Below are 56,902 nucleotides of genomic sequence, written 5' to 3'. Positions count from 1 at the left end.
AGATAAAATACCCGAGGAAAGCCCGTTGCCGTGTAGCGCTGCTCGTCCCACAGGCCTTTTTCGGTCTGTGTGGCTATCAGGTACTCCACCCCACGGGCAACGGCCGGATGCTCAACCTCGCCCGCCGCCATCAGACCAAGCAAGGCCCATGCCGTTTGCGAGGCGGTGGTGGGAGCGCCCTCGTACCCCTTATAGTCGAGTCGGTAGCTGGTGGCATCCTCGCCCCAGCCCCCATCTGCATTCTGGATCGACACCAGCCACTCCGCGGCCTTGCGGATCACAGGGTCCTGGTGGTTCACCCGGGCCATGTTGAGGGCGCATAGCGCCGACCAGGTGCCGTAGATGTAGTTAAGGCCCCAGCGGCCGTACCAGGACCCCTCCGCGAGCTGGGTGCGGCGCAGATAGTCGACCCCGGCAGCGACCGGCTTGCTGCTTTGCACATCCTCGCCGAGCTGGGTCAGCATCGAGACACAGCGGGCGGTGACGTCCTCGGTCGGCGGGTCGAGGAGCGCGCCGTGGTCGGAGAACGGGATGTTGTTCAGGTAATATTCGAGATTATTGACGTCGAAAGCGGCCCACCCGCCGTCGCGGCTTTGCATGCCCTCGATCCACTCCCGGCCTCGGGCAATGGCGGCGTCGTAAGCCGGATTGGGCTGCTCGCGGCGCGCGCGATCCATCGCCATGACGACGACCGCCGTGTCGTCGAGGTCGGGATAATAGGCATTGTTGTACTGGAACGCCCAGCCGCCGGGGCGGACGTCGGCGCGCTTGGCGGCCCAGTCGCCCTTGACGTCCAGAACCTGCTTCGGCACCAGCCAGTCGAGAGCTTGCCCGGCCGGCGGCAATGCTTCCGCGCCGGATTCGATCAGCGCATGGCAGGTCAGCGAGGTGTCCCACACCGGCGAAACGCAGGGCTGGCAATAGGCCTCGTCTTCGCCGATCACCAGAAGGCGCTCGAGCGCGCTGCGTGTCACCGCGCGCGGCGGATAATCGGCGCCCTTGCCTAGCGCGTCGTACATCATCACCGCATTGGCCATCGGCGGGAAGATCGCGCCCAATCCATCTTCGCCGTTCAACCGCTCCTCGACAAAGGCGATGGCGGCATCGATTGCCCGCGCGCGCAGTTTTTTCGGGAACAACGGCTCGATCACGCGCAGCACGCCGTCGAGAGCACGGAACAGCAGAAACCAGCCCCAGCTCTGGTGCGGCGCCTTGGCGGTCATGCCGATCGAACGCGGATCCTGCAGGAACAGCTCGTCAAGGCCGACAGCCTTGGGATTTTTGGCACGCGGTTTCAACGCCGCGAGAACGAGCAGCGGCACCATCGTGGTCCGCGCCCAGTAGGAAATCTTGTTGAGATGGAACGGCGACCACATCGGAAGCAACATGATCTCGACCGGAAGCACCGGCACGCTGCGCCACGTCGTCACTCCGAACATCGCCAGCATGAAGCGCGTGAAGACGTTGCTGTGGATCGCGCCTCCGCGTGAGAGGATCGCCTCGCGCGCACGCACCATGTGCGGAGCATCGATCCCATCCCCGATCATCTTCAGCGCGAAATAGGCCTTCACGCTTGCGCTCATGTCGAGATCGCCGTCATGCACGAGCGGCCAGCCGCCATGGGCGCCCTGAACCCGGCGCAGGTATCTGGCGATCTTGGCTTCGAGCGCGCTATCGACCGGCTCGGCCAGATAGTGACGAAGCAGCACATATTCTGCCGGAATGGTGCAATCGGCCTCGAGCTCGAACACCCAATGGCCGTCCGCCTGCCGGCAGCCCAACAGGGCGCGCGTGGCAGAATCGATGCTCGCCTCGAGCACGCCACCCCGTTCAAATCCAATCTTGCTATTTACGGAATGCATTTCGCTGACATCCCTTTGTCTTTTGCCCTTGTCTTTGTCCGTTCGATTTGGCTGTCACGCCTGCCGCATGGCCAGGACCAGATCGGCCGCGCGGTCGCCCGACCGCACCGATCCTTCGATGGTTGCCGGCAACCCCGTATCAGTCCAGTCGCCGGCGAGAAACAGGTTTTTGAAGGCCGTAGCGGCCTTCGGCCGCAGCGCATTTTGTTCCGGCGTGGCCTCGAAGGTCGCGCGGCGCTCGCGCACGATCTGCCAGGGCGGCAGATCGCCCGCCACGCCCGATGCCTTGCAGACATCACGCCAGATCGCCTGCGCGAGTTCCTCGCGCGGCGTGTCCACCAGGCGATCGGCATTGCTGATTGTTACCGACAGGCGCTGAGGAAATGCGAACAGCCATTCCACCAGCCCGCCCACGACGCCGAGAATGGGCGGCGCGTTTTTTGGAGGGTCGAAGCGGAAATGCGCGTTCACGATCGCGCGGAATTTGGTTGGTGTCTTCAGGCCCGGGAGCAGCGCGGCAGCCGGCCGCGGCGGAACGGCCAATACCACAGCGTCATCGGGCGGAATCGCAACCGTTTCCTCGCCGAATTCCAATTCGCTCACGCTCTCAGCCGACGTGCCGAGCCCGCGCAACTCATGCCCGAGCCGGATATCAGCGCCGCTTGCCTGCAACAGCTTGACGGCCGGTTCGACCAGAACCGCACTCAGGCCGTCGCGTGCAATCAGGGGACGGCATGCCTGTCCGCCGGCGAGCAGTGTTTCCCGCACGATCGCGCCGGCAAGTCCCGCAGACCCCTCGGGCGGATCGACGTTGAGAGCCGCCAGGAGCAGCGGCTGCACCAGCCGCTGATACAGCCGCCCCTTGCACGGAATGGCACTGCCGACCAATGCGGCAGGTGATGCCCAGATCAGCGGCGCTAACGCCAGATAGTCGCGCAAGGCAGTGTCGGGGACGCGCCGTGCGGCATCGAAAACCCAGAGCGGCAGGCGGCTGTCGCCGAGATCGAGTTGCCAGCGCTGACCGCTTGTCAGGTCGACGAAGGGAAACTGGGCACGCCTGGGCCCGACAAGTCCCGCCTCGGTACCGATCGAACGCGCATAGGCGCGCGCGTGGTGGTTACCCGAGAGCAGAAGGTGATTGCCGTTATCGATGGTAAGACCGGTCGCTGCGTCGAAATACGACCGGCATCTGCCGCCCGCCTGCTGGGTGGCTTCGTGGACGTGCACCTTGAAGTTCGCGTTCGCCAGCCGGACGGCTGCCGAAAGGCCCGAAATTCCCGCGCCGATAATGTGGACGATTTTTGGCATCAGATTCGAATGAGGGAGATCTGGAAGAAGATGATTCAGATAAAGGCGTAGCGAAGAAGGATGGCGATGCGAGCCATCTTGTTGAGACGAACCGCCTTGCGCGGATTAGCGAAGCCTCGCTCAACAAGCAATTGCAGAATGGCGCGGTAGTATTTCGACATGATCCGCGGCGCGCGGACGAGGCGCCGCGGATTCCGGCGCATGATCTCGTCGGCCTTCTCGAAATGCTCCCGCGCCCGCGCAACCAGAGGCGCGCAGACTTTCGGCAGCGCTGGCTCCGAGGCGACCTTGAGCGGATCGGTCGAGGTGATCCCCGCTTCCCACAATCCCTCGCGCGGCAGATAGAGCCGGCCGATGGCAGCATCTTCATCGATATCGCGCAGGATATTCGTCAGTTGCAGCGCGCGTCCGAGGTGGTGCGCGAGCAGGATTCCGTCCTCTCGCGGAAGACCAAACACCCGCACCGAAAGACGACCCACCGCGCTTGCCACCCGATCGCAGTAAAGATCGAGGGTCGCCAGCTCCGGCGCGCGGATGTCCTGCGGCACATCCATCTCCATGCCATCGATGATGGCCAGAAAGTCATTGCGCTCGAGACCAAATTCTTTGACCGAGGCTGCGTAGTCGCGCAGCCTCGGCGGCGCTTGACCCTGGTAGAGGGCCTCGATGTCGTCGCGCCATTGCTGCAGTGCCGCCAGCCGCGCCTCGCGCGGACCATCGGAATCGGCGATGTCATCGACCTGCCGGCAAAAACTGTAGATCTGGAACATCGCCTCCCGCTGCTCCTGCGGCAGGATGCGCATCGCGGCATAAAATGAGCTGCCGGAAGCCGTGTTTCCGTAGCTGGTGTTGGACGCTGTCTCGACCGTCATGCGCCGGCCACCGGTTTTGAAACAGGCCGTCGTCCGGTGGCGCGCCGGGCCACTTCGCCGGCCATTCCGCCGAAGCCGAAGGCGAGCAGTTCGATTGTGTTGAGATGCACCCGCCGGCTCAAGGGATCGCGCACCCTGAGCAGACGAACTATTCTGTCCGCGAAGGCCTGTATGACCGAAATCTCAAGTCCGAGCCTGAAATCCTGCACCACCGCGCCCAGCGGTTTGCTTTCATTGAGCAGGGCTTCGTTGCGAACCGCGAGCGAATGCAGGCAATTGAGGAGCGGCGCCGGTGCGCGTGCCTCTCCGAGAGACTCAATGCTGGCGCCAGATGCGGCAAGCGCGTCGCGCGGCAGATAGACGCGATCAAGATTCCTGTAGTCCTTGCCGCAATCCTGGAGATGATTGTTGATCTGAAGACCGGCACAGAGCGCGTCCGAAGCGGCCCAGGTGGAGGTACTCTCGCCGTGGACGTCGAGCACGAACCTGCCGACCGGCATGGCGGAATAGCGGCAATAATGGATCACCTCGTCCCAGGTCTCGTAACGAAGTTTGGTCACGTCCATCCGAAAGGCGATCAGCACATCAAGCGCATGACGCGGCGACATCGCGCGCTCCGCGAGCGCCTGCCGCAGCATGACCGCCTCTTTCTGGCTGTCGCCATGGCCCAGAAGTTCGGCCTCGAGCAAATCGAGAAGGTCGAGCTTTTCCCGCTCGGGAAGGCTTGCATGATCGGCGATGTCGTCCGCAGTTCTGACGAAGTTGTAGAACGCAAGAATCAACGCCCGATGGCGCGGGTGAATGATCCATGACGCGACCGGGAAGTTCTCGTCACGGTGAGTCTTGCCGGATCGCAATTCGCTCGCGGAGGTCATCGAAAAAATGGCTACATTGTGAATTCGGCAGGCGCCCTCGGTTTCGCGCATGCCCTTCGGATCGCACGCCCCATATATGGGAATACGACACCAAAACCAATGCCATAAGCGGTTTCCCGCGAGGCACCCGCGGCCGTCCGGATCGGGCCGATCATCGGCCCCCTGGAGACGGAAAATGCCGCGAGCGGCCTATTGCCCGTGTTTTACCAGGACCTGATTGCAGGCATGCGTCAGCTTGGGACGATTTTGTTGCAGGCAAGCCAGCACCGTAAGATCGCTGTCGTTCATCACGGACCGACAATATTTCTGAACATCGCGGGAGCAGGCCTTCTGCTCTTCCGGCGTGCCGGCACGTTCTTGGGGCGGCGTCGGTTCGGCGAAGACGGTGGTGGAGGCCGACAGCAGAGTGACTACCAGGAATAATTTACGCATTGTGTTCCTTTGTGAAGGCAGAGAATTTCCGGCCCCGATCACAGATTCATGGGGAAGATTTCGCATGCCGCAAACTGCATCGAGAGACACCAAAAGCGCTGGCAAATGCGGCCAAATTTACGGTGCCCCCATCACCAATTGCGATCGCAGAGCACGGATTCAAAAAGGCATCTAACCACTTGGTATCACACAACATTTTTTGGAGTATTTTCGGCGTGACGGAATGCGCTGGGAACAGCGGCCGACGATAGGCGAACTTTGTTGTCCTTCGCGAGTGAAAAGTGATGTCTGGTCAAACGCTGATTCCATTTTCTCAAGCACTGATGCATTTGTGCCAATCCGTTTCAGGCAACCGGCAGGGCAACCAGTGAGCGACGGTGGACAATCGTTCGTCATTTGAACCATACATATTTGCGGCGACACCAAACTCGGTGCGGCGAGTTCGATCGCGCACAGCCAACGTCAGATTGAAACGGAGAAACGATGTATCGACAGCTAGTCAGGGCGGCGGGCATCGCTGCTGCGCTCCTGTTATCGGTGTCAGCGGGCCATGCCCAGTCGCGTCCGTTTGCCGGCCTCGATGGCACCTGGTCCGGCAACGGAACGATTTCGTTGTCGGACGGCTCGAGCGAGCGCATCCGCTGTCGCGCGGTTTACAAGGTCGACGGCAGCGGATTGAGCCTGAAGCAGACGCTGCGCTGTGCCAGTGACAGCTACAAATTCGACCTGAGCAGTGAAGTCACGAGCCAGGGAGACCGGATTTCCGGCAACTGGACCGAGGCCAGCCGGAACATTGTCGGCAATCTGCAGGGAACGGCGGGCGGCGGCAAGGTCGACGTGGTGGTCGAATCTCCCGGCTTCACCGCCAGTCTTTTGATGCGGACCAACGGCAACAAGCAGACCGTTCAGATCAGCTCCAAAGGCGACATCCGCTCCGTAACGATTACAATGGTGAAGAGCTAACGCATGATCCGGAAAAGTGTGCAGCGGTTTTCCGAAAAGATCATGCGTAAACAATAAACCGGAGCGCGATCCCGACTTAATTCATCGCGCTTTAGACCGCTTTAACCCTTCCCGCCCGATTGCTCCGCCGGCGAGACGATACCTCCGGTCCCCCGCAGCCGCTGCGACAGGTTGATCAGGAACATCGCGGTCGGCCGCAGGATGAAGAGGTCGGCGACCAGTGCCGCGATCATCGAGAAGGCACTGAGCCAGCCAAACAGGCGCAGCGACGGCAAGGCCGAAAAAACCGTCACCACCAGCCCGCAGGCCAGAACCACCGTCGTCAGGATCAGTGCCGGCCCGACAAGCACGGTTGCGCGCTCCACCGCAAGCTCGGATGTAACCCCCGGCTTCGATTCAAGCCGAAGCCGGTTGAGGAAGTGGATGGTGGCGCTCAGCCCCAGTCCAAACGACACCGTGAGAGCGACGACGCTGGCGAATTGCAGTCCCTCACCGAGCAACCACAGCACCGTGCCGGACAGCACTACGGGGAAAATTCCGGGCAGGATGCACGAGAACATGACGACGACGGAGCGGAAGGCGAGCCCGATGAACACCGCGACCAGGGCGAACTCTATGGTCAGGCCGCGGTTGAGCTTCTCGATCATATTGGCACTGTTGCGCGCGGCGATCGCCGAGAGGCCGGTAACCGCAACCTCGTAACCGGGATGCGCCTTGCGCACGGCATCGAGCGCATGATCGAGTTTCTCGACCACGGGCAGAATCTCGCTGGAATCGAGGTCCGGCACCCTGCCCGACACCACCACCGCATCCTGATCGGCCGAGATGAACCGCCGCACCAGATATTCCGGAATGACGCTGACATATTCCTTCAGGGTTGCGACGTCGGTACTTCCGGCCTTTTCGGCGAGCCAGCGCCGCAGCGTCTCCAGCGACCAGACATTGCCGACGCCTGCCTGCTTCTCCACTGCCGAATGGACATCGGCGATGGCCTTGAGCGTTTCGGGCGCATAGAGCGAAGCGCCCTTGGGGAATTCGATCACGACGTCGATGGCGTTGGCGCCGGTGAGCTTGGCATCGAGGCGGCTGCTTGCCTGCACCGCCTGCTGCTTGTCGGGGACCTGGTCGGCGAGCCGGTAGCGCGGCTCCAGGTTGGCGTAGATCACGGCAAGACCGCCGACGAACAGCACGGCGATCAGGCTGAACAGGCCGGGGCGGCTGACCATGCGCACCGCAATCCAGTAACAGAAGTTTCGCAGCATCTGCACGCCGGCGTCGGCGCCGCGGAATTTCACGGCGAAGATCTGCTCGTTGCGCACGAACAGCACGCCGAACACCGGCACCAGCGAAAGCACGGCAACCAGCGCGATCATGGTCGCGGCAAGCCCCGCCTCGCCGAATTTGCGGATCAGGTCGGAATCGGAAAATTGCAACGCGATAAACGATATGCCGGCGGTGCCGTGGGTAAGCACGCAAGCCGGACCGACCACCAGAACGGCGTTGCGGAACGCGGTGTACTTGTCCTGGCCTGCGATCAGACGGTCGCGCGCCGCAAATGTCAGCTGCATCGAGTCCGAGAAGCTGATCACCATGATCAGCGGCGTCATCACGTTCAGGAACATGTTGAGGTTGAAATTGGCCCACCCCAGGCCGCCGAGCGCCAGCAATATCGCGATGATCGGCGGGAAGGCGGCGGCCACCATGAACGAGATCTTGCGGAAAAAAATGATCGCGATGATACAGCCGGCAAGAATCCCGAGGACGTTGTAGGTCAATCCGTCGCGCTCGACCGCGTTGCGGATTTCAAGCTGCATCACCGGAACGCCTGAGAGTTCCGCATTCAACCCGGTATCGCCGAGGTCCTCCGCCATCAGCTTTCTGATCTCGCCGATGGTCTTGCCGAGCTTGTTGCTGGCGACCACCTCAGGCTCGAGCGAGAGCACGATCAGCGCCAGCGTTCCGTCTTCGGACAGGAGCTTGCCCCGAATCAGCTCGTTGGATTTGACGGTCTCGATGAACTTGTCGTATTCGGCGCCCGTCGGCAGTTCGGCGGGAAACAGCGCCGCCGGGAATTTGCCCGGCGCCGGTGCCTGACGCGCGGAGAAGAGCGAAATCAGGCCGCGCGTCCCTTCAACGAGCTGCAAATCCGTGATGAAATCGCGCAGCTTCTCGAGATTGTCGCGCGCGAGAAGGTTCTTGCCTTCGACTACCGCCAGAACGTCGAATTCGGTGGCCGGGAAGCGCTTGATTTCCGATTCGTATTGCCGGTACTCCCTGGAATTGGAGCGAAACAGCTGGCTCAGCGAATCGTCGATCTTGATGCGGTCGATGCCGAATATCGCGCCGACGATCAGCGCGAGGAGAACGATGCACGACAGAATCGGCTTCTGAACGGCGATCAGGCCGATCCGCTCCAATCCGAAGGCGATGCTCGCCATCGGCCGCTGCTCGACTTTCTCGACGTGAACCTCAGTCTCGGTGTTCTTTTCGAGCATGCCTTGTCCAACTCACATCGGCTCAATTCGGCTGGCGACGATCCGCAAAGAGGTTCGGTCCTGAAAACAGCCTGCCCGGACTAACCCTTGAAAACACGCGGCAAATTCGCGGGCCGAGGTGTAGCAGGTCTATGCCGCATCTCGCAAGCGGAGCCGGCCAGTGCGGCGCGGCGACAATGGCGCTCGGATGCGCAAATTTGTCATGTCGGCCCGGATCTTGCGGCGATACTGCGGGGCATTCGGCTGCCGCTGTCGTCCTTGAGCGCGACCCCGGTCAATTCCCGTGCGAGACCCTCGCGAATCAGCCAGGCGATCTTGAAAGCCGCTTCGTCGTAGCCAAGGCCTGCGCGATGGATGTTGGAAACGCAATTGCGCTTTTCGTCGGTGACACCGACGCCCGGAGCAAAGGTCAGATAAACGCCGAGGCTGTCGGCCGCCGAAAGGCCGGGCCGCTCACCGATCAGAACGGCGACCATGCGCGCGCCGAGCACGGCGCCGATCTCATCGCCCAGAGCGACGCGGGCTTCCCTGGCAACGACGGCATGGCCGATGGCGATGCGATCCGCGGCAAGGCAGGCCATGAGACCCTGCAACAGCGGAACGGCGTGCGCATGGACTGCCGTCGGCGAAAGACCGTCGCCGATCACCACCGCAAGCTGATGGGCAGCGCCCGCAGCCCGCAACAGCAATTGCCGGGAATCCGGGTCGAGCATGCGCCCGAGGTCCGGACGCCTGAGGTATTGCTCCCGATCGGCGGCGCGGCTCGAAACGCAGGACGCCTCAAGACCAAGAGCGCCAAGGCTGGCCATCACGGCAGAGGCGTCGAACACGGCGTGGACAGCGTCACGCGCCCGCGCATGGTCCAACGTGAATTCGAGCAACGCACTGGTCGGCAGGCTGGCGCCCGCGATGCCAAGGCCGATCCGCGCCGGGGTCAGTTTCCTCAGATCCTTGAGCGAAGGCGGCGACGGCGCCCGTGTGTTCATTCGCGCCTACTCTGCAGGAATGGATGCCTCGCGCAGGCGCGTCGAATAGTTCGACGCGTTCTGCCTGCCGCCGGAGGCCGCACGTGCAAACATGATGAGATGATGCGCCACTAACATGGAGCTGATGAAAAATTCGATTTCGCCTCTGGCCAGGCGCCGCAGTGCGAATTTCCAGAACTGCATCTTGTAGTCGCCGAGAACACCGACTTTCCAGAAAATGTTGCGCAGCATCGTCAGGCCAAGCCTGATGTTTTGCCATGAGGCCTGTTGCGGCGAGGCCGGCCGCTTGAGCTGGTTCGAATAGGTATTGCGGATCTGATATTCGTAGCGATCCAGCAATTTCTTGGGTTCGTAGGCGCTGCTCATGCAGGCGCGCCAGGTCTTGACGACGTCGTCGTACGGCAGATGAAAATCGACATTGGACTCACGGCCCTCGTCCTCGATCAGCCGGTTCTCGCGTTTCAGGCGATCCCACAATGGCGTCTTCGGCAGCGCCTGCAGCAGGTTGATGGTCAGAAGCGGAATTTGCGAAGCCTCGATGAACTCGAGCAGATGCTGTCCGGTTTCAGGCTTGTCGGTGTCCAGTCCGAGAATGATTCCCGAAACAACCTCCATGCCGTGATTGTTGATCGTACGGATCGCTTCCATGATCGGTACCATCATGTTGTGATCCTTATGCATGGCCTTCAGCGCCACGGGATCCGGCGTCTCGATGCCGCAGAAGATCGTCGAGAAGAATGCTTCGCGCATCCCGGCCAGAATTTCCGGGCGCTTGGCGATATTGAGCGTCGCCTCGCAGGAGAAGCGCAGGACATAACCCGTCTTCTTTTGCCATCGCACCAGGTACGGCAACAATTCGAGCGCGGCCTTGCGATTGCCGATGAAATTGTCGTCGACGAAATAGACCGAACCGCGGATGCCACATGCGAGCAGCTTGTCGAGTTCGGCGGTGATCTGCTGCGGCGTCTTCAGGCGCGGATTGCGGCCATAGAGTCCGGGGATATCGCAGAATTCGCACTGATAGGGACATCCGCTCGAATACTGGATGCTGCCGAGGAAATAGCGCTTGAGCTCGGCAAGCTCGTAGGCCGGAATCGGAAACCTGGTCATCTCGAGACGCTCGACGGTCTTGAGGACCACCTGCCGCTCCGGGCGGGACCGATTGCGCGTCAGATGCGCGATCAACTCGTCCGTCGCATCACCCAGTTCGCCGATATGAATATAGTCGAACGTCGGATAGTAGTCGGGACAGGCGCTGACCGAAGGGCCACCGATCGCTACCGGCAGATCATGTGCATGCGCGCGGCAACATATGTCGTTCATCTGCTGGCGCTGGATGTGCATGCCGCTGACCAGCACCGCCTCCGCCCATTCGAAGTCCTCCGCGGTGGCGGGGCGAATGTTTTCGTCGATGAAACGGACCGGCCAGTTTTCCGGCAGATATGCCGCGATCAGAAGCAGGCCCTGCGGCGGCATGAAGGCCTGTACGCCGTCAGTCAGTGGATAGGCGTGCTCCAACGTTCCGAAAGCGGACGTATAGCGCGGGAAGACGCACAAGACACGGCGCACCGTCTCAAGGCTCTCAGCTCTCATCAATTCCTCTGCGGGTTCAACCCTGTATAAGCCAAGTACGCGCAAAACGCTGGGCTACAAATTCCTCAACATTGTGGCAGCCATTCAACCCGCGAATGGCTGGATAGTTGCAAACAAGGCCGCGCGCCGCGGCTGACGTTCCTCATGCGATCAATCGCAACGCGAAGTCCGGCAGCAACCCGGCGGTGCTGGTGAGGCGAAATTCGGAGTCGGCGAGCCCGGCATGGTACAGCCAGTCGTCAAATTCGGGGGCACGCTTCAATCCAAAGATTTCGCGGACATAAAGCGCGTCGTGAAACGATGTGGACTGATAGTTGAGCATGATATCGTCGGCGCCGGGGACACCCATGATGAAATTGACACCGGCGCAGGCCAGCAGCGTCAGCAGATTGTCCATGTCGTCCTGATCGGCCTTTGCGTGATTGGTGTAACAAACATCGACCCCGAGCGGCAGGCCGAGAAGCTTGCCGCAAAAATGGTCCTCTAACCCGGCGCGAATGATCTCCTTGCCGTCATAGAGATATTCCGGGCCGATGAAGCCGACCACACTGTTGACCAGCAGCGGATCGAAGGCCCGCGCGACCGCGTAGGCGCGCGCCTCGCAAGTCTGCTGATCGACGCCGTGATTCGCGTTGGCCGAAAGCGCCGAGCCCTGCCCGGTCTCGAAATACATCACGTTGCTGCCGACGCTGCCTCGCCGCAGCGACATCCCCGCCTCGTGAGCTTCGCGCAGCAGCGCAAGATCGATGCCGAAGCTGCGGTTGGCGCCTTGCGTCCCCGCAATCGACTGGAAAATCAAATCGACAGGTGCGCGCTGCTCGATCAACCGAAGCGTCGTCGTCACATGAGAGAGGACGCAGCTCTGGGTCGGAATCTGCAACCGCGCAATGATGTCGTCGAGCAGGCGCACCAGACCGCCGATGACCGCGGGGTCGTCGCTTGCCGGATTGACGCCGATGCAGGCGTCACCGGACCCGAGCAGGATACCGTCCAGAATGGATGCGGTAATGCCCTTCTCGTCGTCGAACGGATGATTGGGCTGTAAGCGCACACTCATCCGGCCGCGCAGGCCGATCGTGTCGCGAAACGCGGTTACCACGTCGATTTTCTTGGCTGCCAGGATGAGATCCTGGTTGCGCATCAGCTTCGAGACCGCCGCGGCCATTTCCGGCGTGATGGCGCGTGCTGTCTTTTTGAGAACGTCGGCCGTGGCGGCGCTTGAGAGCAGCCAATCGCGGAACGATCCGACCGTCAGCGATGAGATCGCCGCAAAGCCTGTGCGATCGTGGGTATCCAGGATCATGCGCGTGACTTCGTCATCTTCGTAGGGAATGACGGTCTCGCGCAGGAATTGCTGGAGCGGGACGTCGGCAAGGGCAATCCGCGCGGCCACCATCTGCTCGGCGCTCTCGGCAGCGATCCCGGCAAGGCGGTCGCCGGAGCGCGGCGGCGTGGCTTTGGCCAGGAGATCGCGAAGGTCGTCGAAGACGTAGCTCGTGTTGCCGATGGCGTGCCGATAGACCATGTCTGCTCCAGACGATCAGCGTGGTCCGCTGATGACTTCACAAAAGCCTATCATTCAGCTTGCCAGCCGGCGACCGAGGTTCGTGCTTGATGCTCCTTCATTTCAGAAGGCAGCAACGATCTATCTACTATCTATCTGATTTAATTGGTAAAATAGGCTAAGATATGTACGGCGGTCGCGCGCTTGCAGGCTTCCGAGGCGATAGGCAAAGGTTAACAATTTATACATGAAAATTTTACATAGTTTTTCGTGACAGCCGTCACCGCTCACTGACCGGCCTCCTGTGAGAGGCCAAGGATGCCAGCGTTAATGAAATCTGCCGCACGCTACGGCTTTGCGATCGGCTCGCGCCTTTCACTCGCCACCAAGCTCTATTCGATCTTCTCGCTGTTTGCGCTTCTGACTGCGGCAATCACGGTGCTGTCCGATTACAACACCCGCTCCAGCACGGAGCTCACGGACGCCATCGAGACCGCGAGCCGGGCCGCGCTGAACGTGGAGCGTGTCAATTCGCTGGTCTATGCCGTGGTGATGGAATCGCGCGGCATCTACATGTCGACCGACCCGGCGCTCATAAAAAAATATGGCGGGGGCATTCACAAATTCAGCGACGAACTCATGGGCGTCGTCAGGAACTGGGAATCCATTGTCAGGGCGGACGACGCCCAGCAGTTTTCAGTCTTCAAGAAACGGATCGAACAGTTCGTCGAATTCCGCAAGGAACTGGTTCGCCGTGCTGTCGAGATCGGCCACGACGCAGGCCGCGAGTGGGGCGACAACGACGCCAACCGCAGCGTGCGGACCGCTCTCAACAACGATCTCGAGACGCTCTCAAAGGTCTATGCCGAGCGATCGAGGCGGATCGCCCAGCAAACAGAGCTCAATCAGCGATTGGCGTTTCTTCTGACCTGTCTCGGCGGCCTGGCGCTGGTGCTGGTCGGCGTCGGAGTCTTCATCATCGCCCGTTCGGTGGCGCGGCCGCTTTCGGCGATTACAACGACCATCAAGCGCGTCGCCGAGGGCACGGAAGGAATAGAGGTTCCGCATACCGATCGCGAAGACGAAATCGGCGCGCTTGCCCGTGCAATCCGGATCTTTCAGGAGGCGATGGACCGCAACCGCAACCTCAATTCGCAGGTGCTGCAGGATTCCAGGGCGCGCGACGAGCGGACCCGGCAAATCGAAAGTTCGGTGGAAGCGTTCCGCACCGCGATCGGAAGCGTGCTGGGTGCGGTGAACGACAACGCCTCTGCAATGCGCGGCACCGCGCAATCCATTGCCAAGTTGGCTTCCGACGCGAGCGGCCGCGCGACAGCCGCCGCAGCCGCTACCGAGCAAGCCTCGAGCAATGTTTTCGCGGTCGCGAGCGCGGCCGAAGAGCTCTCCACCTCGATCGAGGAAATCGGACGGCAGGTGCGCCAATCCGCTGATGTCGTCGAACAGGCCGGTCAGCGGACCGAAAAGTCGGTCGCCGAAATCGAGAGTCTTGCTGCCGCGACCCAGCGTATCGACGGGGTGCTCAACCTGATCCAGGCCATTGCCGAGCAAACCAACCTTCTCGCGCTCAACGCCACGATCGAAGCCGCCCGCGCCGGCGAAGCCGGCCGCGGCTTTGCGGTGGTGGCGCACGAGGTCAAGTCCCTGGCTGGACAGACCGCAAAGGCGACCTCCGAAATCGGCCAGAACGTCAGCATGATCCAGACGTCGACGCGCAACGCGGTCGATGCGGTGCGCGAAATCGGCTCCGCGGTGCGCGAAATCAACGAGGTCACCGCAAACATCGCCGGTGCCGTCGAGCAGCAGGATGCCGCCACGCGCGAGATTTCAGCCAACGCGCAATTGGCCGCCGACGGCAACTCCACGCTGGTGGTCAATATCGGCTCGCTCAATGACGCCATGGGCGACACCAACAAGGCCGCCTCCTCGGTCCTGTCGGCATCCAGCGAGCTGACGTCCACCGCCGAGCTTCTGTCGCGCGAGGTCGAGAAATTCTTCCGCAATCTGCGCGCGGGCAGCGACGGCAATCAGCCGATGCGGACCGCCACAGCCAATTAAGCGAGCGCCTCGACGGCCGAGCATGTCCGCACCGGATCGCTGACGCAACCGGCTCCTCGGAGCGCACCTGAAAAGAACGCATGATCCCGGATTGCGCCGGCGCTCAATCGTCTCAATAAGGGTGGTGCGGATGGCGAGGTTCGCAGGACCAGTCAGAACCAGGGGGGCACCGCCTCAAAACCACCAGCCAGCGCCAACGCGATGGTCGCGCAGAGGCCAGCGATGCTGAACATCACAATCTGATTGAACACGTTCGAATTGAACTTCTTGCTTGCACCTGACATGACTTGGATCTCCCCCAAATGAATTCGCCAGGGTTCTCCCCCTGGTCGCAGGCTGCGAACCTAGGTTAGCTGGCTTAAGGAGAATCTTACGGACGGCCTCGCGCGGCCTTCCTCCGCAACGATTGTAAAGCGATGGTTAAGATTCGGATTAGCCGGCAGGAAGATCAGGGCCGGCAACCGGCCGTTATCCAGGCCGTGCATCCGGCGGATCACCCGACCGGCAGCACATCGACTTTAACGCCAAGCTTCTGCCTGCGCGAGCCCACGATGATGCCGTCGACCGGCGAAACGTCGGAAAAATCCCGGCCCATTGCCAGGACGATGTGATCGTTCTCGACCAGGACATCGTTGGTGGGATCGAAACCGATCCAGCCAAGCTGTTCGCCGCACCACAGGGAAACCCAGGCGTGGGTTGCATCAGCCCCCTGCAGCCGCGGCTTGCCGGGGGGCGGGATCGTGCGCAGATAGCCGCTGACATAGGCCGCGGGCAAGCCGAGGCCACGCAAACCTGCAATCATCACGTGGGCGAAATCCTGGCAAACGCCGTGCCGCTTCTCAAACACCTCCTCAAGCGGCGTCGAGACCACGGTCGCCTTCGGGTCATATTTGAAATCGTTCCGGATTCGATGCATCAGCTCGACCGCGCCGGCAAGGATAGCGCGGCCCGGCGGAAAGCTTTCCGACGCGTATGAGGAGACAGGGCGCTGCACTGGAACGAGGGGGCTTGCGAAGACGTATCCAACCGGCGAAGCGGGACCGAGACTGCTCGATTCAAAGGCTACGTTGCGGACGCTTTCCCAGGAGCCACTATGCGCGTCGCGCGTCGGAGCGGTCCGAAAGACCGACACCCGCGAGCGGGAATCGATGCGAAGGCTGCGATGCGCGGTCTCGATCAGGATGCTCTCGGTATGCGTGCCGAAGTAGTCTCGCCGCGCCGTGCGCTCCGTCGGGCGCGGCCTGATGTCGACGGTGTGCGAGACCAGTTGCTGTCCATCGCCGCTTCTCGGCTCCAGTCGCAGCGAGCACCGCGCGAAATTGACCGGAGTTTCGTAAGCGTAGCTCGTGAGGTGACGGATGTCGTAGATCACGCAAGACCCGTCAGCTTCTCGGGCCGGCTCGCATTCGGCCCGTGCGGGAAGTAGTGCGAGCCGATGGCATCCGAAAGATTGAGCAAATCCTGTTCGAACGAAAACAGCGTCTTGACGTCCAGGGCCGCGGCCTCCGCGGTCGTCAGCGCCGCCTGCAAGGCGACGGCCAGACGCTGCGGCCGTTCGATCAGTCCGCCCTCCTTCAGGGTCGGCAGGCTGGCGAGGTGCTCGTTCAACGCAAGAACCTGGAACGCGACCGAACGCGGATTGTAGGGGTCGAGCACCACGAGGTCGCGCACGGGCGCGAGCAGCGGACCGACGAGATAGCGCGAACGGTACGTGATCTGGCAATCCACCAGCGTGAGCAGAACGTCGAGATCATCGCTCTCGGCATCCTCATAGGCGAACTGGCGCGCGAAACGCACGGTGTTGATGGCGCGCTCGGCACGGCGGCCTATTTCGAGGAACCGCCAGCCGGCGGCACGGTTCATGTTTTCCTGCGCCAGCCCTGCGAAACTCGCCAGCTCCTGCAGGGTCAGTTCGGCGGCGCTGATGACGCCGTCGTCATCTTCAACCTCCTGGGCAAGACGCTCAGTCATTTCCGTGATGACCTGCCAGGCGTCGGGCGAGAGGCGTTCGCGCAACGAGGTGGCCGTGCGCTGGGCGGAGCGCACCAGCGACAAACCCGAACCAAACCTCTCCTCGCCTTGCAGCGCCTCGGCGGCAGCCCTTGCGGGTTGCGTGCGCGCCGTTTGCGAGGTCGCACCCCACGCCCAGAGAAGCCGCTGAATCCGCTCCACCGAGTGGAGCACGGTCGATGATCCCCTCGTCGGATCCCGCAGCGAGGTCGCGAGCGCCCGCACCAGCCGCAAGGTCGCCTCGGCTCGTTCGAGGTAGCGGCCAAGCCAGAACAGGTTGTCGGCGGCCCGGCTCGGCACCACTCCTGCGATGCGCCTGATCCGCACCGTCTCGAGGGCCGGGAGCAGTGTCTTCGCCGGCACTGCGCGCTCGGAAACCACCCAGACGTCCGCCGCCCTCGCGCCGTCGCCCATCGATACCGCGCGGGCGTCGCGTTGCTCGGCGATCCGGCAAAAGCCGCCCGGCATGATGGTCCAGCCGTGCGGCGTTGCGGCAGCAAAAATCCTGAGCACGAACGGGCGCGGCGTGATCCGTCCCTTGTCCCATACCGGCATTGTCGAGAGGCGGACCATCTCCTGGCCAACGAAGTCGATGCCGCGATCGTTGATGGCACTCTTGAGCCGCTCGCGTTCGGCCGCCGACAACTCGCTGGCAAGCACGGAGCCGTGGCCGGTAAATCCAGGAACCTCTCTGCCGAAAGCACCTTCGATTGCCACCTCGTCGAGCCGCGACAGCACCTCCTCGCGCGCGGAGACCTGTCCGCACCACCACGTCGCGATATGCGGCATCTTCAGATCCTGATCCAGCAAACGCCGGCTGAGGCTTGGCAGGAATCCGAGCAGCGCGCGCGCTTCCATGACGCCAGAACCGGGCATGTTGGCGACGACGACGCCATTCTTGCGCAGCACGTCGATCAGGCCGGGTATGCCGAGTTGCGAAGAGGCGTCGAGTTCAAGCGGATCGAGAAAATTGGAATCGACCCGGCGGAGCAACACGTCGAGACGCTTCAAGCCCGCCACGGTGCGGATATGGATGCGATCGCCGCTGACGGCGAGGTCATCGCCCTCGACCAGCAAGAAGCCGAGATAGCGCGCAAGCGTTGCGTGCTCGAAATAGGTTTCGCTGAACTGGCCGGGCGTCAACAGTCCGATGCGCGGCTCGTCGCGGTCGGCGCTGGCGCGCAAGGCGTCGCGGAACGCCTCGAAGAATGGCGCAAGTCGCTCCACATTCATCGACTTGTAGAGGGTTGCGAAGGCGCGCGACAGCACCAGCCGGTTCTCCAGTGCATACCCCGCACCCGACGGCGCCTGGGTCCTGTCGCCAAGCACCCACCAGCGCCCGTCGGGCCCACGGCCGACGTCGGCGGCATAGAGACCAAGATATCGCCCTCCGGGCGGTTTGATTCCGCAAACCGCGCGCAGATATTCCGCGCTGCCGGCAATCGCTGCGGCCGGTATCGCGCCTTCGGCGACCAATCGGCCCTCGCCATAGAGGTCGCCGAGAATAAGTTCGAGCAACTGGGCACGCTGCGCGATTCCGGCTGAAAGCTGCCGCCATTCGGCATCGTCAATCAGGAGCGGCAGATGGCTCAACGGCCAGATCCGGTCTAAGGTCTCGCCGGGGGCGCGATAGCTCACGCCGGCTTCCCGCAGATGACGATCAGCCGCGGAGAAGCGCCGCTCGATCTCCGCCGGCGTCAGCGTGGCGAATGCGTCGAAGAAGCGGCTCCAGACCGCGCGAGGTGCGCCGTCTTCTGCGATGTATTCATCGGGAGTTCCCGGCAGTCGCGCGTAGTCGCGCATCCACTGGGCGACGCGCCGGTTTGCCGGACGCGTTTTGCCGCCTTGTCCGTTTTCCCGGCCGGCGTGTTCTGTCATCCCGCGACTCTCCTCGCGCGCGCCCCTCCACTCAATGGATGAGTGGCGTCCTCAAGTCGAGGGTCAAGGGGAATTCACTTGTGCGCTCCTCGCGCGGCGCTTCGATCCTGCCGGGGGTATGGCCATGATCCTGAAAGCGGGCGAGCCGCCGCGCCTCTGCCTCATAGGAGTTGACCGGCTTGGTGTCGTAATTGCGCCCGCCCGGGTGCGCGACGTGGTAGACGCAGCCGCCGAGTGAGCGGCCGTTCCAGGTGTCGATCAGATCAAATGTCAGGGGCGCATGGACGGGGATGGTCGGATGCAATCCCGAGGCTGGTTGCCAGGCCTTGAAGCGGACGGCTGCGACCGCCTCGCCCGAACGGCCGGTTTCGGTCATCGGCATTCGCCTGCCGTTGCAGGTAATGACATGACGGCCTTCGACAAAGCCGCCAGCCTTGACCTGCAACCGCTCGATCGAGGAATCGACATAGCGCACCGTGCCACCGCCAGAGCCCTCTTCGCCGAGCACATGCCAGGGCTCGAGCGCCTGGCGGATTTCAAGCGAGACGCCGCCGTGATGCACCCGGCCCAACACGGGGAAGCGGAATTCGAGCTGCGCGGCGTACCAGTCCGGCGAAAATCCGTAACCGGACTGCTTCAGCTCGGCGAGCACATCCAGAAAATCCTGCCAAAGGAAATGCGGCAGCGTGAAGCGATCGTGCAGCGTCGTGCCCCAGCGCACGAATTTCCCGTTCAGCGGCTCGCGCCAAAATCTAGCGATCAAGGCGCGTATCAAAAGCTGCTGCGCCAGTGACATGCGCGGATCCGGCGGCATCTCGAGCGCGCGAAATTCGACCAGGCCCAGCCGGCCCATGGCGCCATCGGGCGAATAGAGCTTGTCGATGCAAATCTCGGCGCGGTGGGTGTTGCCGGTGATGTCGACAAGGATATGCCGGAACAGGCGGTCCACCAGCCATAAGGGAGCCTTGATTTCCGGCGGCGGCACGTGGGCGAGCGCGATCTCGAGTTCATAAAGACTGTCATGCCGGGCTTCGTCGATCCGCGGCGCCTGGCTGGTCGGGCCGATGAACATGCCCGAGAACAGATATGACAGCGAGGGATGCCGCTGCCAGTACAGCACCAGGCTTTTCAAAAGATCGGGGCGGCGCAGGAATGGCGAGTCCGCGGGCGTTAAGCCGCCGACCACGACATGATTGCCGCCACCGGTGCCGGTGTGACGGCCATCGATCAGGAAACGGTTGGCTCCCAACCGCACCTTTGCGGCATCTTCGTAAAGTCCAAGCGTGATATCGACCGCCTCGCGCCAGCTGGTGGAAGGCTGGATGTTGACCTCGATGACGCCGGGATCAGGCGTCACCTTGATCACATCGAGGCGCGGGTCGAAGGGCGGCGGGTAACCCTCGACATGCACCTTGATCTGCATTTCCTCGGCGGTCGCTTCCACTGCAGCGATGAGTTCCAGATAGTCTTCCAGTCTCTCGACCGGCGGCATGAAGGCGCACAGCACGCCATCGCGGATCTCGATCGAGATCGCGGTGCGAACGCCGCCGCGCCCTACTTTCTGTTCTTGCAGCTGCCCATGCGGCGCGCTTGGCGAATGGGATGCCTCGAACACGGGCAGCTCTCGGCGGGGCTCAAGCGGATCCTGTTCGACGATGTAGGGATATTGGTCGGATGGGATATGAGGCAGGGAAGCGAGCGGCAAGCGATAGCCGAGCGGGGAATCGCCGGGTGAGAGGATCAGGTTGCCGCGGCGCAGCTTCCAGCGTTCGCTTTTCCAACGCCCCGCGTCCGCATTCCAGCGCTGGATCGGCAAAACAAAACCCTTCGGCGTGTCCAACCCCTGATCGAACACTCGCGCCATCCGCGCGCGCTCTTCCGGATCGGACAATCTGGAATCGGCGGGTTCCACATTCGGCGGCAGGCTCGCTTCCTTTTTCAGCCAGTAGCCCGGGTCCTCGAACGCTGGGATGACGAAATCGGAATCAAGCCCAAGCCGTTTCGCGGTGCCTTCCGCGAATTGCTCCGCCTCTTCGATGTGCGCCTCATGCGCCCCTTCGACATCGGCAATCAGGTCGGAGTTTTTCCAGATCGGCACGCCGTCCCTGCGCCAGTAGAGGCCAAACGCCCATCGCGGCAGGCTTTCGCCCGGATACCATTTGCCCTGCCCGTAATGCAGCAGGCCACCGGGCGCAAAACGGCTCCGCAACTTTCGGATCAGATGATCGGCAAAGCCGCGCTTGCTCGGACCGACCGCAGCGATATTCCATTCGGCAGATTCCATATCGTCGATGGAAACGAAGGTCGGCTCGCCGCCCATCGTCAATCGCACATCATTTGCCTTGAGGTCGGCGTCGACCTGTTCCCCGAGCTTGTCGAGGCGTTCCCAGGATTCGTCCGAGAACGGACGGGTGATCCGCGGCGCCTCTCGAATTCGCCTGACGCTCATGTCGAAGGAGAATTCGACATTGGCGGCGCCGACCGCGCCGCTGATCGGTGCAGCGGTCCGGTAATGCGGTGTGGCGGCGACCGGGATATGTCCTTCGCCCGTCAGCATGCCGGAGGTGACGTCGAATCCGATCCAGCCGGCGCCCGGCAGGTAGACCTCGGCCCAGGCATGCAGATCGGTAAAATCGTTGCTGACCTCAACCGGCCCCTCGACCGGGTCGATGTCGGGGCGCAGCTGAATGAGGTAGCCCGAGACGAAACGTGCCGCGAGCCCAAGGTGCCGCAAGATCTGGATCAACAGCCACGCCGAGTCACGGCAGGAGCCGGCGCAAGAGGCAAGCGTTTCTTCGGGCGTCTGAATTCCCGATTGCATCCTGACGACGTAGCGAATTTTTCTCTGCAGTTCGGCGTTGAGATCGACCAGAAAACTGACGGTGCTGGTCGCTTCCCGCTTGATGCCCGCAAGATAGGCGGCAAACCGCGGCCCTGGCTCGATGGTTGCGAGGTAAGGCGCAAGCTCGGTCTTGAGGTCGGTGCTATACTGGAACGGAAAACTGTCGGCGTAAGGTTCGACAAAAAAATCGAACGGGTTGATCACGGTCATCTGTGCCGTGAAATCGACCTCAATCTTCAGCTCGCTGGCTTTCTCGGGAAACACAAAGCGGGCGAGCCAATTGCCCTGCGGATCCTGCTGCCAGTTCACGAAATGATTGGAGGGCGTAACCTTGAGCGAATAGCTCAGGATCGGTGTGCGCGTGTGGGGGGCCGGGCGCAGCCGGATGGTTTGCGGACCGAGGTCGATCGGACGGTCGTATCTGTAATGCGTGACGTGGTGCAGTGCGATGAAGATCGACACGACAGGGAATGCTCCAGCGGCCTTTTTAAGCAGAACACCGCTATCTGTGGGGATCAAGCACTAACAACGGGCAGCGGGTGCTGATCGAGGTGGCGGGCTTCGCTGTTCCAGGTACGATTGTCATACCCCGCGCATGCGGGGTATCCGGTACGCTGCGGCTTCTCGGTCCTATCACTAGCGTCTCTGTAATACTGGGTCGCCCGGCCATAGGCGAGCGGAAGCGACGCCGTCCTTCGGACGGCGATGCCGGGCGATGACAGCTTGAGTTGTGGATTGAAATCGTGAAAGGGTCACCACGCGCCTTTGCGTTCTCGCCGCGCGATTGCGCCCGAGACATCCACGAACATTGAACATTGTCCCTCCGCAAGCAGAGGGCGCAGGGAATGCCGGGCGCTCAATGCGCCCGCAGCCTCGCATGCCAAATAAAATGAGCATACGAGCGTAGTCACCACGGTCACACCGGTTCACCCGGCATTCCCCGCGCAATGGTTTTAACGGCTTATAGCGCGCTCTCCCCGGAGACCGGGCTTTGTTGCCTCCGTCATCCCTGAGAAGCGTTAGCTTCTTAAGAACTTGACGCCAGCGTCGGGGCGACTAGTGCCCGCTTTCCGAAGTTCGTGCACCATTTCGGCCTCACCTTTCACGAACTTCGGAAAGCAAAGGGCACTAGCAAATCTGATTTGCCACTGCCGCTTTCGATTTGAAGTTCCTGTAACAAACTCGCGGCAACCTCAGCAGGAACTTCAAATCGGCGGCACTGGTACCACACGCCTTCACCGTCCGCTTACAAGTGCGTTCGTCTTCTCGCACCCGAAGCGTCCACCGCATCCCGCCCAACGTCCGTGACGACGCGTACGCCCCTGTTGTCGAGGCGGGACGCGGCGAAATCTGCCGCTGATTTGGGAGTAACGGCAATGCCGACGGATTGCGACAGATTGGCACGACGGGCAATTTGCGCATGGCAAGCATGCACTGGCCAATCGTGCTCCGGATGTTTCCGCAAGTACCGTCAGCGCATTCGCGCGCGCCTCGACGCGCCCTCGCCGAGCGCATCGAGGAACTCGCCTCTCCTGGTCTGTGAACCCGTGCTCGCGGAGGCGAGGTGCGTCAACGCACGCATCCGCCGTCATTGCGAGCGCAAGCGACGAAGCAATCCCCGTTGGCTCAAGGATGTCTCAAACCCGCCCTACGGACGTAGGTCCGCTATTCCCCGATAACGACAAAATTTCGCACGGCAGCGAAATGACGCGATGGGCCATTTCCGACTCATGCACCGCAGCAAATGGCATCGATCTTATTCGATCACATCGTCGGCACGGGCGAGGACGTTTGGTGGGATTTCGAGGCCGAGTGCCTCGGCGGTTTTAAGATTTACGACAAGCTCGAACCGCGTGGGCTGTTCAATCGGTAGGTCGCCAGGGCTGGAACCTGTCCACGTACGAAGCAGCTCGTCGCCACATTGCAGTATTGCTCGCACCGTAGGAGACAAGTCCGCCCATTTCGGTGAATTCTCGGAAGCCAAACATCGCAGGAAGTCTGTACGCCAACGCGAGGTCGGCCAGCTTTTTTTGGTGAGCGGTGGTGAGTCCATCGGAGAAAATGATCAGGGCCTGCGTATGGTCGTCTACTATGCGGGTGAACGCTTCATCAATCTCGACCGACGAACGTGCCTCGTAGGCGCGCAATGTCAGCTTCAGCTTGTCGGCGGCTTCCTGACTTTGCTTGTACTCCCACGGTTTATTCCGGTCGTCCGGGTTGTACAGGATCGCCACGCGGGTTAGAGGTGACAAAAGCTCCTTGAGCAACTGCAGCCGCTTACCCGCCAACTCTGAAGAGATACAGGTCAATCCGGTGGCCTTACCTCCGGGTCGAGCTATGCTCACGACAAGACTGTCGAGCGGATCGCAGGCCACCGCAACGATTGGTATCGGTATCGTGCCCGTCGCCTCTTTTGCCGCGCGCAACCCTTGATCGCCCCCGGCGACCATCACGTTCACATTGAGCCGGACAAGCTCACGCGCAAAATGCGGAAAGCGATTGGGATCGCCTTCCCCCGATTTGGCGACGACTACGATGTTCTTGTCCTCAACATATCCAAGATCTTGGAGACCCTGGAGGAACGCCTGGTAGTGCGGCGAGGTCAAAGGCGAAGTCAAGAGCACGCCGACGCTGGGCATTTTGTCCGCTTGTTGGGCGTCGGCGAACGACAGAAGAGCCTGGGCCAATGCGAAGGCGATGCCGAATAGAAATGCACGCGGCCTCATATCGGCCTCCCAGTGCAAGTCGCGCTAAACTAGCACGCGGCACTCCGGGGGGCTGCGACATGATGTCCGAGTTGGGTCCAAACTCGGACCTCGGCCTGCGCAATCGCAACGTGTCTTCATGCTCTAACGAATTTGAGACATTGTGCATTTTTGATGCTGCTTCTCAGGTGCGTCAGGTCGCGTATAATGTAGTTGCCCTTGAAACGGGACAGCCGAAATCGCCGTCCGGGGCGAACGAGAAGCACCGGATGCCATCGGCGGGCATGCCCTCTTAAGGGACCGACGCTTTTTTCGGTTCTTACCACCACTCATATTCCACGAAAGGCGCCCGCCGCTTGCACGGCGGCGCGTTGCGCGGCCTCAGGAGAAGAGCGATGAACAAGATCGATCGAAGGTCAGCATTGGGAATCGGGTTGGCAGCGGCTTCGGCGGCCATGATGAAGCCAGTCGCTGCTCAAACCACGGGCTACAAGGACACGGCGCCGTGGCCAGGTGTCGTGGTGCGTGCTTACGATGGCGAAACTCCATCCATCATCCCAGGTTTTAAGACCGTCTCAATGCGTGATGTCATTATGCAGCCGGGATCGAAGACGGCCGGCCCCCCGATGATGAATGCCATGATCTGCCACATCCCGGAGGGGGAGCTTCGGATCGAGCAAGAGGGAAAAATCTTTACGGCCAAGAAGAATTTTGTCTGGACCTGCAACAAGGACACAAAAGAGCAGGCGTACAACGATGGGAACGCGGTCGCGATCATGCGGATCACGGACCTCAAGGCTTAAGGCTCGTTTCCTCGTAAGAGACCAATTGCAGGTGCAGACGGCGGCAAGCCGCTGAGTCCGCTTTGGGTCATTTGCGAGCGGGTCGAGCCGGCAGCGAGTCCACCCATGTCTGCCCGCCGCCGAAAGCGGAAATAAAACCAGAGTATTCGTCACCATCGCAGCGCGTAGGATGGGTGGAGCGAAGCGATACCCATCGATTAAAATTTGCAGAGATGATGGGTTTCGCGAAAGGGCTCAACCCATCCTACGCATTGTTTCAAAAAGGTGTCTATCGCGGTGTCTACCCGATAGATCACGCGGTATGGGTCCCTTCGTTCGCCGGGACGACAATGGGCCCTACATCGTCGCCCCGAGTACCCAGGGGGCAAATTCGGCGCCACCGAAATCAAAACTCTCGCTTTTGGTCGGCTGTCCCGAGGCGGTCCTGAGCATCAGATCGAAAATGCGCTGGCCGCATTGCTGCACGGTCTCCTCGCCGTCGAGAATGGTGCCGCAATTGACGTCCATGTCGTCTTCCATGCGCCTGTACATCGGCGTGTTGGTCGCAAGCTTGATCGAGGGAGCAGGCTTGCAGCCGAACACGCTGCCGCGCCCGGTTGTGAAGCAGACGAGGTTGGCGCCCCCGGCGACCTGCCCCGTCGCCGCCACGGGGTCGTAGCCGGGCGTGTCCATGAAGACGAAACCCTTCTTGGTGACTGCTTCCGCATAGTTGAGGACCTCGACGAGATTGGTGCTGCCGGCCTTCGCCATCGCGCCGAGCGATTTTTCCAGAATCGTGGTGAGGCCGCCGGCCTTGTTGCCCGGGCTGGGATTGGCGTTCATCTCGGCGCCTTCGCGTGCGGTATATTCCTCCCACCAGCGCATCAGCGCCACCAGCTTCTCGCCGACCTCGCGGCTGACCGCGCGCCGCGTCAAGAGATGTTCGGCGCCGTAGGTCTCCGGCGTCTCGGAGAGAATGACTGTGCCGCCGTGGCGCACCAAAAGATCGCTCGCTGCCCCCAGCGCCGGATTGGCGGAGACGCCGGAATAACCGTCGGAGCCGCCGCATTGCAGCGCGACCGTCAACTCGCTCGCCGCGACAGCCTCGCGCCTGACCTTGTTGGCGTCAGTGAGTGCTTCGCGCACAAAGGCAACACCGGCTTCGACCGTCTTTCGGGTGCCGCCGATTTGCTGAATTTCGAGTTCGCGCAGGCGCCCGGCGAGCTTCTGTTCCTGCATCAACCCGCCGATCTGGTTGACCTCGCAGCCGAGACCCAGAACCACGACGGCGGCGAAATTGGCGTGCCGCGCATATCCGCCGAGCGTGCGGCGCAGCAGTGCCAGCGGCTCGTCCTGGGTCATGCCGCACCCGGTCTTGTGCGTGAGCGCGACGACCCCATCGACATTGGGAAAATCGGCCAGCGGATTTTCGCCGGTAAACGGATTTTTCCTGAAGACGTCGGCGACGAGACCCGCGACGTGGGCGCTGCAATTCACCGAGGTGAGGATGCCGATATAGTTGCGGGTCGCGACCCGCCCGTCCGGGCGGCGGATGCCCTCGAAGGTCGCGGGCAGATCGAAATTGGGCACCGGCTTCACATCGACGCCGAACGCGTAGTCCTTGGCGAAATCGCCCATGCCGCAATTTTGCGTGTGAACGTGCTGGCCCGGCACAATCGGTGCGGTCGCAAAGCCGATGATCTGGCCGTAGCGGCGGATCGGTTCGCCGACCGCAATGGCGCGGATCGCAACCTTGTGGCCAGCAGGAATCCGTTCCGCGGTGGTCACCCCGTCCGCCACGACCATGCCCGGCGGAAGGCTGGAACGCGCGATCAGCACGCCATCATCGGGGTGCAGGCGAATGACGGGTGCCGGGGTCATTCTGATATCTCCTTTAAATTTGTCACCTCTCCCCGTTCTTACGGGGAGAGGTCGGATCGCCATGGCGATGCGATAGCATCGTCAGTGCGATCCGGGTGAGGGGCGAGCCGTCAACTCACTTCGAACAGCACGTCGCCCGGTAAGGGCCCCTCACCCCAACCCTCTCCCCGCAAGAGCGGGGCGAGGGAGAAGTAAGCTACGCCTTGCCGTTTGACTCGCTGCGGGTCTTTCCGACCTGCTGCCTCGCATAGGTCGCCATCAAGCCGCTGTCGTTGAACAACGTCACGAGCTTAAAGCCCATATTGATCGCGCGCAGCGCACCGTCGGCGCCGCTGCAGTGGATGCCGGGATTAAGGCCGCGCTTGCCGCACTCTTTCACGATTTTCTCGTAGATTTTCAGGATTTCCGGTTCCTCGCGGTCGAGCTTGGGGACGAGACCATAGGAGAAGCCGAGATCGGAAGGGCCGATATAGACGCCGTCGATGCCTTCGACGTCGAGGATCGATTCCATGTTTTCGATGGCGGTTTTGGTTTCCATCATCGGCAGCAACACGGTTTCCTCGTTCGCCGTCTTCTGATACGTGCCAGCGGTGCCATACAGGCCCGCACGGATCGGGCCGTTCGAACGCGTTCCGCGGGGCGGGTATTTGCTGTAAGCGACGAGGTTCTCGGCTTCCTCTTTGGTGTTGATCATCGGGCAGATCACGCCATAGGCGCCGCCATCGAGCACCTTGCCGATGATGCCGGGCTCGTTCCACGGCACCCGCACCATCGGCGTTACCGGATGGCCATGCATCGCCTGGAAGCATTGCACCATCGACAAATAGTCCTGCACGCCGTGCTGCATGTCCACCGTGACGCTGTCGAAGCCGCATTGCGCGATGACCTCGGCCGAAAATCCCGAGGGAATCGCAAGCCAGGCATTCACCACGACCTTGCCCTGCGCCCATATCTCCTTGACTTTATTCGCCATGATTTTTCCTTCGCATTTAAACGGTTGCCCTCTGGATGCTTGCCTCGCTCACCCCGACCTCGCGCGCGGTACTCACGATCGCGGCCCAGGTGTCGTCGGGCAAGGGCACGCCGTTTTTTAAGCGCTCGGCACGCATTTTTGCCTCCGGCTCGCCCGGGATCAACACGGCATCCACGCCTGCTGCCGGCTTGGTGTCCTTGAAATAGTTGATGTAGCGCGACATCTCGCCGTCGAAAATGTTCGCGGGGTCGACGATTTTTGGGTCGACATAGACGGCAAACATGCCATTGGCGAAGCGCCGGTTCGGTCCGGTCGCGCCCGTTCCGGTCAGCGCGCCGCCAAGCAATTCGCAGATCAGCGCAAGGCCCGAGCCCTTGTGCTCGCCAAAGGCGCGGATCGCGCCCTTGCCCTTGCTGTGGTCGCGCGGTCCGTCTGCTTCATGGGGTCCATACAATACGGCCGGGTTTTCGCTCAGTCTGCCGTCGAGATCGATCAGCGCGCCCTTCGGCAGCTTCTTGCCGCCGCGGCTTGCGACCAGCACCTTGCCTTCGGCCACGATCGAGGTCGCGAAATCCAGCACCACCGGCCCCTGCCCGCGGCGGGGAATGCCGACGCAATAAGGCGCGGTGGAAAGCCGCCGCTCGACGCCGCCGAATGGCGCGACCAGCACCGAACCGGCCGCATTGACGAAATGGATCGACACCAGGCCCTCGGCCGCCGCCATTTCCGCCCAGTCGCCGACCCGACCGATATGGCCTGCGTTGCGCAGCGCGACCGCGGCCAGCCCCGATGCCTTGCATTTTTCGATCCCGATCTTCACCGCCTGTGGCGCGACGGTCTGCCCGTAACCGAACTTGCCGTCGACCACCGCGAGCGAAGGCGTATCGACGACGACCTCCGCGGTCTGGTTCGGAACGACGGAGCCCATCTTCTTCCAACGGATATAGACGGGAACGCGGATCACGCCATGGCTGTCATGTCCGGTGAGATTGGCAGTGGTCAGATAGGTTGCAATGCGTCGCGCTTCCTCCGGCCAGGAATCGGCGTGGCTGAAAACGTCGGCAACAAAATCGATCAGATTGGAAAGGCGGAGTGTGACCATGGGCTGGTGGCTCGTCTTCTTGGTTTGATGATCGCGGATTGCGCACGGGCACTGTCGATGCTAAAGGGTGTCATAATACCTGCAATCGACGCGGGTCATAGCGCCGCGTAAACTTCATCCATTCCTCCCTGGGCCCTTACGTCGGCCTTCTCAGCTTCTCATGCTTTGAGCGAAAAACCGCGAACCTGTCTACGGCATGTCCGTGCAGGAGACGACTGCTATTGCGCATTGCTTGTGCGCGTAAGTGAACGTGCAGCAGTGCCCCTTGCGGTGGTGCCCAAACGAGATGCGTGGGCTATGCTTTTCCAGCGCGGCGAGGCCTGATGCACGCCGCAGAATCGTTTGACTGGTCCTGACATGCCGCATTTCACGATTCAATACTCCGCCAATCTCGATTCCCGTCTGGATATGGCAGAGGTCGTCGAGGTAGTCCGCAGGGCGGCGGTCGAAACCGGCATTTTCCCGCTCGGCGGCATTCGCGTCCGCGCTATCCGTTGCGAGCACTACGCCATCGCCGACGGGGATTCGCATCACGGCTTTCTGGACATGGTGCTGCGGCTTGGGGAGGGTCGCGATCTCGTCACCCGGCAAAGGGCCGGCGAAGATATTTTCCGCGCCCTTTCCGATCACCTCGATGCGGTGTTTGCCTCCACGTCATTGGCGCTGTCGTTCGACATGCAGATCAATGACAAGGAAACCAGCTGGAAACGCAATAACATCCACGGCGCTTTGAAGGTGAAGGCCGAGCCGAGCCAGACTTAGGAATCACCGCATGCCCGTGCCGAGCCACATCCTCGATCCGCCTTTCAACATCGTCAGATGCAGCCACGCCGTGCTCGACGTCGTGAACCTGAACGCCAGCCGCGAGTTCTACGAAAGGACAATCGGCCTTCACGTCGAGGATCGGAACGATCAGGCGATCTATTTGCGCGGCAGCGAGGAGCTGCAGCATCACTCCCTGGTGCTGCGCAAAGCCACAGAGCCCGCCTGCAATCGACTGGGCTTCAAGGTCGGCGACGAAGGAGACCTCGACAAGGCGGCATCATTCTTTTCGGAAAACGGCATCGTCCATACGTTTGCCGAGCGGCCGTTTCAGGGCCGCACGTTGCAATTTTCCGATCCCTTCGGCTTTGAGGTCGAACTTTATGCATCGATGGAGAAGCGACCGCACCTCTTGCGACGCTACGACCTCTACAGGGGCGCTCATCCGCAACGGCTGGATCACTTCAATGTCTTCGCCGCCGAGGTGCAGGACACCCTCGACTTCTATGCACGGCTCGGCTTCCGCCTGACCGAATACGCCGAGGAGGACGGACCGCAGGGCCGGATCGCCGCTGCCTGGTTGCATCGCAAGGGCAACGTCCATGATTTCGCCCTCACCAATGGCAAGGGCCCTCGCCTGCACCACTTCGCCTATTGGGTGCCGGGTGCGATGAATATCCTGCATCTGTGCGACGTGATGGCCTCGAGCGGCTATCTTGAGAACATCGAGCGCGGTCCCGGCCGGCACGGCATTTCCAACGCGTTTTTTCTCTATGTCAGGGATCCCGACGGACACCGGCTCGAGCTCTACACCAGCGATTACTTCACCGGCGATCACGACCATGCGCCGATGCGCTGGTCGTTGAAGGATCCGCGCCGGCAAACGCTATGGGGCGCACCGGCCCCGCGCTCCTGGTTCGAGCAGGGTTCGCCATTTCCAGGGCAGGCTGTGCGTGAGCCGCAGTTTGTCGCCGATGTCACAGTCACCGATTGAAATACGGAGACCTCATGAAAATGTCTTTGCTGGTCGCGGCGGCCTCGATGCTGGGTCTTGTGCCGGTTTTGTCATCCACGGGTGAGCTTCACGCCGCCGAGTTGAAGGTGCTCGCGGGCGGTTCGCTCAGAAGCGTGTTGACGGAACTCGGTCCTCAATTCGAGCGTGCCTCCGGCCACAAGCTCGATATTCACTTCGATACCACCCCCAACTTGATCAGGCTTGCGACCTCGGGTGATCCCTTCGACATGGGTGTCGTTCCCATCGACGTCTTCAAGGACGAAACGGCGAACACCCGGTTTCGGACGCAAACCGAGTTCGCCCGCGTCGGCTATGGCGTAGCGGTGCGCGAGGGGGCGCCAAAGCCCGATATCAGCACGCTGGCCGCCTTCAGGAAAACGCTGCTCGACGCAAAATCCATCACCTTTCTGCCGGCGAGCGCCGCCGGCGCCTATATCCTGAAGGTGTTCGATCGCCTCGGCATCGATGAGGCGATGAGGGCCAAAACCGTGGCGCAGGACCAGCCGACGCAGATCGTCCCGGCCGTCGTCAAGGGTGATGCGGAGCTTGCGGTGTTCGTGAACAACGTATTGACCGCGCCGGGGGTCGAGATCGTCGGACCATTTCCCGCCGAAGTGCAGCAGGAGCTGATTTTCCCGGCTGCGGTCGCGCTTGAAGCAAAGGAGCCTGCTGCCGCGCAGGCCTTCATCGACTTCCTCAAGTCGCCTGCGGCCGCTTCGACCATCAAGGCCAAGGGCATGAGGCCCGGTTCAGGTAGCTGAATCACGGCACTGGGCAGCGCAGCGCATGTCCTCATTGCCACCTTCGTTAACGACATGATCGATGAGACCGCGTGATGCCCGTACAAGATTGGATCCTGTCATGACCTTGAGTTCCGGCGGCGAAGCCATCGTCAGCGGTCTGGTTACGCATGGGGTCGATACCGTGTTCGGCCTGCCGGGCGCGCAAATCTACGGACTGTTCGACGCGTTCCAGCAGGCGCAGCTGAAAGTCATTGGCGCACGTCACGAGCAGGCCTGCGGCTATATGGCATTCGGCTATGCCCGATCGACCGGGCGGGTCGGCGTGTTCAGCGTCGTGCCCGGGCCCGGCGTGCTCAATGCCGGTGCCGCCTTGTTGACGGCGTTCGGCTGCAACGAACCGGTGCTCTGTCTCACCGGACAGGTGCCAAAAGCATTCCTCGGCAAGGGGCGTGGCCATCTTCACGAAATGCCGGATCAACTCGCCACGCTGCGCACGTTTGTGAAATGGGCCGACCGCATCGAATATCCGGGCCAGGCGCCGCTGGCGGTCTCCCGCGCGTTTTGCGAAATGCTGTCGGGACGAAAAGGCCCGGCCTCGTTGGAAATGCCCTGGGACGTTTTCACCGAACGCGCGGAAACGGGCCCGGCAAAAATGTTTCCTCTTTTTCCGGCACCACAACCTGATCCGGACCGGATCAAATCAGCCGCCGTCTTGATCGCCGCGAGCAAGACGCCGATGATCTTCGTCGGCAGCGGGGCCATTCACGCGCGCGATGAAATTCTCGAGCTTGCCGAACTGATCGATGCGCCGGTGGTGGCGTTCCGCAGCGGCCGCGGCATCGTCTCCAACACCCATGAGCTCGGACTGACGATGGCAGCGGCCTATCGCTTGTGGCCGCACACCGATCTGATGATCGGGATCGGGACGCGGCTGGAATTGCCGACCATGACGCGCTGGCCGTATCGCCCGGACGGGCTGAAGTGCGTTCGCATCGATATCGATCCCGCGGAAATGCGAAGATATCCGCCGGATGCAGCGGTGATTTCGGACGCGCAGGCCGGCGCGACGGAGCTTCTGGCGGCGGTTCGCAAGCGCGGCTACAAGAAATCCAGCGGCCGTCGCGCCGCGATCCGCGAAGCCTCCGCTGCCGCGCTGAAGCAAATACAAGAGATCCAGCCGCAGATGGCTTATCTGAACATTCTGCGCGAGGTGCTGCCGGCGAACGCCATTGTGACCGATGAATTGTCGCAAGTGGGCTTTGCGTCCTGGTACGGTTTTCCGATTTACGAGCCGCGGACCTTCATCACGTCGGGTTATCAAGGCACGCTCGGCTCCGGCTTTCCCACGGCGCTCGGTGCCAAGGTCGCGCATCCGGATCGGCCCGTGGTCGCGATCACCGGGGATGGCGGCTTCATGTTCGCGGTGCAGGAACTCGCAACCGCGGTCCAGTTCAACATCGCCGTCATCGTGCTGGTGTTCAACAACAATGCTTACGGCAATGTGCGGCGCGATCAGCGCGAGCACTTCGATGGCCGCGTCGTGGCGGCCGATCTGGTCAATCCGGATTTCGTCAAGCTTGCGGAATCCTTTGGCCTCAGCGCGGTGCGCGTGACTTCGCCGGAAGGGTTTCGCCCAGCGCTGGAGAGGGCGCTGGCAGATGGCGGACCATACCTGATCGACGTCGAGGTGCCCCGGGATTCTGAAGTCAGCCCCTGGGCCTTTATCCATCCGGCGAAGCCGTAGACTAGCGTTCCTAGGGATATCATTGCAGGTAGGCACGGCCTTCGCCTTAGCGGCGACGCCAATGTCATCTGCCTGTCATTCACGATTGATAATCGAATTTCCCGAACATCGTCGCTATCCGTTCGGAAATAGCGATCACAGCCATAATAGAGCGGGGCGACCCGATCTGGAGCTTGGGAAACTGTCGATGCTGCGCTTGCACGAGGTCGCACTGATTTATCCGAATGGCGTCAGAGCGGTGTTGCCGACCAGTATCACCGTCCCAAAGGGTCAATTCCTTGTGCTGCTCGGCCCATCAGGAGCCGGCAAATCGACGCTGCTGCGATGCCTGAACGGCTTGGTGAGACCAACACAGGGCGATATCACCATCGAAGGATGGGGCTCGATCTTTCAAAGCGGCCGCACGCTGCGCGAACACCGCATGCGAACGGGAATGATTTTCCAACAGCACCATCTGATCGACCGCCTGACGGCGCTGCAAAACGTCATGATTGGCCGCATCGGCGCGCATGGTACCTTTCGATCCCTTTTTCCGCTGCCTCGGTCTGATCGCATTGTGGCCCTGCAATCGCTCGAACGGGTCGGCCTCATCGAGCGCGCCCTTGATCGGGCCGACAAGCTATCTGGCGGCCAGCAGCAACGGATCGGCATTGCGCGGGCGATGGCGCAGCGGCCGCAGATCGTTTTGGCGGACGAACCAGTGGCAAGTCTCGACCCGGCGACAGGCGAGAAAGTGCTGGCCGACCTTCATCGCATCTGCCGCGAAGATGGCATTACCGCGATCGTAAGCCTCCACCAGGTCGACCTAGCCCGCCGCTTTGCGGATCGTGTGATCGGCCTGGTGAACGGCCGCATCGTCTTTGACGGCTCGGTATCGCAGCTGGGCCAGACAACGCTCGACGGAATCTACCTTACGAGCCTCTCCCAGACGCCTAAGCGACAACAATGGAATTGACCAATGGATCAGCTGATAGGCCGCAGAAATTTTCTCTTCGCCAGCGCAATCGGCGGACTGGCTCTCGCGCTCGCTAGCAGGGCCAGGGCTCAACCGGCGGCCGATCCCGCCAGCATTCGCGTGGCACTCCTTCCCGATGAGAATGCGTCCAGCATCATTCAGAACGCGCTGCCCTTGAAGAAATATCTCGAGCGCGCGCTCGGCAAGGACATCGAACTCGTCGTCACGACCGATTACTCGTCGATGATCGAGGCGATGCGGTTCGGCCGCATCGAGGTCGCTTATTTCGGGCCACTCTCCTACGTGCTGGCCAAGTCGAAGGGTCCCGACATCGAGCCTTTCGCCGTGGGCGTTTCAAAGGGCTCGCCGACATATAAGAGCGTCATCATCGCGCGCGTTGATGGTCCGGTGAAGTCGCTCGCCGACATCAGGGGAAAGATGGTGGGCTATGGCGACTTCGCCTCGACCTCGAGCCATCTGATCCCGCGCGCGCTGCTCGCACGCAACGGCATGCTGGGCGGTACCGACTACAAGTACGTCCTCCTCGGCGCCCATGATGCGGTGGCACGTGCCGTACAGTCCGGTCAGGTCCAGGCAGGCGGGCTCAGCCAGGAGATTTTCAAATCGCTGGTCGCCAAGGGCTCGATAGACGGCGACAAGGTGATCGTGCTGGCGGAAAGCGATCCGATTCCGAACTATCCGATCGTCATGCAGGGATATCTCGCACCCGAATTGAAGGCCTCGATCAGGAAGGCCTTTCTTGAACTCAACGACAAGGAGATCCTGAAGACTTTTCGGGCGGAGGGATTTGTGGCAACTGACGACCATGCCTATGACATCTTGCGCGAGACCGCGAAACTGCTCGATCTCGATCTTTCGAAGCTCAAGGGATGAGCTACTTCACCCCCTCGGCCTACGACGCCATCCTGGCCCGTGAGGGCATGGCACGACACAAGCGCGCGGCCGCAGTTCTCCTCATGGTCGTTCTGATCGTTGTCGCGATGGCGCTCACGGGCCTGCTCGATCCTCGCCGCTTCGCCGATGCATGGCCGGCGATCAAACAGCTTTCACGCGAAATGTTTCCGCCCGATTTCGGGCGGTACAAGAGCTGGCTGAGGCCGCTGGCCGATACGCTGGCGATGTCGGTGGCCGGAACGGCGCTGGCGGTTGCGCTTTCGTTGCCGCTCGCCTTGCTTGCCGCTTCCAACACGACGCCGAATTCGATCGCTTACCGCGCCACGCGGGCGATATTGAATCTGCTGCGGTCGATCCCTGAACTCATCATGGGCATCATTTTCGTCGCCATGGTCGGATTCGGAGCACTGCCTGGTGTGCTTGCGGTCGGCTTTCACTCCATCGGAATGATCGGCAAATTCTTTGCCGAAAGCATCGAGCATGTCGATCCAAAGCCGATCGAGGCGGCGCGAGCGGTAGGAGCCTCGCCGTTACAGGTAATCTTCCATGCGGTGTTGCCGCAGGCGCTGCCGCAGCTCGCGGACACCACGATCTATCGCTGGGAATATAATTTTCGTGCCTCGACCGTGCTTGGCGCCGTCGGCGCAGGCGGGATCGGCTTCGAACTGATCGCAGCGCTTCGCGTGCTGGAATACGCCCAGGCATCGGCAATCCTGATCTGCATCCTCGGTTGCGTGACGATCGTGGATGGCATTGGCGCCGCTCTGCGGAAGTACCTGAAATGATCGACAAGGGCGACCACGTGGCAGAAAAACCAAAGATTGTCGTGACCAACCGGGTTTTTCCCGAGACCCGGAACCTTCTGGAGAAGCACGCGATCGTCGAGATAAACCCGGCGCTCGAGCCATGGCCCTATGAGGAAGTGAGGATGCGATGCAGGGACGCAGCCGGGCTGCTCGCCTTCATGACCGACAGGATCGATGCGGATTTCCTCTCCGCTTGCTCCCGGCTTCGCGTCGTCGGCGCGGCGCTGAAGGGTTTCGACAACATCGATGTCCAGGCTGCCACAAATGCCGGGGTTTGGCTGACCATCGTGCCGGACCTTTTGACGGTGCCTACAGCCGAATTGGCAATCGGGCTGATGCTTTCGCTCGGACGGAACATCGTCGCCGGCGATCGAAAGATCAAGAAAGACGGATTTCACGGCTGGCGCGCCGAGCTTTATGGCTCGAGTCTTGCCGGAGCCACGGTCGGTATCATCGGGTTTGGCCTCGTCGGACGCGCGATTGCCGAGCGGCTGGTCGGATTTCAGTGCCGGCTGCTGGCATGCGATCAGTCCGTGCCCGCCGCGCATGCGAAATCCTGGCCCTATGTGACGATGACAAGCTTCGGGGACGTGATCAAAAGCTCGGACTACGTCGTGCTGGCACTGCCGTTGACTGCTGAAACCTGGCACATCGTCAATCCAAGGACGATCACGGCCATGAAGACCGGCGCACGGCTGGTGAATCCCGCCCGCGGGTCGCTGGTCGACGAAGCGGCCGTGGCCGATGCCATCGAGTGCGGTCAGCTTGCGGGCTACGCTTCCGATACGTTCGAATCCGAAGATTGGGCGCTAAGGGATCGGCCGACCAGCATCGACCCCCGGCTTACCACCTCATCCGCGCCGACGGTCTTTACGCCGCATATCGGATCGGGCGTGACCGAGATCAGGCGCGAGATCGAGCTTTCCGCCGCGCGCAGTATTCTCGACGCTCTCGATGGGCGAATTCCATTTGGCGCAGTCAACAAGCCGCACAAGCAGTTTACTCATGCTCAATCTGGTGCACGCTAGGACTTTTCTTGCCGTTCTCAGCGAGCGTGGATTCCGTGCCGCGGCGCGGGACCTCAATTTATCGCCATCGACCGTGGTCGAGCACGTCAAGCAACTCGAACAAGACCTCGCTGCGCCGTTGCTCGTGCGCAGGCGCGGCGTTGTCGAGCCGACCTCTCAGGGCGCGGCATTCGCACCGCTGGCCCGCGCGATGCTCGACACCGCCGAACGCAGCCGCAAGGTAATCGCCGAGACTGCGCTGCGTATCGCCGCGTCGAGCAACATCGGCACTTATCTCCTGCAATCCATGCTGGCCGCATTTCACACCACCGATCCGGTCACCGTCGATCTGTGGGTCGGTCGCAATCACGATGTCGCTGATCGCCTGACCAACGGCAGTGCCGACGTGGCGCTGATGGAATGGTGGGATGATCGGCCCGGCTTCTGCCCGTATAGCTGGCGCAAGGAACCCCTCCTTGTAATTGTCTCACCGGAACATGCCTGGGCAACCCGTAGCGCGATCGAAGCGAGCGAACTTGTCGGCCAGACCCTCCTGGGCGGTGAGCCCGGGACGGGAACGATTACGCTTCTGAGGAAGGAATTAGGGCAGCTGGCGGACCGTCTGACCGCCATCGGCGGGTTCGGCAACACGGAGGCTGTCAAGCGGGCTGTCCGCGCCGGCCGTGGAATCTCTCTTGTTTTGGCGGCGACGGTTGCGGACGAGATAGAATCAGGACAGCTCGTCGCGTTGCCGCTGACCGGAACAGAACTTGCCAAGGAATTGAAAATCATCGCGCCGTTCGGGCTTCCCGACGCGGCACCTGCGGCGCGCTTCGTTGCCCATGTTGCGAGAGAGGCCCGCGCCGGCCGACGCTAGACTAGAGCATGATCCGGACCCGAAGGGTCGCGTCGCGTTAGCGCAAAGTGGAAACCGGTTATCCCTCGCGACAAACGCGGTACGCGTTGGCGCGAAGATCATGCTCGAACAAAGAGATGAGACCATCATGCGATTCCACTCAACCGCTTCACGATCTAATGTGCGAGCAAACTTCGCGCTGCCTCGTTCAGCCGCGTTATGGAAGCATTTTCACCGCACCTTCCGGAACGTCAAATTGATGCGCTGCCGGCCCAACAGGAGATGCTCGCCCTCGGCCAGCGGTGCGATGCCGTGAAAGATGAGCCGTGATGGACCGCCCCATACCGCGACATCGCCATGCTCGAGCCTGAACCGCCGGGTCCTGTCGCTGCGCTTCAATCCGCCGAACAGGAAAATCGCAGGCAGGCCAAGCGACACCGAGACGATCGGCGCGCCGAAATCAAGCTCATCCTTGTCCTGATGCAAGGACAGCCGCGCACCGGGGACGTAGCAGTTGATCAGGCATACGTCCGGCGCGAAATCCGCAAAGCCCGCACGATCGGCGGCGCGGTGAGCCAGGTCACGGAGCAGCGGCGGCATGACCGGCCAGGGTTTTCCCGTCTCGGGGTCGTTGGGCCCGTAGCGATAGCCGGCCAAATCGGTGATCCAACCGGCGCTTCCGCAATTGGTCATGGCCACCGACATCCGGAAACCGCCCGGCGTCACCATGTGGCGGAACGGAGCCTTGGCCTCAATATCGCGCACTATGCCGATCAGTTCCGCATCGAGCGAACCGACAAATCCGCGCGAGAGCATGGCGCCCTCGGCAATCTTCTCTTGCGAAGGCTGCGGATCGGCAACGCTTTCGAACAAATCCATTGTCACCGTGAAAAACCCTCACCTGGCGTCGTGAAATATCACGCCCGCCGTGTGGCGATGACCGGATCGAAGCCGGCTCACGCCGTGTCGCATGTTCACGCGATAAAATCCGCGCGTGCCCTGCACAGGCCTGACATGCACGGCAAAGGCCACAGCATCGCCCTGGCGAAGCGGCACGACTTCCGCGCGTGATTGCATGCGCGGCCGCTGCTCGGTCAATACGAATTCGCCGCCGGTGAAATCCCGGCCCGGTTCCGACAACAGGATCGCGACTTGCAACGGGAACACGTGCTCGCCATAGAGATCCTGGTGCAGGCAGTTGTAGTCGCCGGGCCCGTATTGCAGCAGCAGCGGCGTCGGCCTGGCCTGGCCGGCGGCATGACAGCGCTTGAGAAACGAGTCGTGGCTTTGGGGATAGCGGATGTCGATCTCCATGGCCTCGTTCCAGCGATTGGCGATGCCATACACGTTCGCATACAGCAAGGGGCGCAATTGCGCGATCAGATCGGGAAGCGGGTAGGAGAAATATTTGTATTCGCCGCTGCCGAAACCGTGGCGGCCCATCACAATCCGGCTGCGGAAATGCGCATCATCGCCGTAAAGCGCCGCGAGCGCGCGGCATTCTTCCGCAGAAAGCAACGCCTTCAGAACGGCACAACCCTGCGCGTCGAGGTCGTTTTCTGCTTGCGTCCAATCGATCGCGGCGACGCGCGCGGCGATATCGGGGGAGGACGGCGCGGGTTGGACAATGTTTTGGGCGACTGATTTCATGCGTGCGATTTTCGCAAATTCGGATGCGTAGCACCACCCGATTTCCGGCCGAGCGGCGTTTTTGTTCCCGTCATTACAAGGAGCGCTTGCGACGAAGCAATCCAATCTTGCTATGCGGCTCGATGAATTGCGTCGCGGAGCCCGAGGAAAGACGAACAGGTTGGCCGTTCCGCGTCGTCATGTGCCGGGCATTGCATTCAATCACGATTTGCCGAGTGATGTGCCGCGGCCACGCACCTGTTTCATAGAATAGAAAGAGGGCGCCCGGCTCGGCGGGCGCCCTCGACATTCGCGGATGCGAGCCGTGCTATGGCAGATTCGGCACGCCCAAGTTGACGATGGACGGCCTCGACAGATTGAGGCTCTGGTCCCAGAACGCGCACTGGTGGACCCTTGCCAGATCGGTGGGGTCGCTTGCGGTCTCATGGGTGGGCGTCGGCGGCACGAACGATATGAGGTCATCGAGGTCCGACACGTATTGCGGCCAGACCACCGGGGCTTCGCCCCGGTTTGGATTGCCGGTAGCGGCAAAGGTCGTCCAAAACAGGACCATCTGATTGGCAAGTCGCTGCTGACTGGCCGTCAACGGCGTCTGCTGAAGGTCGAGCCCGAGCCCTGACGGACTGGAGACCGGGAACAGATACTGGATCTCCGCCGTGTGATCCGAACCGTAGGGATAGTTGGTGCCGTCGTGCAGGGTAGTCGGCGACAGGAAATTGTCGGGTGCCTGCTCGTCGTTGAACTCGTAGGCGAACACCGGCACGAACTGCGACGCGCTCTTGTCGATCGTATGGGCATTGCAAGCGAAAACAGCGTCGGTCGCCGCGGCCGCCAGCGCAATATTCGCGCTCAGCGGCGTGTTGCCCGAGGGATACAGCGTGATGACGCCGGGCAATCGGTCCGGCAGAGCCATTCCGTAGCCGTTCGTAATAGCCTTTTATTTCCTGCTAGATCAAAAACTTAGCCAAAATACCTCGCCGCATGTTTCCGCTTGCGTTCGTCCCCGTTCGGGCCCATATAGATGGGACGGATAGATGGGAGGAATTCATGCCGCGCCGCGCCAAAGGACTTTCCGCCGCTGCAGTGCAAAAAGCAAAACCGGGCCGCTATTTTGATGGCGACGGGCTGGTTTTGACCGTCCGCGGGCCGGACGCCAAATACTGGTCGCTGCGCTACCGCAAGGACGGCAAGCTCAGGGAGATGGGACTAGGACCGGCCGCCGGCCGTCGCGGCGTGACGCTGGCACAGGCTCGCAGGCTCGGCAGAGACCTCTTTGACCAGCACAAGGACGGCCTCGATCCGCTCGCCAGCAAGGCCGGCAACCACGCCGCGGCCCGCCTCAACGCGATCACGGCGCCGACCTTCGAGCGCGCCGCCATCGATTACATCGAGGCGCATCGCTCCGGCTGGTCGGACGGTGAGACTGCACAATGGGAACAGAGCTTGCGCGATCATGCCTTTCCGATTCTCGGCAAGATGCCGGTCGCCAGCATCGACGTCCCGCATATCGTCGCCGTGCTTGAGCCGATTTGGGTCGAGAAGTCGACCACCGCGCGCCGGGTGCGTGGCCGGATCGAACGGATTTTAGGTCGCGCCAAGGTGATGAAACAGCGCAGCGGTGAAAACCCTGCGCGCTGGGAGGAGAATCTCAAGGAGCTGATGGCGAAGCGTGCGAAGGCTGCGCGGGTGCCGCAACATCACGCGATGATGCACTATGACGAGATCGGCGATTTCATGATCGAGCTGCGCACCATCGATGGCGTTGTCGCCCGCTGCTTGGAATTCGCCGTCAGGTGCGCGGCGCGCGCGGGCGAGGTGCGGTTTGCTACTTGGGCCGAAGTCGATCTGGCCAAGCGGGAATGGACCGTGCCCGCCGCACGCATGAAAATGGGCATCGAGCATAAGGTGCCGCTTGACGCTCGCAGCGTTGAGATCCTGCAAGAGCTGGCGCGGACCCGCGACGGTGACTTCATTTTCCAGATCGACGGCGAGCCGATCGGCAAGGATGACATGCTGCAACTGTTGCAGCGGAAGATGAGGCGCCGCGACGCGACCGTGCATGGTTTCCGCGCGACGTATCGGACGTGGATCGACGAGAGGACCAGCTTCAAGCGCGAGGTCGCCGAAATTTCCTTGGCGCACGGCAACCGAGACAAGGTCGAAGCGGCCTACGCTCGCGCGGCATTCCGTGAGCAGCGCCGGCAATTGGCCGATGCGTGGGGCGCGTTCTGCGACATGCCGAGCGTTCGTCCATCCGGCGACGTGATCGCGTTCGGGCGCGGCGCGTGACGGCCACCTTCGTTCTCGTAAGGACCTTGACGGGAAATGGCGCGGAGCCTATAGGCGATTCTGTTGCTGATTCGCGCGAATGCGTTTCAGTTACCTCTTAAACTCTTAGCGTGTCTGCAAGATCGTCAGGGCCGGATGGCTAGCTGACTGAGCGCCGCGAACAGGCTGGATGGCCGGAAGAGATTCTCAGGAAAATCCTGGGTCTCGCCGGCTTTTTTTATTTTGTGTGCCGCGAGCCCCGTTTAACCGGAGGGCTTTGCACATGATCACGAAAAAATCCAACCCCCCCAAGAAGCGCGGCAAGAAGCGGACGCGCCCCCGCGCACCCCGCGGCTTGCAGCGCCGCGATGCCTTAGCGTTCACCTTGGCGGGCTATCAGGCGCTCGGTGGTCCCGGAAAAACAAGCGTTTACGAGCTAGGCAAAAAGGGCGTGCTGGAGCTGTTTAAGGACCCTCTTGGTCGCACACTGATTACCGGAAAATCCGGCCGCGCCTTCTTGGGCATCCCGGAAGACGCCACCTCCTGAAATCGCAAAACGCCGCTCCGTGATTTGAGCGGCGTTCGCGCATTTCGGGGCGGCAGGTTTGCGCCGCTCCACCACCAATTCGCCGATCTCGCCGGCAAGCGCGACCAAAAGTCTCCCCGATCAAAAGGAGTGCCAGATGCTTAAACGGACTCCGGAACTTCCGCAAGCATCTCATTTCCCAGAATCCGCCACCTCCTACCCCGCGCTTTACCTCAACTCCGCCTGGCGCGTGATCCTCTGCCGTGACGGCATCCAATGGATTCTGCAACGTCGGAACGTCCCGGCGGGAACCGGCGACAATCGCCCGGAAAGGCACTCGACAGACGATTGGCGCGGTCGGAGCTACTGCCGGACCCGGTCGGCCCTGATCCGCTGTTGCGACCGTTTCTGCGGCGAGATCGATCCGGCGGCGGCCGCGGAACTTCGGACATTGCCGGACCTGGCCGAGCCGCCTTCTGCGACTTCGCCTGAGGCGAAGTCGCCTGATTTGCCCCCGCCAGAGCCAACCGAAGCCGAGACTGCTGAGCGCGCCGGCTCGCATATCACTTTTCCCGATCGGCAATGGCACCCGATCGGCACCGTCAACATCAAGGAATTCGATGACATCGCCGGCCCGATTCCAGACTTCCTGCGCCGCGGCGAGGTGCGAGCATGACCGAGTATTCTGGAACAGGTACCAAAATAATGGGTCGAGGCATGGCGCAGGGCTCGCTCGACCTGATCGAGGCGATGCGCGTCATCGCCGAAGCGGCGCAGCCGATCACCGGTCGCGGTGTCGGATACAAGCTGTTCACTCAGGGTTTGATTCCATCGATGGAGCGCAACGAGATGCGGCGCGTCTATCGGTTGCTGCTGAAAGCTCGCGAGCAAGGCGACATTCCTTGGGATTGGATCGTTGACGAGACCCGCGAGTTCGAGCGGGTTGCCACATGGGACGATCCCGAGCAGTACGCCCGCGTTGTCGCTCGCTCCTATCGCCGCGACTTCTGGAATCAGCAGCCAGTTCGCGTTGAAGTCTGGTCCGAAAAGGGCACGGTGCGCGGCGTGCTCGCGCCTGTGCTCGACGAGTATGCGGTCGGCTTCCGCGTGCTGCACGGATTTAGCGGCGCGACGACGATCAATGATGTTGCTCAGGATGACGACGGCCGACTGCTGATCGTGTTCTATGTCGGCGACTTCGATCCCTCCGGGATGTTCATGTCGGAGGTGGACTTGCCCGCGCGGCTGTCCAGGTACGGAGGCGATCACGTCAGGCTGATACGGATTGCCCTCACGCTCGAACAACTGGAGGGACTGCAGTCATTCCCGGCGGCCAATAAGAAGAAAGACCCGCGCTACAAATGGTTCGTCGCCAGCCACGGCCGTCACTGCTGGGAGCTTGACGCCATGGACCCGAACGATCTCCGCGATTGCGTCGAACGGGAGATCAAAGCTCTGATCGAGCCGGTGGCGTGGCAACGTTGCGAGATCGTCAACAAGGCCGAGCAAGAATCGCTGAGGACGGTCCTTGATTCATGGGGCGCGCGATGAGTGTTCACGTCCTCGTCTCCGGCTCGCTTTTCAAGAATCCCGAAATCAGAACCTCTTCGAAGGGCAAGAGCTACGCGACCGCAGCGATCCGCACGGCATCGGCTGATAACGCGACCACCGATTTTTGGAATTTGTTGATCTTCAGCGAGACCGTGCAGGCGGAGTTGCTGCGATTAAGCGAGGGCGACCAGCTCGCTGCGCAAGGTTCGCTTCGGCTCGAGCTTTACAACGGCAAAATTTCGCGGACGGTTTTCGTCGACGCGATCTTGCCGTTGCGCCGCGAGCGAAAGCCGAAGGCCGCGCCGGTAGGCAGCAAGGCCGCGGACGCGATCGTGAAGCAAACGATCGAACCAGGCACCGCCATGCCGACCAGCGCGGCGCCGTTCGATGATGACATTCCGTTTGCGCCGGAGTTTCGATGAACAGCACGGTCCGAGATATCGATCATCAAAGCGCGGCGCCGGACCCGCTCGTCGTCTTCAGGTGCCGCGCGGAAGCGAGGGCGGATTTGGTCGCGGCCGGCCTCTACGAATTGCAAGAGGCTGTTGATGGGCTGCAGGCGGACGCAGAGGCGCAGGGTCTCGTTGCGCGGTACGGGCAAGACACCCTGCAAGAAGTTTTGAGCCAGAGTTTTGCGCGATGGAGTCTGTAAACATGGCGCCGCAGATCGATCCGCTTCCAAAAAGCAAAAGGCAGACTCAATTCGAGGAGTTCGAGGGACGCGCGGAAGCGTTCGGTTCCCTTGTCCGCGACGGCCGCCTGAGCGCAGCCTCAGCGAGCAAAATGATTTGGGAAGACGGCCGCGCCAGGGACTTCAGCGACGAATACATCGCCGCTGTGATCGACAACGTGATCGAAGGTGAGCCGCGCACGAACGGCGCGGACGCGCAGTCGTTCGATGACTACGGCGCCAGGCGACCGGATGACGCGGCCGACATCGAACCGCTCGAAACGATAGACCCGGCAGATTGGGACGGGCAGAAGCCGCCGGAGCGGCAATGGATCATCCGAAATATGATCCCGCTCGGCGAGGCGGGATTGCTCAATGGACATGGAGGCGCCGGCAAAACGTTGCTGGGATGTCAGATTGCCGTCGGTGTCAACATGCAAACCGATTGCCTTGGCTTCGCCGTCGAGCACGGCGGGCCGGTGCTGCTTTATTCGCCCGAAGAGCGGGAGGAAGAATTACATCGCCGCCTCGTCGTGATCGTGGAGAGCCGCGGCAAGCGGCTAGGTGATCTGAAAGGCTTTCGCATCTATTGCCCGCCGCCGACGGAAACGATGCTCACGACCGTCGGCCGCGATGGCCTCGTCAAACCGACGATGACAATGCTGCGGCTCGAGAAAACAATTGAGACGTTGCGCCCGGTTCTCGTGACGATCGACCATATCTCCATCGCGTTCGGCGGCAGCGAGATCGATCGTTCCATCGTCGGGCAGAACGTCGGCTTCATGAAGCGGATGGCCGGTCTCTGCGGCAGCGCCGTGCTTGGTTTCCAGCATGTGAGCTACGCCGGGCTGAATAGCGACGAAGGGAGTTCGGGATCAACTCAGTGGCACAATGCCGCCCGCGCCCGCATGTGGCTTCGCAGTGTGAAGGACGACGAGGCATCGGAGCTTCGCGAGCTTGTCATCAAAAAGCAAAACTACGGGAAGGACGGCCAAAGGCACCTGTTACGCTGGCAGAAGCCGGGCCTGTTTGTGCCCGTCGGGACACCATCGCTCGTTGAACGCGCATCCGAAGAGGCAAAGGTCGATTCGGCCTATCTGGACTGCCTGAGAGCGGTCGAGACGCAAGGCCGGAGAGTTGGGCCATACACGGGCAGAAGCTATGCGCCCGCAATTTTCGAGAGCATGCCGCAAGCCCGCGGCTGCAAGGCCAGGGTCTTAGCCGCGGCTCAAGAGAGGCTGTTTGCGAGCGGCAAGATCGAGGTCACTACGATCGGGCCAAAATCAAGACAGGTGACGATCATCAAGCGAAAGGAGGCGTAACAATGAGCATCGGACCGGCAACCGTTAAATGTTTCCAAAAGCCAACGGCGATCAAGAGGAAACACTTATGAGCCGCGGACCTGGCCGCGTACAGCAAACGATCACCGACCTGATCGCCAGCGATCCACATGGCGCTTGGACCGTTCGCGAAATATGCGAGCGCCTGTATCCCGGCTGGCGCGTCGAGAAAAAGCATCGCGTCGCCGTAACCCGCGCGCTGCGGCGAATGAAATTGCCGGGGACGTGGGGCGTGCGCATGTTGCACCGACAGGGATCGGAATATTACCTTTACGACAAATGCGATGAGGAAAGCACCGAGCACGCGGATTATTTGGGATACTGGAAGGCTGCCCCGATGGGCTTTGCAGCATGGAAGGAAAGGTTTCCGCACCGCATCGACGAAGCGCGGAAGTCATGCTCGGAGGCGCGCCGTTATCGTGATGCGTCACCAATTGAAAAGCTCGAAATCGAGATCGCCGAATTGAATACGAAGATCGGTTTCGCGGGCATGGCTGGCATCAGCCCTGCGCCTTTTAGGCAGCAGATCGCCGAGCTGAAAGAAAAGAAAACAGAGCTTCAGAAAGCAACTTGACCCAATGCAAAACGGTAAATTTGTAGGGTCAATCGCCTTCGATCGCCCTTCAAACGCCCTTCGATCGGGGTTCGATCGCCCCTTCGATCGGGTTCAAACGCCCTTCGATCGCCCCTGCCAACATCCCCCCATACCCCCCCTCCGTTCGAAGGGCCCTCAAGGGCGGCTTCGCTGGAGGCTCGCCGCGGGCCCTTCTAACGGGAACAAGAAAGAAAACCGCGCCGGGCCGATCGCTCCGTCTCGCAAAACCCGAGCGTAAAATAAAATTGCCGAGCCGAGCACCAGGGGTGGCACCTTTCGTGCCAGTTTTCGGCACATCCGGTGCTACCGATCGCTGGCAATCGGGGCCGCTGCCGCGGTTCCGATCGGCCCGTTAAATTGTTGATTTTAAAGGCAAAATTCTTTGCGTCGGAGACATTCTCCGCCTGATAGCATTGAATTTGCTGCATTTTCAGGCCTGTCCCATCTTCCCGTCCCATCCTAAGCCCCTTGCAAGTGGCCCGACTCTGCTTATGCTGATGCAATGTCGGACCTCAGTTCACAGCGAGTTACGCGTCATCAAAAACAGGGCCGCTCCGCGGTCACGAATGGCAAGCGAACGCTGATCGGTGTCCGTGGAGCGAGCAAATTCGGCCGCCGATATCGCGATTTGATTGATCTTTTCTCGGCTGAGGTCGCGGAGGTCGGCGGCGTTCTGACCGAAACTGAAGCAGCCATGATCAAGACGGCCGCTGCACTCGCGATCAAGGGCGAGCAAATGCAGGCCGCGATCATCAACGGCGACGCGATCAATGCGGATGATCTGATCAGGCTTTCTAGTGAGGTTCGGCGAATTCTCGCCGAGATCGCCGGAAAGGCCGGCAAGCGGAAGCCGACCGGGCCGACGCTAAGCCAGTACCTGGCGGAGCACGAGGCCGAGCAGCCATGAGCAGCATTGATCATTGGCGTTCTGATCCGGTGCAATTCATCGAGACTGTCTTGCACGATCCCGAGACCGGCAAGCCGTTCAAGTTGCTTCCCGCCGAGCGCGACTTTCTCGCGCACGCGTTCAAGCTCGATGCCAGTGGCCGCTTGCTTTATCCGGAGCAGTGCTACGCCGCGCCGAAGAAAAGCGGGAAGACCGCCTTTGCCGCGTTGCACATGCTCGCCACCGTACTGCTGTTCGGTGGCCGCTTTGCTGAAGGCTACTGCATCGCCAACGATCTTGAGCAAGCGGCGTCCCGTGTATTCCAGGCTGCCAAGCGCATTGTCGAGGCCTCGCCGTTACTGAAGCGCGAGGCAAAGATCACCGCCGATCGCATCTTGTTTCCCGCATTTCACGGCGCAATGATCAGCGCCGTTGCCTGCGACTATACTGGCGCGGCCGGCGCCAACCCGGTGATCAGCTGCTTCGACGAACTTTGGGGCTTCGTCTCCGAGAACTCGCGCCGGCTTTGGGACGAGATGATCCCGCCACCAACGCGCAAGATCGCCTGCCGGCTGACCGTGACCTATGCCGGTTTCAGCGGCGAATCCGTCCTGCTCGAAGAGCTCAACAGGCGCGGCCTGGCGCAGCCCGAAGTCGGACCGTGCCTGCATGCTGGCGATGGCATCCTGCTGGCCTGGCATCACGATCCGATCGCGCCGTGGCAGACCGAGGCGTGGCCGAGATGCGCAGGTCTCTGCGCCCCAATCAATTCCTGAGGATGATCGAGAACCGTTTCGTCACGTCGGAAAGTTCGTTTGTCGATATGACGAAGTGGGACGCCTGCGTCGATCCGACCTTGACGCCGGTGTTTGCCGACAAGAACCTTCTCGTTGATATTGGCGTCGATGCTTCGGTCAAGCACGACTCCACCGCCATCGTCGCCACTACCCCGCTGTCAGACAAGCGGGTGCGGCTGGTGACGCATCGCATCTTCCAGCCGACGCCGGACCAGCCGCTCGACTTCGAAGCCACCGTCGAGGCGACACTGATCGATCTGTGCAATCGCTTCGCGGTGCGTGCCATTCGGTTTGACCCGTACCAGATGCAGGCCGTGGCGCAGCGGCTGCAGAAGCGCGGCCTGCCGGTCCGGGAATTCCCGCAGACCGTTCCCAATCTGACCCTCGCGTCGCAAGGCTTGTGGGAGCTGATCGAGGCTCGCGGCTTGCTCTTGTATCCCGATGCTGCCATGAGGCTGTCGGCATCGCACGCGGTTGCGATCGAGAGCCCGCGCGGCTGGCGCATCGCCAAGGAAAAACAATCGCACAAGATCGACGTCATCGTCGCGTTGGGCATGGCCGCCCATGCCGCCGTCCGTTTACGAGGCTCCTCAAGCGCAATTCGGCGTCTACGGCAGATCCGCCCCGACATTCGGTCAGCCCCCGCGCGTCGGAACGCCGGACAGCGCGAAGTACACTTCATCGCCGGAGGATTTTCGGAACATGCTCGCCGATATGGAAGAGATCGAAAGGCAGCGGGGGCGAGGATGGTTTTTTTCACGCAGGTCAAGCTCTCCGAATTTTCGAATATAAATGGCCGCGACGACCGGCGGATGTCGGAACCATGGCTGTTCGATCGTCTTGAATCTAAGCCATCCCCGAAACGGAGTTCTGCGTAAATGGCCCCGCGAGCCAACTGGAAGGGCTTTCTGCGTCTGTCGCTCGTCACCTGCCCCGTGGCGCTGTACCCGGCGACGTCTGATGTCGAGAAGATTTCGTTCAACCAGATCAACAAGAACACCGGTCACCGCATCAAGTACTCGCGCGTCGACGCGGAGACCGGCGAGGAGGTCCCGAACGAGGACATCATCAAGGGCTACAAGGTCGACACCGATACCTTCGTCGAGGTGACAAAGGACGAGCTTGAGAACATAGCCCTGGAATCCACCCGCACCATCGAGATCGACGAGTTCGTCAAGCGCGAGGAGATAGACCCGCGCTATATCATCCGCCCCTATTATCTGACCCCGGATGGCAAGGTCGGACAGGACGCGTATGCCGTCATCCGGGAGACGATCCGCAGCATGGACATGGTTGCGATCGGCCGAGTGGTCCTGACCAGCCGCGAGCACATCATCGCGCTCGAACCGATGGAGAAGGGTCTCGTCGGCACGCTGCTCCGCTATCCGTACGAGGTCCGATCCGAATCCGAATATTTCGATGACATCCAGGACGTGAAACTGACGAAGGACATGCTCGACCTCGCCAAGCATATCGTGGACCAGAAGAGCGCCCACTTCGAACCGGAAAAGTTCGAGGATCACTACGAACAAGCGCTGATCGATCTCATCAACCAGAAGCGCGCCGGCAAACCCGTCACTCCGAAGGAGCGCCCACGGGCCAGCAACGTCGTGGACCTGATGGAAGCTCTGCGTCGCAGCGTCGGTCAGGAATCGGCACCCACCAAGCCTACAAGAAAAGCGCGAAAGGCCGCGAGCGGGCAAAAGGAAATGCTGATGCCGATCGAAGGCAGGAAGAAGTCGTCGGCAAAGAAGTCGGCTGCCAGGCCGCAGCGCAAATCGGCCTGACGAACGGATACGATTTTGCAGAACGCTGCCGGCGCCTGAAGTTTGTTTTCGCCTCGGCGTCGGCTCTCAATCCTTCGGAGGGCACTCTGGGCATGCATCGCCAATCGAATCCAGCACCTCGCGGATTTCGGCGATGGCCTCGTCTGGAGAAACCCCGTGCGGGGGATCATCCCGGGCGACGGCCACGGCATGCTGTCGGGCATACGGATCGGCGCGGTCCTCGATCCAGCCGTGAAATTCGCATTCGCGGATGGCGCCGGCTTCTTGCAGCACCGAGATTGCCCAGCCCCTTAGGGTCCGAATGGCGGACCGCTGTGCCTTAGCCATCAGCATTGCCTAGCTCCTGCCCGAGACGAATCGCGTCGGGACGCCTTCTGTTCCGGCTGCTAGCACAGAGCTGGGATTCCGAATTGCGGCAGCTGCGCCTTTTTCCACCTGTTCCGTCGAACCAAACTACCAACGCCTGATGTTGGATTGACGGATGGACTGTGTTGATCAACCCGAAACAACAAACCAAACATCCCGTCCGCGCAAAACGGGTTCGGGCGATCCAGAAGCAGTTTCGCGAGATGTATGCTTTGAAGCGTTGATGGAGAAACCCCTTTGGTCGGGCGCCCGCGATGACGATTCTAGCTAAAGACGATGTCCGCTTTTGCTCAGACAACGGACTCAGGTCGGCCGTCGCGCGATGTCCGTTTCGTGCCACAAGCCGACATTGAAGCAATCAAAGTGAGCCCGAGGCCTAGGAGGAAACGGGCCGCTATACCTCGACATTGGGTAGCGGGCCAGTTTGATTGTGGCAAACGCCCCGAAGAGGGTGCCAAACGGCACGGCGGAAAGAACGAAGAGGCCGCCAACTAGGTGGCCTCGCAACAGCGACGGAGGGAAAAGGCAGGCGGAGCCTACCGAAGGGGCGGCCCCACGATTTGCATGTGGTGCGCTGCCATGAGCTTCTGGTTCGTCTCGGCATCGACACCCTGCCGCTCCGCAAACATCTTCTCCAACCCGCCGGGCGTCACGCCGAACAGCAACACACCGGGCTCCGTCCCAATGTTCTGGAACGTGTGCGGAGTCTTGCGAGGAATGAAGAGAAAGGACCCGGCGGGCGCGCTCACAACACGTTCGCCCAGTTTGAAGTTGAACTGACCGCTCACAACGTAACAGAACTCAGCTTCAATTCCGTGCAGGTGGGTAGGAGGGCCGCTCTTAGGCGCAATGGTTTGACGAAAGATGCCGAGCACGCCCCCAGTTTGCTCAGCTGTCGCCACTAGTTCGGTGATATCCGCCTCTCGGCCCTGCTGTCCGCCGTAGCGGGGTGCTTCGCCGGGCAAGACGATGAATGCCTCTCCTTCTTCGGCGGCGACTGCGGGAGATCCGGAGGGCACGACAAGTAAAATCATAGCGGCAACAAGTGAATACAGAAGGCCGAAACGCATCTTCAGGAGTTTGGATTGCATGGCAACCTCGTCGGGTTATGTGGCGGCGTGCGAGTGACGCCAGAACCGGTCATTTTGCATCGGAATGGATAGCCTAGCCTAAACGCAATTTCCGTTTTCTCCTACTGGCGGCTACGCTTTCGATACTTCAATCGAATTGTCTGAGCTTGAGGCGGATGGATAGACGGCTGTGAGCAGGCGTATGACCGCTTAGGGTCAATCGCGACTCAGCCAGCCGGTCCTTCCTGCCATTCGATGTCCGCTTGTCTCCAAAAGCGACGAAATTGCTGCGCGGCCGCGGAATGACGCGATGGGCCAGAGGGCGACATTACGCGCTTACTTCGACACAGGAGCGGCGCATCGCGTACTAAGATTCGTTGGTCAGCACTAGGCTCACGCACCTCGCGCGTCGCGCACTGCTTGAGCGACTTTCGTTGCTTGCGACACTCGTCCGATTTTTGCGCCTGCAATGATCTTTCTTCGGCGGGTGCTCGCCTTCGGCACCATGCCTTCGTTCGCGGTAGCTCCGGCAGGGGGATAAGTCATGAAATTCGCGGCTCTATGCAGCGCAAGAGCCTTTCGAGCCGCTTCGACATGTGCGGTCCGAGCTGCCAGATTGTGAAGACGCCTGAGTTCCTTCTTCAGCCGCTTCAGCGCCGCGGCGAAGACTTGCTTGCGTTCTGATGCATGCTCGGCGGTTCCTGGAAAGCTTGCTCCGCGAGCCTCGGCTTTTCCGCGCCCCTCTCGCCGCCTTTGTCGGTAGAGCGTTCGCTCCTTATCGCGCATCTTGCGCAATCGGGGTTGCATGGCCTCAAGCTGAGCTACCTCGACGTCATAGATGGCGGGATGGTGCGTGAGGCGGATCGTCTCATATTCTTCGTGGCTGAGGAGGCTGCATTCGAACTTGCAAGGGACCGACATCACCATTCCTCCATTTGATTTCTTGGCCAAGCTCGCCAGCACGGATCATAGGTAATCTGCTCAGTAATCGAGGCGCCCCCACCAGCAATTATCGGCCGACTGAGCCGGCTGTTCTTTCTTCTCGCTTGGTGGGCCGAGATCCCACTTTGTCGCCGGATCAATACAAAACAGGGTAAGCCCGCCGCTCGTCCAGTCGTAAACCTTTTTGACCCGGTACATTGTGCTTGGTCCGAAGCGGCTGCAGACGTTGGTGAACATGTCGGCCCCCGGAGCAGGGTTGTCCGGTAGGGGATGGCGGTCGACAAAATGCAGCGCCGCCGAGAGGCCATCCATGGCGCGCGTGCGTTCCAGCTCCTTGGTATTCTCCAGATCGAAGCAGGCGAGCGTTTGGACCTGCAACGTGATGATGTCGCCGACTTGGGGCGGCTTGGCCGCATGGGCTGAGGTGATGGCAGCTGCAGCCAAAGCTGCGATTGGCAGAGATGATGGCTTCATGGCTGTGGGCTTCCTTTCACGAATTTCAGCCCCTTGGCTTCCGCGAGCGTCGTCACGCGCCCGACAACAGGATGATAGGCGCGGGCGCCGGGACGGCAAGGCCGGATGCTTGATGTGGTCTTCCCAATTCGCGGCGGAAGAGAGCGACATCGATCGTGATATGTGCAACAGCGAAAGTGATGTACACGTCAGGCCAGCCGCGGTAACTCCACTGCGGCGGCCGGAGACCCCCGAGATGGGAATAAGGAGCTTTATCCGAATGCTATTTGGGGCAGACACTCCCGCTCCGCTGGATGCCGTGAGGCTTGACGGAACAACCGAGGCCACGCTTGTCCGCTCCTTATCGGCATTGCCAGCGGACGAGCGCGGCTGGGTGACGTTTGCCGAGGCGCGCGTCTTGTTCTCGACAAGGGCGCACAATACGCATTCGGAGAAACGGACCGGAACGGCAGAAAAAACATTGAATCGTTTGCGACGCAGCATCGCTCCGTTATCAGCTTCATGCCGGTCGAGGGTCGGGTCTATTTCGTACGCGACCGCTGTGACGATGGCTCCTGACGGGCATCGCAGCCATTCCGACCAGTGATTTGGAAGTAGTCAGATTGAAGCTCGACAATGTCGCTTGTGGGTCATTCGCGACTGATCCAGCCGGTCCTACCTGCCACTTGATGTCCGCTTCCCTCCAAAAGCGACTGAAAGCGGCTTTGCGGCGAAACGACGCGAAGGGCCAATAAGCGACATCGCACCTGTCCAGGCACGAGGCGTCTTTCCGCATTCTTGCCGATGGTGTAGCTTTTTATGACGTTTCCATGAGCGGGCATGTATCTGCCAGAGCAAGGGAGACTGGTGATGGCAAAATATTCTGGAGAGTGTTTTTGCGGTACTGTTCGAATTGAAGTCTCCGGGGAACCGGAAGCCATGGGTTATTGTCATTGCCGATCGTGCCGTTCTTGGTCGGGTGGACCAATCAATGCTTTCACCCTCTGGAAACCAGAAGCAGTGAAGATCACGGCCGGGGCAGAGCACGTTGGCATCTTCCAGAAGACGGCGGTGAGCCAGCGGCAGTATTGTAAGAAGTGCGGCGGCCATTTGATGACCAACCACCCTCCGCTAAGACTGGTGGACGTATTCTCGGCCACGTTGCCCACGCTAAAATACAGCCCGGGCGTCCATGTGAACTATGCCGAGACTGTACTTCCCATGAAAGATGGTCTCCCGAAGTTTAAGGATTTCCCGGCGGAATTCGGCGGATCGGGCGAGCAGATACCGGAGTAGTGAAGTCGGAGATGGTTCATTCTCGACCGACTCTGCCAATCCTGCCTGCCATTTGATGTCCGCTTAGCCCCGAAAGCGACCTTTGCTCCCGGCGGTCTAGTCACTCAACTGGACGCAGGCGAGCGAGCAAATTTTGGTCCCCCCAATCGCCCGTTGCGCGAATTGGAAACGCTTAATCGTCCGCTATGCCCCAGCAGCGGGTCGAAAGCGCGACTTCGACAAAGGTCCGAGTTGGGCCACTCGCATCATTTTTGGCCCGTTCGGCGGATGTCTGCTTATCCCCTGACAGCGGCGAGAGCTGCGCACAACTAGGCGAGACGGAAGCACCTTTGGGAAATTGCCGATATCGACCTAGTCGTGCCTCTAGTTCAATTAAGCTAACATGCTACTCTTGCGGCATGGGATGGAATTGACCAAGGGGAGGAAAACCTATGAACAGGATGCTATTGCTTCTCTGTGTCAGTTTTGCGGGCGTGGCGGTAGGGGCCATTGGCGCCACATATGTCAGTGCTCAAGGTACGCCACAAATAACGCGGTCAGAGATATTGCGGAAACCAATGTCAGGGTTAGAGGGCAAAGAAGTTGTCGTCTTCCTTGCGGATGTTCCACCCGGCGGCGTTGCTGCCTTGCACTACCATCCCGGAGATGAGGCGATTTACATGCTGCAAGGATCACTCTTGTTCGAGCCGGAGCACGAGCAGCCTTTCGAGTTGAAAGCGGGCGAAATAACTTTCAATCCTGCCAAGCACGTCCATAAGGCGAAGAACGCGAGTTCGTCCGAAACTGCCAAGGTCCTTAATTGCATGATAGCGGAAAAGGGTCAGCCGCTAGCGATCCCGATACAATAAAAGGCACACTTTGCTCGGCCAACCTGTGCCTCCGCCTGGCTCATTTTGACGAGGCAGCCCGAGCTGCACGTCATCTAGGTCCGCGCGGCGCCAAAAAGCTTGGTCCGCCTTACTCTCGAAAGCGGACATGTTTGAGCCTTTCAAAGTTTGTCAGCTCTGGGCCAAACTCGGACTAATGCATTGCCGTAAATCACCCAAACAGCTCATCGGCACGGGGAGCAACGATGGTGGCGAAGTCGGGCTGCCATGAGATCCAGCGATTGCCAACATGGGGAGCCCCGCCTGGCCTGAGGTTGCTGCTGGAATGTCGGCGTCCCTCTGACTAAGATGTAGGAGACGCTCTGTACAAAAGAGGGTGTTCGTGCGCTTTCTCCCGGACATTCGCTACGGCAGCGAGAATTATCCCGAAAAGGTTGCGCGGCGGCTTCGTGCCGTCAATCTGGCGGCATGGATCGGCGCTACGGTCGCCGCGTTTGGCTTCGCCAGCTTCCTGCGCCTCGAGTTCCTCAACCCGAAGCCGGGACTGTGGAAGGCTGCCGTGGTCTTGGCGCTTGGCGCGTCGATCTGGGCGTCGGTGCCGCTGCTTCACCGCTTCGGAGCGCTTTGCGGCGCGCTGACCGCGATCTTGACGATGCAAGCCTATCTCTTCTGTCTCACCTGGCTGATCGGCACCGGCAGCGGCCTGCAGATGCTCTATTTGGTGGCTGCAGCGCTCATCTTTGTCTTCGGCAGGGAGCGTTTCTTTCTCTTTGTGGTTCTTGGCATTCTGGCTGTGCTGCAAGTTGTGGTGCTGCAGATCATGGTGCCACACGATACAGGTCTGTTAGATTCGGCGGCGCTACTTACTACATTCGTTTTCACGGTCACCGTGACCGTGGCCGTCCTGATTGCGATCGTCACCTTTGTCGTCGGCGAAGCTGAGCAAGCTGAGGCAAATCTTGCCAGTCAGCATGCCGTGGTCCAGGACAAGAGCCGGCTGCTGGAGATGGCCAACAGGCAGCTGGAGATGGCCGACCGATACAAGTCGCACTTCCTCGCTTCGGCGAGCCACGACCTGCGCCAGCCGCTCCACGCCCTCAATCTTTTCGTTGCCCAATTGCCGACCGAAAAGAAGCCGGCGGAGCGCAAACGGCTGGTCTCTCGCATCGACGCGGCGGTGGCGTCAATGAACGAGCTGTTTGAGGCGCTGCTCGATATGACTAAGCTCGAGGCCGGCATCCTGCATGCAAATCCTGTTGATTTGCCCGTGCAGCGGCTGCTCGAACACATCGAAACGACGTTCACCGCACTCGCGGGCAAGAAGGGCCTCAGCCTGCGCGTCGTACCATGCAGCGCGTGGGTGCGCAGCGATCCGATCCTGCTTGAACGCATCCTGTTCAACTTGGTGGGCAACGCGGTGCGCTACACGGCGCGCGGCGGTGTCGTGGTGGGTTGCCGCGGCCGCGCTACGCAGTTGCGCATCGATGTTTGCGATACCGGCTCCGGCATTCCGGAGGATCAACGCCGGAGCATATTCAGCGAGTTCTACCAGCTGGCGACCCCTGCTCCGGATCGCACGGCGGGGCTCGGGCTTGGCCTTGCCATTGTTGATCGGCTCGGCCGCCTGCTCGGCCACCCGGTGCAACTGCAGTCCAATCCCGGTCGCGGCTCGCGCTTCTCGGTCTCGGTCCCGTTGGCGGCGGAACTCCACGACACGGTGCCGTTGCCGGTTGCCCTGCACGCTGCCGACCTCGCGCAGGGCAAGCGGGTAGTGGTGATCGACGACGATCTTCTCGTCCTCGACGGGATGCGCGGGATTTTGCAGAGCTGGGGGTGCCATGTTCACACAGCAGCGTCGGGTGCGGCCGCCCTTACCAGCGTCGCGGACGGTTGCGGGCAGCCTGATCTGATCATCTCCGACCTTCGTCTCGCCGAT

At 61.2% G+C, this 56,902-nt stretch carries 51 protein-coding genes (1 of these 51 cut by a window edge); 28 read left to right on the top strand and 23 right to left on the bottom strand.

The window, feature by feature from the left end; translation table 11 throughout:
- The 5 genes from shc to VNX23_RS12235 form a co-directional block, all read right to left on the bottom strand.
- Window positions 1-1,862, bottom strand: partial view of a squalene--hopene cyclase gene (shc, locus tag VNX23_RS12255; RefSeq protein ID WP_325630345.1) — the 5' portion only. 100 nt of this gene lie to the left of the window's left edge; 1,862 of the gene's 1,962 nt are visible here — the first part of the coding sequence; the start codon lies at window positions 1,860-1,862; the stop codon falls past the left edge of the window.
- A gap of 54 nt (window positions 1,863-1,916) precedes the next feature.
- Window positions 1,917-3,170, bottom strand: a complete 1,254-nt coding sequence (gene hpnE, locus VNX23_RS12250; RefSeq protein ID WP_325630343.1) for a hydroxysqualene dehydroxylase HpnE — start codon at window positions 3,168-3,170, stop codon at window positions 1,917-1,919.
- A gap of 35 nt (window positions 3,171-3,205) precedes the next feature.
- On the bottom strand, window positions 3,206-4,042 hold the full coding sequence (gene hpnD / locus VNX23_RS12245; RefSeq protein ID WP_325630341.1) for a presqualene diphosphate synthase HpnD: 837 nt from the start codon (window positions 4,040-4,042) through the stop codon (window positions 3,206-3,208).
- Window positions 4,039-4,917: a squalene synthase HpnC gene (gene hpnC / locus VNX23_RS12240; protein ID WP_325630339.1), complete on the bottom strand. Its 879-nt coding sequence runs from the start codon at window positions 4,915-4,917 to the stop codon at window positions 4,039-4,041. The genes hpnD and hpnC overlap by 4 nt, the downstream gene beginning before the upstream one ends.
- Window positions 4,918-5,106: 189 nt before the next feature.
- Window positions 5,107-5,349, bottom strand: a complete 243-nt coding sequence (locus VNX23_RS12235) for a hypothetical protein (RefSeq protein ID WP_325630337.1) — start codon at window positions 5,347-5,349, stop codon at window positions 5,107-5,109.
- Window positions 5,350-5,832: 483 nt separating this feature from the next.
- Here VNX23_RS12235 and VNX23_RS12230 point away from each other — a divergent pair, with 483 nt between their 5' ends.
- On the top strand, window positions 5,833-6,312 hold the full coding sequence (locus VNX23_RS12230) for a hypothetical protein (RefSeq protein ID WP_325630336.1): 480 nt from the start codon (window positions 5,833-5,835) through the stop codon (window positions 6,310-6,312).
- Window positions 6,313-6,413: 101 nt separating this feature from the next.
- Here VNX23_RS12230 and VNX23_RS12225 read toward each other — a convergent pair whose 3' ends face one another.
- From VNX23_RS12225 to VNX23_RS12210, 4 genes are all read right to left on the bottom strand, one after another.
- On the bottom strand, window positions 6,414-8,807 hold the full coding sequence (locus VNX23_RS12225) for an efflux RND transporter permease subunit (protein WP_325630334.1): 2,394 nt from the start codon (window positions 8,805-8,807) through the stop codon (window positions 6,414-6,416).
- Between the two features lie 200 nt (window positions 8,808-9,007).
- On the bottom strand, window positions 9,008-9,793 hold the full coding sequence (eutC, locus tag VNX23_RS12220) for an ethanolamine ammonia-lyase subunit EutC (protein ID WP_325630332.1): 786 nt from the start codon (window positions 9,791-9,793) through the stop codon (window positions 9,008-9,010).
- 6 nt (window positions 9,794-9,799) lie between these two features.
- Window positions 9,800-11,386, bottom strand: coding sequence for a B12-binding domain-containing radical SAM protein (locus tag VNX23_RS12215; RefSeq protein ID WP_325630331.1), 1,587 nt, complete (start codon window positions 11,384-11,386; stop codon window positions 9,800-9,802).
- A gap of 142 nt (window positions 11,387-11,528) precedes the next feature.
- Window positions 11,529-12,911, bottom strand: coding sequence for an ethanolamine ammonia-lyase subunit EutB (locus VNX23_RS12210; RefSeq protein WP_325630329.1), 1,383 nt, complete (start codon window positions 12,909-12,911; stop codon window positions 11,529-11,531).
- Between the two features lie 309 nt (window positions 12,912-13,220).
- On the opposite strand from VNX23_RS12210, the gene VNX23_RS12205 reads away from it, so the two are divergent.
- Complete coding sequence (locus VNX23_RS12205; RefSeq protein ID WP_325630327.1) at window positions 13,221-14,966, top strand: methyl-accepting chemotaxis protein; 1,746 nt, start codon at window positions 13,221-13,223, stop codon at window positions 14,964-14,966.
- 152 nt (window positions 14,967-15,118) lie between these two features.
- Here VNX23_RS12205 and VNX23_RS12200 read toward each other — a convergent pair whose 3' ends face one another.
- From VNX23_RS12200 to VNX23_RS12185, 4 genes are all read right to left on the bottom strand, one after another.
- Complete coding sequence (locus VNX23_RS12200; RefSeq protein WP_325630325.1) at window positions 15,119-15,250, bottom strand: hypothetical protein; 132 nt, start codon at window positions 15,248-15,250, stop codon at window positions 15,119-15,121.
- Between the two features lie 209 nt (window positions 15,251-15,459).
- Complete coding sequence (locus VNX23_RS12195; RefSeq protein ID WP_325630323.1) at window positions 15,460-16,338, bottom strand: transglutaminase family protein; 879 nt, start codon at window positions 16,336-16,338, stop codon at window positions 15,460-15,462.
- Window positions 16,335-18,854, bottom strand: a complete 2,520-nt coding sequence (locus VNX23_RS12190) for a circularly permuted type 2 ATP-grasp protein (RefSeq protein WP_325630321.1) — start codon at window positions 18,852-18,854, stop codon at window positions 16,335-16,337. Before VNX23_RS12190 ends, VNX23_RS12195 begins: the two co-directional genes overlap by 4 nt.
- Before the next feature lie 31 nt (window positions 18,855-18,885).
- Window positions 18,886-22,158 (bottom strand): transglutaminase family protein, encoded by a 3,273-nt coding sequence (locus VNX23_RS12185; RefSeq protein WP_325630319.1) that lies wholly within the window; start codon window positions 22,156-22,158, stop codon window positions 18,886-18,888.
- Between the two features lie 1,282 nt (window positions 22,159-23,440).
- Between VNX23_RS12185 and VNX23_RS12180 the strand changes: the two genes are divergently transcribed.
- Entirely contained in the window at window positions 23,441-23,569 is a 129-nt protein-coding gene (locus VNX23_RS12180) for a hypothetical protein (RefSeq protein ID WP_325630317.1), read from the top strand.
- Here VNX23_RS12180 and VNX23_RS12175 read toward each other — a convergent pair.
- Window positions 23,559-24,422 (bottom strand): ABC transporter substrate-binding protein, encoded by an 864-nt coding sequence (locus VNX23_RS12175; protein ID WP_325630315.1) that lies wholly within the window; start codon window positions 24,420-24,422, stop codon window positions 23,559-23,561. The genes VNX23_RS12180 and VNX23_RS12175 overlap by 11 nt on opposite strands.
- A 374-nt stretch (window positions 24,423-24,796) precedes the next feature.
- Between VNX23_RS12175 and VNX23_RS12170 the strand changes: the two genes are divergently transcribed.
- A complete protein-coding gene (locus tag VNX23_RS12170; RefSeq protein ID WP_325630313.1) occupies window positions 24,797-25,204 on the top strand; it encodes a hypothetical protein in 408 nt (135 codons plus the stop codon).
- A gap of 336 nt (window positions 25,205-25,540) precedes the next feature.
- Here VNX23_RS12170 and VNX23_RS12165 read toward each other — a convergent pair whose 3' ends face one another.
- From VNX23_RS12165 to VNX23_RS12155, 3 genes are all read right to left on the bottom strand, one after another.
- Entirely contained in the window at window positions 25,541-27,064 is a 1,524-nt protein-coding gene (locus VNX23_RS12165; protein ID WP_325630312.1) for an altronate dehydratase family protein, read from the bottom strand.
- A gap of 196 nt (window positions 27,065-27,260) precedes the next feature.
- Window positions 27,261-28,037, bottom strand: a complete 777-nt coding sequence (locus tag VNX23_RS12160; RefSeq protein WP_325630311.1) for an HpcH/HpaI aldolase family protein — start codon at window positions 28,035-28,037, stop codon at window positions 27,261-27,263.
- Between the two features lie 16 nt (window positions 28,038-28,053).
- On the bottom strand, window positions 28,054-29,139 hold the full coding sequence (locus tag VNX23_RS12155) for a malate/lactate/ureidoglycolate dehydrogenase (RefSeq protein ID WP_325630309.1): 1,086 nt from the start codon (window positions 29,137-29,139) through the stop codon (window positions 28,054-28,056).
- A gap of 357 nt (window positions 29,140-29,496) precedes the next feature.
- Here VNX23_RS12155 and VNX23_RS12150 point away from each other — a divergent pair, with 357 nt between their 5' ends.
- The 9 genes from VNX23_RS12150 (at window position 29,497) to VNX23_RS12110 (ending at window position 37,963) form a co-directional block, all read left to right on the top strand.
- Entirely contained in the window at window positions 29,497-29,901 is a 405-nt protein-coding gene (locus VNX23_RS12150; protein ID WP_325630307.1) for a 5-carboxymethyl-2-hydroxymuconate Delta-isomerase, read from the top strand.
- A gap of 10 nt (window positions 29,902-29,911) precedes the next feature.
- Window positions 29,912-30,895: a 3,4-dihydroxyphenylacetate 2,3-dioxygenase gene (hpaD, locus tag VNX23_RS12145; RefSeq protein ID WP_325630305.1), complete on the top strand. Its 984-nt coding sequence runs from the start codon at window positions 29,912-29,914 to the stop codon at window positions 30,893-30,895.
- Window positions 30,896-30,909: 14 nt separating this feature from the next.
- Entirely contained in the window at window positions 30,910-31,677 is a 768-nt protein-coding gene (locus VNX23_RS12140; protein ID WP_325630304.1) for a substrate-binding domain-containing protein, read from the top strand.
- A gap of 100 nt (window positions 31,678-31,777) precedes the next feature.
- Complete coding sequence (locus VNX23_RS12135) at window positions 31,778-33,403, top strand: thiamine pyrophosphate-dependent enzyme (protein WP_325630302.1); 1,626 nt, start codon at window positions 31,778-31,780, stop codon at window positions 33,401-33,403.
- A gap of 187 nt (window positions 33,404-33,590) precedes the next feature.
- Window positions 33,591-34,358 (top strand): phosphonate ABC transporter ATP-binding protein, encoded by a 768-nt coding sequence (phnC, locus tag VNX23_RS12130; protein ID WP_325630300.1) that lies wholly within the window; start codon window positions 33,591-33,593, stop codon window positions 34,356-34,358.
- Window positions 34,359-34,370: 12 nt separating this feature from the next.
- Entirely contained in the window at window positions 34,371-35,252 is an 882-nt protein-coding gene (gene phnD / locus VNX23_RS12125) for a phosphate/phosphite/phosphonate ABC transporter substrate-binding protein (protein WP_414642983.1), read from the top strand.
- On the top strand, window positions 35,249-36,058 hold the full coding sequence (gene phnE, locus VNX23_RS12120; protein ID WP_414642982.1) for a phosphonate ABC transporter, permease protein PhnE: 810 nt from the start codon (window positions 35,249-35,251) through the stop codon (window positions 36,056-36,058). The genes phnD and phnE overlap by 4 nt, the downstream gene beginning before the upstream one ends.
- Window positions 36,055-37,107: a phosphonate dehydrogenase gene (locus tag VNX23_RS12115; protein WP_325630296.1), complete on the top strand. Its 1,053-nt coding sequence runs from the start codon at window positions 36,055-36,057 to the stop codon at window positions 37,105-37,107. Before phnE ends, VNX23_RS12115 begins: the two co-directional genes overlap by 4 nt.
- The gene (locus VNX23_RS12110) at window positions 37,085-37,963 is read left to right on the top strand and encodes a LysR family transcriptional regulator (protein WP_325630295.1); all 879 of its coding nucleotides are present in this window, start codon (window positions 37,085-37,087) and stop codon (window positions 37,961-37,963) included. Before VNX23_RS12115 ends, VNX23_RS12110 begins: the two co-directional genes overlap by 23 nt.
- 210 nt (window positions 37,964-38,173) lie before the next feature.
- On the opposite strand, the gene alkB is transcribed toward VNX23_RS12110, so the two are convergent.
- From alkB to VNX23_RS12095, 3 genes are all read right to left on the bottom strand, one after another.
- Window positions 38,174-38,827 (bottom strand): DNA oxidative demethylase AlkB, encoded by a 654-nt coding sequence (gene alkB, locus VNX23_RS12105; protein ID WP_325630294.1) that lies wholly within the window; start codon window positions 38,825-38,827, stop codon window positions 38,174-38,176.
- Window positions 38,828-38,839: 12 nt separating this feature from the next.
- Window positions 38,840-39,592: a 2OG-Fe(II) oxygenase gene (locus tag VNX23_RS12100; protein WP_325630293.1), complete on the bottom strand. Its 753-nt coding sequence runs from the start codon at window positions 39,590-39,592 to the stop codon at window positions 38,840-38,842.
- Between the two features lie 307 nt (window positions 39,593-39,899).
- The gene (locus VNX23_RS12095; protein ID WP_325630292.1) at window positions 39,900-40,505 is read right to left on the bottom strand and encodes a carboxylesterase family protein; all 606 of its coding nucleotides are present in this window, start codon (window positions 40,503-40,505) and stop codon (window positions 39,900-39,902) included.
- A 134-nt stretch (window positions 40,506-40,639) separates the two neighbouring features.
- Here VNX23_RS12095 and VNX23_RS12090 point away from each other — a divergent pair, with 134 nt between their 5' ends.
- The 12 genes from VNX23_RS12090 to VNX23_RS12035 all read left to right on the top strand — a co-directional run bounded on the left by VNX23_RS12090 (window position 40,640) and on the right by VNX23_RS12035 (window position 50,012).
- The gene (locus VNX23_RS12090; RefSeq protein WP_325630290.1) at window positions 40,640-41,881 is read left to right on the top strand and encodes a tyrosine-type recombinase/integrase; all 1,242 of its coding nucleotides are present in this window, start codon (window positions 40,640-40,642) and stop codon (window positions 41,879-41,881) included.
- A gap of 262 nt (window positions 41,882-42,143) precedes the next feature.
- Window positions 42,144-42,407 (top strand): hypothetical protein, encoded by a 264-nt coding sequence (locus VNX23_RS12085; protein ID WP_325630289.1) that lies wholly within the window; start codon window positions 42,144-42,146, stop codon window positions 42,405-42,407.
- Between the two features lie 136 nt (window positions 42,408-42,543).
- Window positions 42,544-43,062: a hypothetical protein gene (locus VNX23_RS12080; protein ID WP_325630288.1), complete on the top strand. Its 519-nt coding sequence runs from the start codon at window positions 42,544-42,546 to the stop codon at window positions 43,060-43,062.
- Window positions 43,063-43,136: 74 nt separating this feature from the next.
- Complete coding sequence (locus tag VNX23_RS12075; protein WP_325630286.1) at window positions 43,137-43,937, top strand: hypothetical protein; 801 nt, start codon at window positions 43,137-43,139, stop codon at window positions 43,935-43,937.
- Complete coding sequence (locus VNX23_RS12070; protein WP_325630284.1) at window positions 43,934-44,359, top strand: single-stranded DNA-binding protein; 426 nt, start codon at window positions 43,934-43,936, stop codon at window positions 44,357-44,359. The genes VNX23_RS12075 and VNX23_RS12070 overlap by 4 nt, the downstream gene beginning before the upstream one ends.
- Window positions 44,356-44,589, top strand: a complete 234-nt coding sequence (locus VNX23_RS12065; RefSeq protein ID WP_325630282.1) for a hypothetical protein — start codon at window positions 44,356-44,358, stop codon at window positions 44,587-44,589. The genes VNX23_RS12070 and VNX23_RS12065 overlap by 4 nt, the downstream gene beginning before the upstream one ends.
- Before the next feature lie 2 nt (window positions 44,590-44,591).
- On the top strand, window positions 44,592-45,929 hold the full coding sequence (locus tag VNX23_RS12060) for an AAA family ATPase (protein ID WP_325630280.1): 1,338 nt from the start codon (window positions 44,592-44,594) through the stop codon (window positions 45,927-45,929).
- A gap of 28 nt (window positions 45,930-45,957) precedes the next feature.
- Window positions 45,958-46,521: a hypothetical protein gene (locus tag VNX23_RS12055; RefSeq protein ID WP_325630278.1), complete on the top strand. Its 564-nt coding sequence runs from the start codon at window positions 45,958-45,960 to the stop codon at window positions 46,519-46,521.
- Window positions 46,522-47,044: 523 nt separating this feature from the next.
- Window positions 47,045-47,449, top strand: a complete 405-nt coding sequence (locus VNX23_RS12050; RefSeq protein ID WP_325630277.1) for a hypothetical protein — start codon at window positions 47,045-47,047, stop codon at window positions 47,447-47,449.
- Window positions 47,446-48,204: a terminase large subunit domain-containing protein gene (locus tag VNX23_RS12045; RefSeq protein WP_325630276.1), complete on the top strand. Its 759-nt coding sequence runs from the start codon at window positions 47,446-47,448 to the stop codon at window positions 48,202-48,204. Before VNX23_RS12050 ends, VNX23_RS12045 begins: the two co-directional genes overlap by 4 nt.
- Complete coding sequence (locus VNX23_RS12040; RefSeq protein WP_325630275.1) at window positions 48,171-49,103, top strand: terminase TerL endonuclease subunit; 933 nt, start codon at window positions 48,171-48,173, stop codon at window positions 49,101-49,103. Before VNX23_RS12045 ends, VNX23_RS12040 begins: the two co-directional genes overlap by 34 nt.
- The gene (locus VNX23_RS12035) at window positions 49,104-50,012 is read left to right on the top strand and encodes a Ku protein (protein ID WP_325630273.1); all 909 of its coding nucleotides are present in this window, start codon (window positions 49,104-49,106) and stop codon (window positions 50,010-50,012) included.
- A gap of 66 nt (window positions 50,013-50,078) precedes the next feature.
- On the opposite strand, the gene VNX23_RS12030 is transcribed toward VNX23_RS12035, so the two are convergent.
- The 3 genes from VNX23_RS12030 to VNX23_RS12020 form a co-directional block, all read right to left on the bottom strand.
- Complete coding sequence (locus tag VNX23_RS12030) at window positions 50,079-50,345, bottom strand: hypothetical protein (RefSeq protein WP_325630271.1); 267 nt, start codon at window positions 50,343-50,345, stop codon at window positions 50,079-50,081.
- Window positions 50,346-50,914: 569 nt separating this feature from the next.
- Window positions 50,915-51,469, bottom strand: a complete 555-nt coding sequence (locus tag VNX23_RS12025) for a cupin domain-containing protein (RefSeq protein WP_325630269.1) — start codon at window positions 51,467-51,469, stop codon at window positions 50,915-50,917.
- 960 nt (window positions 51,470-52,429) lie between these two features.
- Window positions 52,430-53,347, bottom strand: a complete 918-nt coding sequence (locus tag VNX23_RS12020; protein WP_325630267.1) for a hypothetical protein — start codon at window positions 53,345-53,347, stop codon at window positions 52,430-52,432.
- 366 nt (window positions 53,348-53,713) lie between these two features.
- Between VNX23_RS12020 and VNX23_RS12015 the strand changes: the two genes are divergently transcribed.
- From VNX23_RS12015 to VNX23_RS12005, 3 genes are all read left to right on the top strand, one after another.
- A complete protein-coding gene (locus VNX23_RS12015; RefSeq protein WP_325630265.1) occupies window positions 53,714-54,139 on the top strand; it encodes a GFA family protein in 426 nt (141 codons plus the stop codon).
- Window positions 54,140-54,570: 431 nt separating this feature from the next.
- Window positions 54,571-54,987 carry a cupin domain-containing protein gene (locus tag VNX23_RS12010; protein ID WP_325630263.1) on the top strand — a complete coding sequence of 139 codons (417 nt, stop codon included), beginning with the start codon at window positions 54,571-54,573 and terminating at the stop codon, window positions 54,985-54,987.
- 361 nt (window positions 54,988-55,348) lie between these two features.
- Window positions 55,349-56,902: hybrid sensor histidine kinase/response regulator (locus tag VNX23_RS12005; RefSeq protein WP_325630261.1), on the top strand; the 1,554-nt coding region annotated here is incomplete at its 3' end.

Origin of the sequence: Bradyrhizobium sp., from assembly GCF_035570375.1 — a bacterium.
Classification (GTDB): Bacteria; Pseudomonadota; Alphaproteobacteria; order Rhizobiales; family Xanthobacteraceae; genus Bradyrhizobium.
This window is presented reverse-complemented; position numbering and strand designations above follow the sequence as displayed.

Excerpts from the sequence above, each read along its gene's own strand:
- hpnE (WP_325630343.1), bottom strand. The coding sequence starts at position 3,170 with ATGCCAAAAATCGTCCACATTATCGGCGCGGGAATTTCGGGCCTTTCG.
- hpnD (WP_325630341.1), bottom strand. The coding sequence starts at position 4,042 with ATGACGGTCGAGACAGCGTCCAACACCAGCTACGGAAACACGGCTTCC.
- hpnC (WP_325630339.1), bottom strand. The coding sequence starts at position 4,917 with ATGACCTCCGCGAGCGAATTGCGATCCGGCAAGACTCACCGTGACGAG.
- VNX23_RS12235 (WP_325630337.1), bottom strand. The coding sequence starts at position 5,349 with ATGCGTAAATTATTCCTGGTAGTCACTCTGCTGTCGGCCTCCACCACC.
- VNX23_RS12230 (WP_325630336.1), top strand. The coding sequence starts at position 5,833 with ATGTATCGACAGCTAGTCAGGGCGGCGGGCATCGCTGCTGCGCTCCTG.
- VNX23_RS12225 (WP_325630334.1), bottom strand. The coding sequence starts at position 8,807 with ATGCTCGAAAAGAACACCGAGACTGAGGTTCACGTCGAGAAAGTCGAG.
- eutC (WP_325630332.1), bottom strand. The coding sequence starts at position 9,793 with ATGAACACACGGGCGCCGTCGCCGCCTTCGCTCAAGGATCTGAGGAAA.
- VNX23_RS12215 (WP_325630331.1), bottom strand. The coding sequence starts at position 11,386 with ATGAGAGCTGAGAGCCTTGAGACGGTGCGCCGTGTCTTGTGCGTCTTC.
- VNX23_RS12210 (WP_325630329.1), bottom strand. The coding sequence starts at position 12,911 with ATGGTCTATCGGCACGCCATCGGCAACACGAGCTACGTCTTCGACGAC.
- VNX23_RS12205 (WP_325630327.1), top strand. The coding sequence starts at position 13,221 with ATGAAATCTGCCGCACGCTACGGCTTTGCGATCGGCTCGCGCCTTTCA.
- VNX23_RS12200 (WP_325630325.1), bottom strand. The coding sequence starts at position 15,250 with ATGTCAGGTGCAAGCAAGAAGTTCAATTCGAACGTGTTCAATCAGATT.
- VNX23_RS12190 (WP_325630321.1), bottom strand. The coding sequence starts at position 18,854 with ATGACAGAACACGCCGGCCGGGAAAACGGACAAGGCGGCAAAACGCGT.
- VNX23_RS12180 (WP_325630317.1), top strand. The coding sequence starts at position 23,441 with ATGGCATCGATCTTATTCGATCACATCGTCGGCACGGGCGAGGACGTT.
- VNX23_RS12175 (WP_325630315.1), bottom strand. The coding sequence starts at position 24,422 with ATGAGGCCGCGTGCATTTCTATTCGGCATCGCCTTCGCATTGGCCCAG.
- VNX23_RS12170 (WP_325630313.1), top strand. The coding sequence starts at position 24,797 with ATGAACAAGATCGATCGAAGGTCAGCATTGGGAATCGGGTTGGCAGCG.
- VNX23_RS12165 (WP_325630312.1), bottom strand. The coding sequence starts at position 27,064 with ATGACCCCGGCACCCGTCATTCGCCTGCACCCCGATGATGGCGTGCTG.
- VNX23_RS12160 (WP_325630311.1), bottom strand. The coding sequence starts at position 28,037 with ATGGCGAATAAAGTCAAGGAGATATGGGCGCAGGGCAAGGTCGTGGTG.
- VNX23_RS12155 (WP_325630309.1), bottom strand. The coding sequence starts at position 29,139 with ATGGTCACACTCCGCCTTTCCAATCTGATCGATTTTGTTGCCGACGTT.
- VNX23_RS12150 (WP_325630307.1), top strand. The coding sequence starts at position 29,497 with ATGCCGCATTTCACGATTCAATACTCCGCCAATCTCGATTCCCGTCTG.
- hpaD (WP_325630305.1), top strand. The coding sequence starts at position 29,912 with ATGCCCGTGCCGAGCCACATCCTCGATCCGCCTTTCAACATCGTCAGA.
- VNX23_RS12140 (WP_325630304.1), top strand. The coding sequence starts at position 30,910 with ATGAAAATGTCTTTGCTGGTCGCGGCGGCCTCGATGCTGGGTCTTGTG.
- VNX23_RS12135 (WP_325630302.1), top strand. The coding sequence starts at position 31,778 with ATGACCTTGAGTTCCGGCGGCGAAGCCATCGTCAGCGGTCTGGTTACG.
- phnC (WP_325630300.1), top strand. The coding sequence starts at position 33,591 with ATGCTGCGCTTGCACGAGGTCGCACTGATTTATCCGAATGGCGTCAGA.
- phnE (WP_414642982.1), top strand. The coding sequence starts at position 35,249 with ATGAGCTACTTCACCCCCTCGGCCTACGACGCCATCCTGGCCCGTGAG.
- VNX23_RS12115 (WP_325630296.1), top strand. The coding sequence starts at position 36,055 with ATGATCGACAAGGGCGACCACGTGGCAGAAAAACCAAAGATTGTCGTG.
- VNX23_RS12110 (WP_325630295.1), top strand. The coding sequence starts at position 37,085 with ATGCTCAATCTGGTGCACGCTAGGACTTTTCTTGCCGTTCTCAGCGAG.
- VNX23_RS12100 (WP_325630293.1), bottom strand. The coding sequence starts at position 39,592 with ATGAAATCAGTCGCCCAAAACATTGTCCAACCCGCGCCGTCCTCCCCC.
- VNX23_RS12095 (WP_325630292.1), bottom strand. The coding sequence starts at position 40,505 with ATGGCTCTGCCGGACCGATTGCCCGGCGTCATCACGCTGTATCCCTCG.
- VNX23_RS12090 (WP_325630290.1), top strand. The coding sequence starts at position 40,640 with ATGCCGCGCCGCGCCAAAGGACTTTCCGCCGCTGCAGTGCAAAAAGCA.
- VNX23_RS12085 (WP_325630289.1), top strand. The coding sequence starts at position 42,144 with ATGATCACGAAAAAATCCAACCCCCCCAAGAAGCGCGGCAAGAAGCGG.
- VNX23_RS12080 (WP_325630288.1), top strand. The coding sequence starts at position 42,544 with ATGCTTAAACGGACTCCGGAACTTCCGCAAGCATCTCATTTCCCAGAA.
- VNX23_RS12075 (WP_325630286.1), top strand. The coding sequence starts at position 43,137 with ATGCGCGTCATCGCCGAAGCGGCGCAGCCGATCACCGGTCGCGGTGTC.
- VNX23_RS12070 (WP_325630284.1), top strand. The coding sequence starts at position 43,934 with ATGAGTGTTCACGTCCTCGTCTCCGGCTCGCTTTTCAAGAATCCCGAA.
- VNX23_RS12065 (WP_325630282.1), top strand. The coding sequence starts at position 44,356 with ATGAACAGCACGGTCCGAGATATCGATCATCAAAGCGCGGCGCCGGAC.
- VNX23_RS12060 (WP_325630280.1), top strand. The coding sequence starts at position 44,592 with ATGGCGCCGCAGATCGATCCGCTTCCAAAAAGCAAAAGGCAGACTCAA.
- VNX23_RS12055 (WP_325630278.1), top strand. The coding sequence starts at position 45,958 with ATGTTTCCAAAAGCCAACGGCGATCAAGAGGAAACACTTATGAGCCGC.
- VNX23_RS12050 (WP_325630277.1), top strand. The coding sequence starts at position 47,045 with ATGTCGGACCTCAGTTCACAGCGAGTTACGCGTCATCAAAAACAGGGC.
- VNX23_RS12045 (WP_325630276.1), top strand. The coding sequence starts at position 47,446 with ATGAGCAGCATTGATCATTGGCGTTCTGATCCGGTGCAATTCATCGAG.
- VNX23_RS12040 (WP_325630275.1), top strand. The coding sequence starts at position 48,171 with ATGCGCAGGTCTCTGCGCCCCAATCAATTCCTGAGGATGATCGAGAAC.
- VNX23_RS12035 (WP_325630273.1), top strand. The coding sequence starts at position 49,104 with ATGGCCCCGCGAGCCAACTGGAAGGGCTTTCTGCGTCTGTCGCTCGTC.
- VNX23_RS12030 (WP_325630271.1), bottom strand. The coding sequence starts at position 50,345 with ATGCTGATGGCTAAGGCACAGCGGTCCGCCATTCGGACCCTAAGGGGC.
- VNX23_RS12025 (WP_325630269.1), bottom strand. The coding sequence starts at position 51,469 with ATGCAATCCAAACTCCTGAAGATGCGTTTCGGCCTTCTGTATTCACTT.
- VNX23_RS12020 (WP_325630267.1), bottom strand. The coding sequence starts at position 53,347 with ATGCTGCGTCGCAAACGATTCAATGTTTTTTCTGCCGTTCCGGTCCGT.
- VNX23_RS12015 (WP_325630265.1), top strand. The coding sequence starts at position 53,714 with ATGGCAAAATATTCTGGAGAGTGTTTTTGCGGTACTGTTCGAATTGAA.
- VNX23_RS12010 (WP_325630263.1), top strand. The coding sequence starts at position 54,571 with ATGAACAGGATGCTATTGCTTCTCTGTGTCAGTTTTGCGGGCGTGGCG.